The 55,789-nt window shown below is 65.8% G+C and carries 53 protein-coding genes, 1 tRNA gene and 1 pseudogene (2 of these 55 cut by a window edge); 33 read left to right on the top strand and 22 right to left on the bottom strand.

Annotated features, from left to right (window positions below):
* Window positions 1-302, bottom strand: partial view of an arginase family protein gene (locus tag SALB1_RS03645; protein WP_109992618.1) — the beginning only. Its footprint begins 580 nt before the window's first position; the window shows 302 of its 882 coding nt (coding positions 1-302); it begins with the start codon at window positions 300-302; its stop codon lies beyond the left edge, outside the window.
* The gene (locus SALB1_RS03640; protein ID WP_222843057.1) at window positions 283-1,266 is read right to left on the bottom strand and encodes a GNAT family N-acetyltransferase; all 984 of its coding nucleotides are present in this window, start codon (window positions 1,264-1,266) and stop codon (window positions 283-285) included. The genes SALB1_RS03645 and SALB1_RS03640 overlap by 20 nt, the downstream gene beginning before the upstream one ends.
* A 206-nt stretch (window positions 1,267-1,472) precedes the next feature.
* Between SALB1_RS03640 and SALB1_RS03635 the strand changes: the two genes are divergently transcribed.
* Window positions 1,473-1,739: an acyl carrier protein gene (locus tag SALB1_RS03635; RefSeq protein ID WP_109992616.1), complete on the top strand. Its 267-nt coding sequence runs from the start codon at window positions 1,473-1,475 to the stop codon at window positions 1,737-1,739.
* Window positions 1,740-1,775: 36 nt separating this feature from the next.
* Complete coding sequence (locus SALB1_RS03630) at window positions 1,776-2,999, top strand: beta-ketoacyl synthase (RefSeq protein WP_109992615.1); 1,224 nt, start codon at window positions 1,776-1,778, stop codon at window positions 2,997-2,999.
* A 90-nt stretch (window positions 3,000-3,089) separates the two neighbouring features.
* Here SALB1_RS03630 and SALB1_RS03625 read toward each other — a convergent pair whose 3' ends face one another.
* Complete coding sequence (locus SALB1_RS03625; RefSeq protein ID WP_109992614.1) at window positions 3,090-4,502, bottom strand: aspartate aminotransferase family protein; 1,413 nt, start codon at window positions 4,500-4,502, stop codon at window positions 3,090-3,092.
* A gap of 27 nt (window positions 4,503-4,529) precedes the next feature.
* Complete coding sequence (locus SALB1_RS03620; protein WP_199678678.1) at window positions 4,530-5,195, bottom strand: MtnX-like HAD-IB family phosphatase; 666 nt, start codon at window positions 5,193-5,195, stop codon at window positions 4,530-4,532.
* Window positions 5,196-5,452: 257 nt separating this feature from the next.
* Here SALB1_RS03620 and SALB1_RS03615 point away from each other — a divergent pair, with 257 nt between their 5' ends.
* A complete protein-coding gene (locus tag SALB1_RS03615; protein ID WP_109992612.1) occupies window positions 5,453-6,286 on the top strand; it encodes an alpha/beta fold hydrolase in 834 nt (277 codons plus the stop codon).
* Window positions 6,287-6,352: 66 nt separating this feature from the next.
* Complete coding sequence (locus tag SALB1_RS19410) at window positions 6,353-6,484, top strand: hypothetical protein (RefSeq protein WP_255414489.1); 132 nt, start codon at window positions 6,353-6,355, stop codon at window positions 6,482-6,484.
* 87 nt (window positions 6,485-6,571) lie between these two features.
* Here SALB1_RS19410 and SALB1_RS03610 read toward each other — a convergent pair whose 3' ends face one another.
* Window positions 6,572-7,636: an NAD(P)-dependent alcohol dehydrogenase gene (locus tag SALB1_RS03610; RefSeq protein ID WP_109992611.1), complete on the bottom strand. Its 1,065-nt coding sequence runs from the start codon at window positions 7,634-7,636 to the stop codon at window positions 6,572-6,574.
* 194 nt (window positions 7,637-7,830) lie between these two features.
* Between SALB1_RS03610 and SALB1_RS03605 the strand changes: the two genes are divergently transcribed.
* Window positions 7,831-8,769, top strand: coding sequence for an AraC family transcriptional regulator (locus SALB1_RS03605; protein WP_109992610.1), 939 nt, complete (start codon window positions 7,831-7,833; stop codon window positions 8,767-8,769).
* Window positions 8,770-8,772: 3 nt separating this feature from the next.
* Here the strand turns inward: SALB1_RS03605 and arfB are convergent, their stop codons facing one another.
* Window positions 8,773-9,198 (bottom strand): alternative ribosome rescue aminoacyl-tRNA hydrolase ArfB, encoded by a 426-nt coding sequence (arfB, locus tag SALB1_RS03600; RefSeq protein WP_109992609.1) that lies wholly within the window; start codon window positions 9,196-9,198, stop codon window positions 8,773-8,775.
* A 121-nt stretch (window positions 9,199-9,319) separates the two neighbouring features.
* Here arfB and SALB1_RS03595 point away from each other — a divergent pair, with 121 nt between their 5' ends.
* The 8 genes from SALB1_RS03595 (at window position 9,320) to SALB1_RS03560 (ending at window position 18,427) form a co-directional block, all read left to right on the top strand.
* On the top strand, window positions 9,320-10,597 hold the full coding sequence (locus SALB1_RS03595; protein WP_109992608.1) for a putative DNA modification/repair radical SAM protein: 1,278 nt from the start codon (window positions 9,320-9,322) through the stop codon (window positions 10,595-10,597).
* Between the two features lie 22 nt (window positions 10,598-10,619).
* The gene (locus SALB1_RS03590; RefSeq protein WP_109992607.1) at window positions 10,620-11,264 is read left to right on the top strand and encodes a hypothetical protein; all 645 of its coding nucleotides are present in this window, start codon (window positions 10,620-10,622) and stop codon (window positions 11,262-11,264) included.
* 102 nt (window positions 11,265-11,366) lie between these two features.
* Window positions 11,367-12,140, top strand: coding sequence for a DUF3307 domain-containing protein (locus tag SALB1_RS03585; protein WP_109992606.1), 774 nt, complete (start codon window positions 11,367-11,369; stop codon window positions 12,138-12,140).
* 2 nt (window positions 12,141-12,142) lie between these two features.
* Window positions 12,143-13,600 carry a UdgX family uracil-DNA binding protein gene (locus SALB1_RS03580; protein WP_109995251.1) on the top strand — a complete coding sequence of 486 codons (1,458 nt, stop codon included), beginning with the start codon at window positions 12,143-12,145 and terminating at the stop codon, window positions 13,598-13,600.
* Window positions 13,601-13,766: 166 nt separating this feature from the next.
* Window positions 13,767-15,185 (top strand): sugar porter family MFS transporter, encoded by a 1,419-nt coding sequence (locus SALB1_RS03575; protein WP_109992605.1) that lies wholly within the window; start codon window positions 13,767-13,769, stop codon window positions 15,183-15,185.
* A 296-nt stretch (window positions 15,186-15,481) separates the two neighbouring features.
* Window positions 15,482-16,180: a hypothetical protein gene (locus SALB1_RS03570; RefSeq protein WP_109995250.1), complete on the top strand. Its 699-nt coding sequence runs from the start codon at window positions 15,482-15,484 to the stop codon at window positions 16,178-16,180.
* A 180-nt stretch (window positions 16,181-16,360) separates the two neighbouring features.
* Entirely contained in the window at window positions 16,361-17,596 is a 1,236-nt protein-coding gene (locus tag SALB1_RS03565; protein ID WP_109992604.1) for a sodium:proton antiporter, read from the top strand.
* 165 nt (window positions 17,597-17,761) lie between these two features.
* Window positions 17,762-18,427: a DsbA family protein gene (locus SALB1_RS03560; protein WP_109995249.1), complete on the top strand. Its 666-nt coding sequence runs from the start codon at window positions 17,762-17,764 to the stop codon at window positions 18,425-18,427.
* 65 nt (window positions 18,428-18,492) lie between these two features.
* Here SALB1_RS03560 and SALB1_RS03555 read toward each other — a convergent pair whose 3' ends face one another.
* A complete protein-coding gene (locus SALB1_RS03555) occupies window positions 18,493-18,894 on the bottom strand; it encodes a hypothetical protein (RefSeq protein WP_109992603.1) in 402 nt (133 codons plus the stop codon).
* 192 nt (window positions 18,895-19,086) lie between these two features.
* Here SALB1_RS03555 and SALB1_RS03550 point away from each other — a divergent pair, with 192 nt between their 5' ends.
* The 3 genes from SALB1_RS03550 (at window position 19,087) to SALB1_RS03540 (ending at window position 21,944) form a co-directional block, all read left to right on the top strand.
* Window positions 19,087-19,581 (top strand): cupin domain-containing protein, encoded by a 495-nt coding sequence (locus SALB1_RS03550; RefSeq protein ID WP_109992602.1) that lies wholly within the window; start codon window positions 19,087-19,089, stop codon window positions 19,579-19,581.
* Between the two features lie 155 nt (window positions 19,582-19,736).
* Window positions 19,737-21,110, top strand: a complete 1,374-nt coding sequence (locus SALB1_RS03545; RefSeq protein ID WP_109992601.1) for a BamA/TamA family outer membrane protein — start codon at window positions 19,737-19,739, stop codon at window positions 21,108-21,110.
* A gap of 411 nt (window positions 21,111-21,521) precedes the next feature.
* Window positions 21,522-21,944, top strand: a complete 423-nt coding sequence (locus SALB1_RS03540) for a DUF6789 family protein (protein ID WP_109992600.1) — start codon at window positions 21,522-21,524, stop codon at window positions 21,942-21,944.
* A gap of 113 nt (window positions 21,945-22,057) precedes the next feature.
* Here the strand turns inward: SALB1_RS03540 and SALB1_RS03535 are convergent, their stop codons facing one another.
* Complete coding sequence (locus SALB1_RS03535) at window positions 22,058-24,193, bottom strand: carboxy terminal-processing peptidase (protein WP_109995248.1); 2,136 nt, start codon at window positions 24,191-24,193, stop codon at window positions 22,058-22,060.
* Between the two features lie 191 nt (window positions 24,194-24,384).
* Window positions 24,385-25,365, bottom strand: a complete 981-nt coding sequence (locus tag SALB1_RS03530) for an FtsJ-like methyltransferase family protein (RefSeq protein ID WP_109992599.1) — start codon at window positions 25,363-25,365, stop codon at window positions 24,385-24,387.
* Between the two features lie 410 nt (window positions 25,366-25,775).
* Between SALB1_RS03530 and SALB1_RS03525 the strand changes: the two genes are divergently transcribed.
* Window positions 25,776-27,926 carry a bifunctional diguanylate cyclase/phosphodiesterase gene (locus tag SALB1_RS03525; RefSeq protein ID WP_158590609.1) on the top strand — a complete coding sequence of 717 codons (2,151 nt, stop codon included), beginning with the start codon at window positions 25,776-25,778 and terminating at the stop codon, window positions 27,924-27,926.
* Here the strand turns inward: SALB1_RS03525 and SALB1_RS03520 are convergent.
* The gene (locus SALB1_RS03520) at window positions 27,868-28,563 is read right to left on the bottom strand and encodes a sulfite exporter TauE/SafE family protein (protein WP_255414487.1); all 696 of its coding nucleotides are present in this window, start codon (window positions 28,561-28,563) and stop codon (window positions 27,868-27,870) included. The genes SALB1_RS03525 and SALB1_RS03520 overlap by 59 nt on opposite strands.
* Window positions 28,564-28,731: 168 nt before the next feature.
* Here SALB1_RS03520 and yccS point away from each other — a divergent pair, with 168 nt between their 5' ends.
* Window positions 28,732-30,909 (top strand): YccS family putative transporter, encoded by a 2,178-nt coding sequence (gene yccS / locus SALB1_RS03515; protein ID WP_109995247.1) that lies wholly within the window; start codon window positions 28,732-28,734, stop codon window positions 30,907-30,909.
* Between the two features lie 164 nt (window positions 30,910-31,073).
* Here yccS and SALB1_RS03510 read toward each other — a convergent pair whose 3' ends face one another.
* From SALB1_RS03510 to SALB1_RS18960, 7 genes are all read right to left on the bottom strand, one after another.
* On the bottom strand, window positions 31,074-31,865 hold the full coding sequence (locus SALB1_RS03510; RefSeq protein ID WP_109992596.1) for a YrhK family protein: 792 nt from the start codon (window positions 31,863-31,865) through the stop codon (window positions 31,074-31,076).
* Between the two features lie 88 nt (window positions 31,866-31,953).
* A tRNA-Glu gene (locus tag SALB1_RS03505) sits at window positions 31,954-32,029 on the bottom strand.
* Between the two features lie 14 nt (window positions 32,030-32,043).
* Window positions 32,044-33,204, bottom strand: a complete 1,161-nt coding sequence (locus tag SALB1_RS03500; protein WP_158590608.1) for an FAD-dependent oxidoreductase — start codon at window positions 33,202-33,204, stop codon at window positions 32,044-32,046.
* An 11-nt stretch (window positions 33,205-33,215) separates the two neighbouring features.
* Window positions 33,216-33,428, bottom strand: a complete 213-nt coding sequence (locus SALB1_RS03495; RefSeq protein ID WP_109992594.1) for a hypothetical protein — start codon at window positions 33,426-33,428, stop codon at window positions 33,216-33,218.
* A 1-nt stretch (window position 33,429) separates the two neighbouring features.
* Window positions 33,430-34,038: a rhomboid family intramembrane serine protease gene (locus tag SALB1_RS03490; RefSeq protein WP_109992593.1), complete on the bottom strand. Its 609-nt coding sequence runs from the start codon at window positions 34,036-34,038 to the stop codon at window positions 33,430-33,432.
* A gap of 61 nt (window positions 34,039-34,099) precedes the next feature.
* Window positions 34,100-34,459: a DUF427 domain-containing protein gene (locus SALB1_RS18965; protein ID WP_158590607.1), complete on the bottom strand. Its 360-nt coding sequence runs from the start codon at window positions 34,457-34,459 to the stop codon at window positions 34,100-34,102.
* Complete coding sequence (locus SALB1_RS18960) at window positions 34,449-34,976, bottom strand: DUF6314 family protein (RefSeq protein ID WP_158590606.1); 528 nt, start codon at window positions 34,974-34,976, stop codon at window positions 34,449-34,451. Before SALB1_RS18960 ends, SALB1_RS18965 begins: the two co-directional genes overlap by 11 nt.
* On the opposite strand from SALB1_RS18960, the gene SALB1_RS03480 reads away from it, so the two are divergent.
* Both SALB1_RS03480 and SALB1_RS03475 read left to right on the top strand, forming a co-directional pair.
* Window positions 34,975-35,838 carry an EamA family transporter gene (locus SALB1_RS03480; RefSeq protein ID WP_109992591.1) on the top strand — a complete coding sequence of 288 codons (864 nt, stop codon included), beginning with the start codon at window positions 34,975-34,977 and terminating at the stop codon, window positions 35,836-35,838. The two genes, SALB1_RS18960 and SALB1_RS03480, sit on opposite strands and share 2 nt — an antisense overlap.
* Before the next feature lie 31 nt (window positions 35,839-35,869).
* Window positions 35,870-37,498 carry a dihydroxyacetone kinase subunit DhaK gene (locus SALB1_RS03475; RefSeq protein ID WP_109992590.1) on the top strand — a complete coding sequence of 543 codons (1,629 nt, stop codon included), beginning with the start codon at window positions 35,870-35,872 and terminating at the stop codon, window positions 37,496-37,498.
* A gap of 8 nt (window positions 37,499-37,506) precedes the next feature.
* On the opposite strand, the gene SALB1_RS03470 is transcribed toward SALB1_RS03475, so the two are convergent.
* Entirely contained in the window at window positions 37,507-38,583 is a 1,077-nt protein-coding gene (locus tag SALB1_RS03470) for a hypothetical protein (protein WP_158590605.1), read from the bottom strand.
* A 202-nt stretch (window positions 38,584-38,785) separates the two neighbouring features.
* Between SALB1_RS03470 and SALB1_RS18955 the strand changes: the two genes are divergently transcribed.
* The 3 genes from SALB1_RS18955 to SALB1_RS03455 all read left to right on the top strand — a co-directional run bounded on the left by SALB1_RS18955 (window position 38,786) and on the right by SALB1_RS03455 (window position 41,102).
* The gene (locus tag SALB1_RS18955; RefSeq protein WP_158590604.1) at window positions 38,786-39,322 is read left to right on the top strand and encodes an asparaginase; all 537 of its coding nucleotides are present in this window, start codon (window positions 38,786-38,788) and stop codon (window positions 39,320-39,322) included.
* Between the two features lie 85 nt (window positions 39,323-39,407).
* Window positions 39,408-40,142: an SDR family oxidoreductase gene (locus SALB1_RS03460; RefSeq protein WP_109992587.1), complete on the top strand. Its 735-nt coding sequence runs from the start codon at window positions 39,408-39,410 to the stop codon at window positions 40,140-40,142.
* Window positions 40,143-40,307: 165 nt separating this feature from the next.
* Entirely contained in the window at window positions 40,308-41,102 is a 795-nt protein-coding gene (locus SALB1_RS03455; protein WP_158590603.1) for a metallophosphoesterase, read from the top strand.
* A 107-nt stretch (window positions 41,103-41,209) separates the two neighbouring features.
* Here the strand turns inward: SALB1_RS03455 and SALB1_RS03450 are convergent, their stop codons facing one another.
* On the bottom strand, window positions 41,210-42,403 hold the full coding sequence (locus tag SALB1_RS03450; RefSeq protein WP_109992585.1) for an MFS transporter: 1,194 nt from the start codon (window positions 42,401-42,403) through the stop codon (window positions 41,210-41,212).
* Window positions 42,404-42,497: 94 nt separating this feature from the next.
* Here SALB1_RS03450 and SALB1_RS03445 point away from each other — a divergent pair, with 94 nt between their 5' ends.
* Entirely contained in the window at window positions 42,498-43,496 is a 999-nt protein-coding gene (locus tag SALB1_RS03445) for a LysR family transcriptional regulator (protein ID WP_255414486.1), read from the top strand.
* A 251-nt stretch (window positions 43,497-43,747) separates the two neighbouring features.
* On the opposite strand, the gene SALB1_RS03440 is transcribed toward SALB1_RS03445, so the two are convergent.
* Complete coding sequence (locus tag SALB1_RS03440) at window positions 43,748-44,080, bottom strand: hypothetical protein (RefSeq protein ID WP_109992584.1); 333 nt, start codon at window positions 44,078-44,080, stop codon at window positions 43,748-43,750.
* A gap of 244 nt (window positions 44,081-44,324) precedes the next feature.
* Between SALB1_RS03440 and SALB1_RS03435 the strand changes: the two genes are divergently transcribed.
* The 3 genes from SALB1_RS03435 to SALB1_RS03425 all read left to right on the top strand — a co-directional run bounded on the left by SALB1_RS03435 (window position 44,325) and on the right by SALB1_RS03425 (window position 48,952).
* On the top strand, window positions 44,325-46,757 hold the full coding sequence (locus SALB1_RS03435; protein ID WP_109992583.1) for a membrane-bound PQQ-dependent dehydrogenase, glucose/quinate/shikimate family: 2,433 nt from the start codon (window positions 44,325-44,327) through the stop codon (window positions 46,755-46,757).
* Between the two features lie 123 nt (window positions 46,758-46,880).
* Complete coding sequence (locus SALB1_RS03430; RefSeq protein WP_109995245.1) at window positions 46,881-48,521, top strand: bifunctional diguanylate cyclase/phosphodiesterase; 1,641 nt, start codon at window positions 46,881-46,883, stop codon at window positions 48,519-48,521.
* A gap of 8 nt (window positions 48,522-48,529) precedes the next feature.
* Window positions 48,530-48,952 (top strand): BLUF domain-containing protein, encoded by a 423-nt coding sequence (locus tag SALB1_RS03425; protein WP_255414485.1) that lies wholly within the window; start codon window positions 48,530-48,532, stop codon window positions 48,950-48,952.
* Window positions 48,953-49,242: 290 nt separating this feature from the next.
* On the opposite strand, the gene SALB1_RS03420 is transcribed toward SALB1_RS03425, so the two are convergent.
* Complete coding sequence (locus tag SALB1_RS03420) at window positions 49,243-49,650, bottom strand: YbaN family protein (RefSeq protein WP_109995244.1); 408 nt, start codon at window positions 49,648-49,650, stop codon at window positions 49,243-49,245.
* Window positions 49,651-49,884: 234 nt separating this feature from the next.
* Here SALB1_RS03420 and SALB1_RS18655 point away from each other — a divergent pair, with 234 nt between their 5' ends.
* The 5 genes from SALB1_RS18655 (at window position 49,885) to SALB1_RS03405 (ending at window position 54,215) form a co-directional block, all read left to right on the top strand.
* Window positions 49,885-50,037 carry a hypothetical protein gene (locus SALB1_RS18655; RefSeq protein WP_158590602.1) on the top strand — a complete coding sequence of 51 codons (153 nt, stop codon included), beginning with the start codon at window positions 49,885-49,887 and terminating at the stop codon, window positions 50,035-50,037.
* Window positions 50,038-50,126: 89 nt separating this feature from the next.
* Window positions 50,127-50,444, top strand: a complete 318-nt coding sequence (locus SALB1_RS03415; RefSeq protein ID WP_145961222.1) for a hypothetical protein — start codon at window positions 50,127-50,129, stop codon at window positions 50,442-50,444.
* 53 nt (window positions 50,445-50,497) lie between these two features.
* Window positions 50,498-50,623 carry a hypothetical protein gene (locus SALB1_RS19405; protein WP_255414484.1) on the top strand — a complete coding sequence of 42 codons (126 nt, stop codon included), beginning with the start codon at window positions 50,498-50,500 and terminating at the stop codon, window positions 50,621-50,623.
* A 136-nt stretch (window positions 50,624-50,759) separates the two neighbouring features.
* Window positions 50,760-52,736: a bifunctional tRNA (5-methylaminomethyl-2-thiouridine)(34)-methyltransferase MnmD/FAD-dependent 5-carboxymethylaminomethyl-2-thiouridine(34) oxidoreductase MnmC gene (gene mnmC / locus SALB1_RS03410; RefSeq protein ID WP_158590601.1), complete on the top strand. Its 1,977-nt coding sequence runs from the start codon at window positions 50,760-50,762 to the stop codon at window positions 52,734-52,736.
* Between the two features lie 417 nt (window positions 52,737-53,153).
* Window positions 53,154-54,215, top strand: coding sequence for a 3-deoxy-7-phosphoheptulonate synthase (locus SALB1_RS03405; protein WP_109992579.1), 1,062 nt, complete (start codon window positions 53,154-53,156; stop codon window positions 54,213-54,215).
* A gap of 101 nt (window positions 54,216-54,316) precedes the next feature.
* Here the strand turns inward: SALB1_RS03405 and SALB1_RS03400 are convergent, their stop codons facing one another.
* A complete protein-coding gene (locus tag SALB1_RS03400) occupies window positions 54,317-54,892 on the bottom strand; it encodes a DUF2452 domain-containing protein (protein WP_109992578.1) in 576 nt (191 codons plus the stop codon).
* 123 nt (window positions 54,893-55,015) lie between these two features.
* Between SALB1_RS03400 and sthA the strand changes: the two are divergent.
* Window positions 55,016-55,789: pseudogene (gene sthA / locus SALB1_RS03395) on the top strand (Si-specific NAD(P)(+) transhydrogenase); its annotated part runs 615 nt beyond the window's last position; the annotation flags it as partial.

Here is a 55,789-nt window from a genome sequence, read left to right as displayed (position 1 = left end):
TGGATTCCGAACGGAAAGCGCATGTTGTCCGGATGATTGTCGAATACGACGACATCCAGACCCGGTAGCCGGGCACTGGTTCGTTCGATCAATGGCAGGCTCAGGTGATGGAAATCGCCGCTGCCGATGAAGACCGGGCCGGCATCCCGCGGCATCTTGCCGGCGAGCTCGCGGCCGAAGCCCCGTAACGCGCGGCGGCTGCAGGCGAACCGCAGTCGTTCCGGCCAGCCGTCGAGTGCGATCCGGGTGCCGCGCTCAAGGGGGCCGATCGACCCATCGAGATCAAGTGCGATGGGATACATGGGCGGTGCGCTGTTCATACCATTGTCGGTCGCTTTCGAAATACGGCGCCAGGCGGCGCAATATCGCGCGCAGCAAGCGGTTGCGCGGCCGTACCGCATGTCGTGTGAAGGTGAAGTGGGCGCCGAGATGCGACTTGACCTCCGGGTCGGTCCAGCCGGCGATGTAATGCGTCAGGCCGCGCTCGCGGGCATAGCTCAGATTGTGCATCCAGCTTACGGCGTAGAGATTGTGATCGCGCGCGGCCGGGTAGTCGAAGCCGACATATTTGTCGACCAGCCCGCCGGCATGCTCGAAGCACAGGTTCCAGCCGATCATCTGCTGCTGGTGACGATAGACGAACATCACGCCGCCATTGTCGGCATCTTCGAAAACGGCGCGAAAGAAGCTGGCGTCGAGGTGGTCGAAGTGCACTTCGCTCTGGGCATAGACCTGCTCGTACAGGGCGATGCAGGCATCCTGCAGGGCGGGGTCGAGCAGTTCGGCGCCGCCGGTATGCAACGCCTGTACCTCCAACTGATCGCGTGATCGCAGCTTGCGCCGGATATTGCGCCGCGCCCCGCGTGACAGGCGCTTGAGATAGGCGTCTTCGCTATCGAAATCGATCGGCACCCAGGCCAGGGCCTGACCTTCCACGATGACGAAGCCGGCCGCCTCGCAGGCCTTGACGAAGTCGTCGACGAACGCGTTGGCGTCCGCGTCCAGCAGTGGCGAAGCCTGCGGCAGATCCTTGACGATGAGAAACGGCCATGCCTTGCCGTTTGCCGCCACTAGTTCCCGGGCCAATGCCGGGGCGTCGCCGCCGGCCGGCAACCAGGCGTATTCGCTGACGGTGGCACCGGCAAACAGCGTGCGCGGTTGTAGCCAGCGCCGCCAGTAGCGAAACAGCGGCAGTTTTTCCATGCGGCGACGAAATGCCGGCTCGGCCGTGGTGAGCAGATCGAATCGGGTGGAAAAGACGGGCATTGCCCGGGGGCCCGCGCCTGCGGCAAATCCGGTCGGTGGATGGGCCTGAAAATGGCGGACCAGCGAGGCGGGCTCCAACTGCCCGATGAAAGGTCGCGGCAAGGTTCGTCTCCTACGCTGTGAAACGGGTTCGGGGCTTTCGCGCTGGCGGCATACGTCGGGCGCGCGACCGCGGGCGGATTCCATACGTGCCTGGGAGCAACAAGATGTCGGCGACAGTCCAGACCGAGATACTCCAGATCATCGCGGCCCACACCGACGTCGGCCCCGAGGACATCGGACTCGATGCCACCCTCGACGATCTCGGCATCGCTTCGATGGAAGCCATCGAAATCCTGTTCGATCTCGAAGAACACTTCGATATCACCTTGCCCGAGCGCGATCCGAACTTCGATACCGGCACAGTCCGCGGGCTGATCGACGTGGTCACCGCCGAACTGGCCGGCGCGGCGGCAAAGTCGGCGGGAAACTGATCCTTGAGCGACTCATCGTTGTCCCGGACCCCGCGCATGCATCGTGTCGTGATCACCGGCATGGGAGCGGTCAGCGCGCTCGGCCTCGGAGCCGATCCGCTCTGGCGCGCCATGGTGGAAGGCCGCAGTGGCATTCGTCCCCTGCAGTCGCCGGCGGAGAATGTCAGCTTACGCATGAAGGTTGCGGCACAGCTGGAAGACTTCGATCCGAGCGTTCATTTTGAAAGCGGCCAACTGAGCCTGCTCGACCGCGTCTCGCAACTGGCGCTTTTGGCCGCCCGCGAGGCGGTCGCGCAGTCGGGGCTCGATTTCGCCGCGAATGAAGCGCTTCGCAGGCGCGCGGCTACTGTCGTGGGCACCGGCGTGGGCGGCGAGTTTTCGCGCGACGAACAGAGCCAGCGTCTTTATCGCGACAATTCGACACGTATTCATCCGCTGTCGATCGTGCGCTTGATGCCCAATGCACCGGCGAGCCAGATCAGTATCGAACACGGCCTGGCAGGCCCGGCCTTCGGTGTCGTCAGCGCCTGTGCATCGTCCAACCATGCGGTGACCCAGGCGGCGACGATGCTGCGTTGCGGCCTGGCCGATGTCGCGCTGGCCGGGGGCACCGACTCTTGTCTCAGTCTGTCGGGCATACGCGGCTGGGAGGCGATGCGCGTGGTGGCGGACGATACCTGTCGCCCGTTCTGCAAGCAGCGTCGCGGACTGGTGCTGGCCGAAGGCGCCGGGATCTGTGTTCTCGAAACGCTGGCGCATGCGCAGCAGCGGGGCGCCACGATTCTGGCCGAACTGGCCGGTTTCGGCATGAGCGCCGATGCCGATGACATCGTGGCGCCCTCGGCACAGGGCGCCATACGCGCCATGCAGTCGGCACTCGACGATGCGGACCTGCAGCCCGCACAGGTCGGCTACATCAATGCGCACGGTACGGGCACGATGGCTAATGACGCCACCGAGACGCGCGCTATCCACGCGGTATTCGGCGAACACGCCGCGCGTCTTGCCGTGTCCTCGACCAAGGGGGTGCACGGCCACGCCCTGGGCGCGTCCGGTGCACTGGAATTGGTCGCGGCGCTGGGGATGCTGCGACAGGATTTGATTCCGCCCACGGCCAATTTTCTCGATCCCGATCCGGCCTGCGATCTCGATTACGTGCCCAATGTCGCGCGGGAACAACGTATCGACACGATATTGTCCAACTCGTTCGCCTTTGGCGGGCTCAATGCGGTACTCGCGCTGCGTCGCTTCCAAAGCTGACGGGGCCGCCCCGAAGGCGGCCCCGTCGAAACCGGAATGTGGCGAACGCTGGATCGTGAACATCCCTTCCGGCACCGGCCAAAGCGCCGCTCAGGCGGCGCGCTTGGCGCGGGTCAGCAGTTGATCGATCAGGGCGATGCCAAGGTCGATCTCCTCGGTGCTGATATGCAGCGAGGGCGCTAGCGTAATTACGTTCTTGTAATAGCCGCCGATGTCCAGCACCAGGCCCAGTTTGCGACCGTTGTGCTCCAGCTCGCCGGCCAGGCCGATGTCGACCATGCGATCGACCAGCGCCTTGTTGGGCGTGAAGCCGTCCTCGGTGCAGATCTCGCAGCGCAGGGCCAGGCCCAGGCCATCGACGTCGCCGATCTCCTTGTGGCGCTTTTGCAAGTCCTGCAGGCCTTCCAGGAAGTGCGCGCCCTTGGCCATGACCATGGCCTCGTAGTCGGTTTCGTGCATCATCTTCATTGCCTCCAGGCCTACCGCGGTGCCCAGCGGATTGGCGTTGAAGGTCGAATGCGTGGAGCCGGGCGGGAATACCTCGGGGTTGATCAGCTCTTCGCGGGCCCACAGGCCCGACAGCGGGTTCAGGCCGTTGGTCAGCGCCTTGCCGAACACGATCATGTCCGGTGTGACGCCGAAGTGCTCGATCGACCACAGCTTGCCGGTGCGATAGAAACCCATCTGGATTTCGTCGCAGACCATCAGGATGCCGTACTGGTCCAGCACCTTCTTCAGGCCCTGGAAGTAGTTCATCGGCGGCATGATGTAGCCGCCGGTACCCTGCAGTGGCTCGACGTAGAATGCGGCATATTCGCACTCGCCGACCTTCGGGTCCCACACGCCGTGGTACTCGGTTTCGAACAGGCGCGCGAACTCGGCTACCAGGTGCTCGCCGTACTCTTCCTTGCCCATGCCCTTGGGGCGACGGAACGGGTACGGATACGGCAGGAACATCGCCCGCTCGCCGAAGTGGCCGTAGCGGCGACGGTAGCGGTAGCTGGACGTGATCGCCGAGGCTCCGAGGGTGCGGCCGTGATAGCCGCCCTCGAAGGCGAACATCAGGCTCTTGCCGCCGGTGTAGTTGCGCACGATCTTGAGCGAATCCTCGATCGCCTGCGCGCCGCCCACGTTGAAGTGCACACGGCCGGCCCGGCCGAACTTGCGCTCGGCATCGACGGCGATGGTCTTGGCCAGCTCGATCTTCTCGCGATGCAGATACTGACTGGCAACCTGCGGCAGATGATCGATCTGGCGCTTGAGCGCGTCGTTGAGGCGCGGATTGGCATAGCCGAAGTTGACCGCCGAATACCACATCTGCAGGTCGAGGTACGGGGTGCCCGAAGAGTCGTACATATAGCTGCCTTCGCAGCCTTCGAACAGTTTCGGCGGGTCGGTGTAGTGGACGGTGTCGCCGAACGAGCAGTACCGGGCCTCGTCGGCCAGCAAGGCTTCATCCGTGGCCTCGATGCCGATGGCATCGGTGTTTAAAACGCTACTCATAGCCATTTGCCTTCGCAGGGGGAAGTTTCAGGAAAAGACGGTCGCCATTCCGGCCAATTCGGGCAGGCGCGGCAACAGCCGCCGCGCATCGCGCAGATCGGCGATCGATGAATGGGGGATGCCCTTGGTTCGACAGTGTTCGATCAAGCGGTCCTTGGCGAACACATAGTCGGCGGTGCCCGCGACACAGAAATCCGATTGGCCGTCGCCAATGAGAAGTGTCGGGGCTTGATCTGTTGCGATGCGGCATTTACAGGTGCCGCTGGCCGCGGCGCAGGCCGGACTCGCGAACGGCGAGCGCATCGACCAGCCGCGGTCGCCGTCGTGCAGCAGTCGATTGGCTCGAATCGGCAGGTGATCCAGGCCATAGCCGGCGAGAATGCGGCGGATGGCATAGTCCAGACCGTCGCTGACCACGGTCACGGACATGCCCATGCGCACGGCATCGGCGATGAATGCCGGGAATGCCGGGTCGATGATCATGCTGTCGAGCAATGCATCGACGGCCTGCTGCGGCGCATCGATCAGGGCCACCTGGGCCGTCATGCATTCACGCGAGCCGATGCGGCCCGCACGCCAATCCGCTTCGATGCGCATCCACTCGGCGGCTGCGAATTTCGTCAACAAGGCGTCGGTGACATCATCCACGGCGATCGTGCCGTCGAAATCACACAGGATCATCCAATCGCGCAAGAAGCACTCCGGCTTGAAGCTTTAACTGGGCGTTAGGCTATCGACGTTTTCTTTCGGCGCCCTTTCCGGCACGGCCGGCGGCGGGCATCGATGCGCCAATCGTCGTGCCCGCCCGGCGCACGGGGCCGGGGCGGCAAGATGGCACCCAATCCGCGGATCCACGGGCATGCGGCGCCCGGGCCGCCGAGCGCTTTTCTGGCTGGCCGAGCTGACGCATATTGGGCGGGTTGATTATTCGTTCCTGATGGAGAGTCCCCATGGCTTATGTGCAAATCGGCACCGAAAACACGGCCCCGATCGAGCTGTACTACGAGGATGTCGGCGCCGGTCGCCCGGTCGTGCTCATCCATGGTTGGCCATTGTCGGGCCGGTCCTGGGAAAACCAGGTGCGGCCACTGGTCGAGGCCGGCTATCGCGTGATCACCTACGATCGGCGCGGCTTCGGCCAGTCGTCCCAGCCATGGGAGGGCTACGACTACGACAGCCTGGCGGCGGATCTGCATGCACTGATGGAGAGGCTGGACCTGCACGACGCCACCCTGGTCGGTTTTTCCATGGGCGGCGGCGAAGTCGCGCGTTATCTCGGCACCTACGGCAGCTCGCGGATTGCCGGGGCGGTGTTTGCCGCGGCCGTGCCGCCGTATCTGTACCGCAGCGACGACAATCCGCAAGGCGGCCTGGACGAGGCCTCCATCGCGCAGCTCGAGGCCGGTGTGGCCGGCGACCGGCTGGCCTTCATGGAGGAATTCTTGTCGAACTTTTTCTCCACCGAAGCAGGCGGCCTGCTGGTCAGTGAAGCCGCACGCATCTATCACCGCAATCTGGCCTGGGGCGCTTCGGCCAAGGGGACACTGGACTGCATCGCGGCCTTCGGGCGCACCGACTTTCGCGCCGATCTGGGACGGATCGATGTGCCCACGCTGGTCATTCACGGCGATGCCGATGCCATCTTGCCGTTGGAAGTTTCGGGCAAGCGCACCGCCGAGAGCATTCCGGATGCCTCGCTGGTGGTCATTCAGGGCGGCCCGCACGGTATCAACGCCACGCATGCCGAGGAGTTCAACCAGGCGTTGATCGAATTCCTCGATTAGGAGCCATCGTCGGGTCGTCGGGCGCGGTGTCCGGACGGGCCGCAACCATCGAATCGGAGTGGGCGGATGAAGCGGATAGCGTTGACGTCGGTAGGGTTGCTGGCGGTGACCCCGGTGGGCGCGACCTGTATCTACAAGCCGATCCATTCGGCCGGGAAGATGGCGGCAGCCAAGGCCGACAACGGTCACGGCTCGTGAACGGCACATAGGCGCCGCCCATGAAAAAACCGGCGCCCACCACGGGCGCCGGTTTGCCGGCCGCGCTGGCCCGGCGGATCGAGCGGCTTACGCCGCCTTGTCTTTCAGCGAGGCCATGTCGATGACGAAGCGATAGCGGACATCGCCATCCTTCATGCGTTCGAAGGCTTCGTTGATGTAGTCCATGTCGATCATCTCGACATCGCAGGTGATGCCTTTTTGCGCGCAGAAATCCAGCACTTCCTGGGTTTCCGGCATGCCGCCGATCAACGAGCCGCCGACCACGCGACGCTTGAAGACCAGGTTCATGCCGGTGATGGCCGGTTCGATCGGATCCATCAGGCCGACCAGAATATGCGTGCCGTCGTATTTCAGCGCGCCCAGATAGGGATCGATCGGATGCTGCACCGGCACGGTGTCGAGCATGAAATCGAAGGTTTCGGCCACGGCGTTCATCTGGTCGTCGTCGGTCGAGACCACGACATGATCGGCGCCGTTGGACTTGGCCTCGGCCACCTTGGATTCGGAACGGGTGAACACGGTCACTTCCGCGCCCAGCGCCTTGGCGAGCTTGACGCCCATATGGCCCAGACCACCCATGCCGATCACGCCGACCTTGTCGCCGGGCTTGACGCCGTAGTGCTTGAGCGGCGAGTAGGTCGTGATGCCGGCGCACATGATCGGCGCCGCCGATTTCAGATCGATGCCGTCGGGCATCTTGACCACGAAACGCTCGGACACGACCACGAAGGTGGAATACCCGCCCTGCGTCATGGTGCCGTCGTGGCGATCCTCACTGCCGTAAGTCATGGTGAAGCCGTTGAGACAGTACTGTTCCAGTCCGTCATGACAGGCATCGCATTCGCGGCAGGAATCGACCATGCAGCCGACGCCGACCAGATCGCCCTCGGCATAATGCTGCACCTCGGGGCCGACGTGGGTCACCCGGCCCACGATCTCGTGGCCCGGCACGATCGGGAATTCGGTGAAACCCCAGTCGTTCCTGGCGAAATGCAGATCGGAATGACAGACGCCGCAGTAGAGAATCTCGATCGAGACATCATCCGGGCGCGGGTCGCGCCGCTCGAGGTGCCAGTGTTCGAGTGGTTTGTCGGCAGCGTGGGCCGCGTAGGCTTGGGTCTCAGTAGGCATGAAGCTTCCTTGTGATGGCAAACAGTGCAGGCGTCGGCCTGCCGTCGGCGTCAATCATTGGTCCGGCAGCGACTTGAAACCATAGGCATTCATGGCGTGTTTATGCCCGAAACTATGAGCCGCTGCGGGATGACACGGGAAAACTACGCGATTTCGTGCACAATCTTATTTCGGTTCAATAGTGCGGTATTGTGATGACCGATCCGATGACCCAGGCCGGGCCGACAGACCTCCAGCGAATGGCGCGCATGATCGAGCGCCACGTATGCCATGACGGTTTCAACGATACCGCCCTGGATGCGTTGTCGCTGGTGGCTTCGCATTGTCATCGACAACGCGAGCCGATCGTGTACGAACCCGGTCTGATCTTCATTGTTCAGGGCGAAAAAACCGGCTTCATCGACGACCGCGTGATCCGTTATGGGGCCGGCCATTATCTGGTCCAGGCCATCCCGCTCCCGTTCGAGTGCGAAACCGGCGGATCGGCCGAGGCGCCATTGCTGGGCGCGGCCCTGCGGATCGCCCCGGAATTGCTGGCCGAACTCGCCGGGGCTGTGAGCCCGACGGAGTCTAGACGTGGCGCGGCGCGGGTCGAGGATACTCTGCCCATGGCGGCCGTAACGCTCGACGGCGCCATCGGGAATGCGCTGGAGCGGTTGCTGGCCTGTCTGGAGGATCCGTCGGCCGCGCGCGCGCTGGGCCAGGCGCGGATCCGCGAAGTGATCTTCGCGGCGTTGCGCGGGCCCCAGGGCCATCTGCTGCGTCAACTGCTGCAATCCCAGGGGGTCTACGCGCGCATCGGCGGCGCGATCGAACTGCTGCGTGCCGAGTATGCCTCGCCGCTTTCGGTCCCCGCGCTGGCGGCCCGCGCGCACATGAGCGTGTCGAGCTTCCATGCCCATTTCAAGCAGCTCACGCGGATCTCGCCGTTGCAGTATCAAAAGCGCATCCGCCTGCTCAAGGCCCGCGACCTGCTGGTCCAGAACGCCGCCAACGTCAGTGGCGCGGCGAGTGCCGTGGGCTATCAGAGCGCGTCGCAGTTCTCCCGCGAGTACAAGCGCTACTTCGGCGTGGCGCCAACGCATGACCACGGGCTCGGCGTCGACTCGGCGGACGAATCGCTGGCGTCTTGAGGCTTAGTCGCGCGGCACGTCCCGGCCACGCATGGCCTTGAGCCGGCCCCGGCGCTTCTTTTCATCGGTCCGTTTGCGCCGTGCGGACTTTGACGGCCGGGTCGGCCGGCGCTTCTTGGGTGTCTGCCCGGCGGCGGCCACGATCGTGGCCAGGCGCTGGCGCGCGTCCTCGAGGTTGGCCTCGCGGCTGCGATACTGCTGCGCCTTGATCACGATGGTGCCGTCGCGCGTGATGCGTTGATCGGTACCCGCGCGGGCCATCAGCCGGGTCTTGTAGACCTCGGGCAGCGACGAGCCCGGGATGGCGAACCGCAGATGCACGGCCGAATTGGTCTTGTTGACCTTCTGCCCGCCGGCGCCCTGGGCGCGTACGGCCTGCCATTCGATTTCTTCGTCCTCCAGGACGACGGTGTTGGAGATCCGCAGCATCGGGGTGATCCGCGTGTTTGCATGGCGTCATCGTCGGTCAGCGGGCCGATCACGGCAAGTCGGGTATGCGAGATCAGCCGAGGGTGCATCTGTTCGCGCAGAAACTGTATAAATAGCCAGTATGGAAACGATCCGGAAATTGGCGATTCTCGCGGACGCCGCCAAGTATGATGCCTCTTGTGCCTCCAGCGGTACGGTATCGCGTTCGTCGCGCGGTGGGCGCGGCGTCGGTTCGGCCGAGGGCTCGGGTATCTGTCATGCCTATGCGCCGGACGGACGCTGTATCTCGCTGCTCAAGATACTGCTGACCAATTTCTGCATCTACGAGTGCAGCTATTGCATCAACCGTAATTCGTCGAACGTCCAGCGGGCGCGATTCTCGACCGCGGAAGTGGTCAACCTGACGCTGGATTTCTACAAGCGCAATTACATCGAGGGGCTGTTTCTGTCCTCGGGCGTGATCCAGACCGCCGACTACACCATGGCCCGGCTCGTCGAGGTGGCGCGCAGCCTGCGTGTCGATCACGATTTTCGGGGTTATATCCATCTCAAGACCATCCCGGATGCCGACGGTGGGCTGCTGGCCGAGGCGGGCCAATACGCCGATCGCCTGTCGATCAACGTGGAGCTGCCCACGCCGGCGGCCCTGCACGATCTGGCGCCGGAGAAGGATCACCGCACCATCAAGCTGTCGATGGCGCGTATCCGGTCCCGTCAGGACGAGCAGGCCGAGGCGCGGCGGGCCGCCCGACGCATCACCAACGCGCGGCCGACGCCGGCGCCGATCGAACGCTTCGCGCCGGCTGGGCAGTCGACGCAGATGATCATCGGCGCGGAGCCGTCCACGGATGCCGCCATTCTGTCGACTACGGCCGATTTATACGCGTCCTATCGGCTCAAACGTGTCTATTTTTCGGCGTTTTCGCCGATCCCGGATGCCTCGGCCAAGTTGCCGGCACGGCGTACGTCGCTGATGCGTGAGCATCGGCTGTATCAATCCGATTGGCTGATCCGGTTCTATGGTTATCGCCACGATGAAATCACCGCGGGCGGCGACGATACGGCCGCGGCCGGCATGCTGGATCTGGAGGTCGACCCCAAGCTTGCCTGGGCGTTGCGCAACCGGGCTTATTTCCCGGTGAATCTGAATCGGGACGACCGCGAACGACTGTTGCGCGTGCCCGGTCTCGGGGTGAAATCGGTCAACCGTATTCTGGCTATGCGGCGTTGGCAGAAGGTGCGGCTCGAGGATCTGGTCGCGCTCAAGGCCGGGGTGAAAAAAGCCATGCCGTTCGTGATCTGCGCCAATCATCATCCGGGGGTCGGCGAGGTGAGCAGCGCGTTGCTGCGGTCGCGGTTTGCGCCGGCCGCGACCGCGCAGCACAGTTTCGATTTCTAGGTCTGTCGAAGAGAGCCCGTTCATGCAGCAACCGACCGTCTGTGTTCTGACCGGCGATATCGTGAAGTCATCGGCGCTATCCGATGATGGCCTGGATACCGTCATGGCGGCGCTCGCCGAGCTGGCAACGATCATCGGCACATGGCCGGGCGAGTCCGGCGTTTGCTACGAGCGTTTCCGCGGCGACGGCTGGCAGCTGCTCATCAATCGCCCGGCGCATGCCTTGCGTGCCTGCCTGTTCGCGCGTGCGGCCGTGCGCCGCGTGAGTGATCGGGGCGACACGCGCATCGGCGTCGGCGTGGGCGCGGCGACCGCGGCCGCGACGCTGGCCGAGTCCTCGGGCGCGGCGTTCGAGCTATCCGGGCACGGGCTGGAGCAACTGGGCGTGCACCAACTCTGGCGGATCGAAGAGCAACGCGCCTCACCCGGCGACAATACGTTGACGCGGGCGCTGTTTGCCGTCTGCGACGAACGTTCGCGCCATTGGACCGGACGTCAGGCGGATATCTTCATGCGGCTGGCGGCGCCCGATGCGCCCCTGATGGCCGAGGTGGCCGAGGTGTTGTCGGTTCAGCCGCAGACCGTTCAAACGCACTTCGCACGCGCCGGCGGGCATGCGCTGCTCGAAGCCATCGAGGCATTCGAATCGGTTGAACGCGATGCATAAGCCGCAAAGAAAGAACAGCCGCATTCGGCTGATTTTTGGTAAACAGCTTAATACGGCTGTTCTTTTAATGTCGCGCTGGCGCAGCGAAGGGCGCGGCTCGTGATGCTCGAAACGCTGATCGCTTTGCTGTTTGCCCACGCGGCCGCCGATTTCGTCGCCCAGACACGCGGGATGATCGCGGCCAAACGACAACCGGCCGTGTTCACGCTGCATATCGTTTGGGTGGGCGTGTTCTCGGTGCTCGCCCTTGGCGCCGCGTCGCTCGGCGCGTGGGCGGCGGTGGCGCTGGTCGTCGCTTCGCATGCCGCGCTCGATGCCGTGAAGATCCAGCCGTGCATCGAGGCCCGAGCGGCCGCAGCGCCGTTCGGGCCGCTGCAGCTGTTCGCGGTCGACCAGGTCGGTCATCTGCTGTTCATGGGGCTCGCCAGCCTGCTCTGGCCGCAGGCCTTCGCGCAGGGTTTCTGGACCGCTGTTCTGAGTACTGCACATGTGCGCCTCATACCGATCGGCTTTGCGCTGGTCGGCGGCTTCTGGCTGGCGACCCGGGTCGGCGATCTGATGCTCGCGTTGTTGATGGCTGGCTTTCATCGGCTGCATCGCGCAATGGACGGCGAGGATAGCCCGCAGACGCCGGGCGCCGGGGCCTGGATCGGCTGGCTCGAACGCACGCTGGTATTCCTGTTTGTGTTGCTGGGCCAATTCAACGCCATCGGTTTCGTGATCGCGGCCAAGTCGATCCTGCGCTTCCAGTACGCGCGCGAGCCGCGGGTCAGCGAGATTGTCATCATCGGCACGCTGGCCAGCTTCGGCTGGGCGATCATCGTGGCGCTGCTCACGCATGCCGCCCTCATCGCGCTTTGGCCGCGTACCGGCTGACCATGGAACAGGCTTCGTTGTTCGGCGCCCGGGATACCGCCGCCGGCCACGTAGCGGTGGCCTTCGTGCCGGATTTCGCGGGTTGGCAGGCGGCCACGCGCTTGCAATGGCAGGCCGGTCTGGCCCCGGACGCGCTCTGGTGGCACCCCGACCGCGAAGCGGCCGCGCCGCCCGCCGCCGGCGGCAGCGGCGGGCCGCGTGTACCGAAGCGGTTCGTGGCGCTGGCGCGGGCGGCGGCGTGTTATCGCGGCGCGGATCGTTGGGCATTGCTGTATCGGCTGCTCTGGCGGCTGACCCACGGCGAGCGTCATTTGTTGGCGCGGGCAGGCGACGCCGACGTGGCCCAGGTCAATCGCTATGCCAGTGCGGTGCGGCGCGACGTGCACAAGATGAAGGCATTCGTGCGATTCCGCACCGTGGCGGAGTCCGGTTTCGATGAGCCGCGATACGTTGCCTGGTTCGAGCCGGAACACGAAATCGTCGAATACGCGGCCGGGTTCTTCCAACGCCGTTTCGCCAACATGCGCTGGTCGATCCTCACACCGGATCGCTGTGTGCACTGGGAGGGCGATGGCACGGTCTGGTTCTCGCCCGGCACCGACAAGACGGCGGCGCCGGATGGCGACGTCACCGAAAACGCCTGGCGGGTCTACTACCGCAGCATCTTCAATCCGGCGCGGGTCAAGGTTCGGGCGATGATGTCGGAGATGCCGGCGAAGTATTGGAAGAATCTACCGGAAGCCGCGTCGATTCCGGGCCTGATCGCCGGTGCCGATCGCGCTGTCGCGGCCATGGAAGCGACGCACCGCGAGCACGATACGCTGCACTGCGGGCCTACGCCGGCCTCGCCCGAGGCCACTCTGACGCGTCGGGCCGAGGCGGCCCCGCGAGGATCGCTGGAGCAGCTCGCGCTGCGCGCGGCGCGTTGCCGGAGCTGCGATTTGTGTGGCCCAGCGACCCAGACGGTGTTCGGCGAAGGCCCGTCGCCTGCGCGCATCATGCTGGTCGGCGAGCAGCCGGGGGACGCGGAGGATGTGACCGGGCGGCCGTTCGTCGGGCCCGCGGGCCGGCTGCTCGATGCTGCCCTGATGGATGCGGGCCTGGACCGACGCGCGTTGTATCTGACCAACGCGGTCAAGCATTTCAAGTTCACGCCCCGGGGCAGGACGCGGCTGCATGCCAAGCCGGATTACGACGAGGTCCGTGCGTGCCGGCCGTGGCTCGAAGCCGAGATCAAGCGCGTCGCGCCCGAGATCGTGGTTGCGCTGGGCGCCACGGCGGCCGGCTCGCTGCTCGAACGCCGGCTGTCGATCGCGCGTGACCGGGGCCGACGCATCGATTGGCATGGACGGTGCGTAATACTGACGGTGCATCCGGCTTTCGTCCTGCGCTCGCGCGCGCGCCGCGATGACGAGTACCGGCGCTTGGTCGCCGATTTGAAGGCCGTGGCCGCGGCCTGAGAAGCCGAGCCCGCGGCCGTCGCGAGGCCGCGCCATGGCCTCGATCTCATCCCAAAGATGTAGTGCTGTATGGCGCAACCAACGGGATAATGAATCGATTCAGCAAGGTCGCGCGTTTCTATCGGTTCCGGCCGGGGGCGCGTTTTTTTCATGCAGGTGAGAACTCATGAGCGAATCGGCCAGTACGGCGCCCACAGGGGGGCTGAAAGGCAAACCGCTGATCGTAATGGTGTCGGTGATCGCGGCCCTCGGCGGGCTGTTGTTCGGCTACGACACCGGCATCACCGGCGTGGCACTGCTTGGCCTCGCCCACGATTTTTCGTTGACCGACACCCTCAAGCAGGTGGTCACCGGCGCGATCATCTTCGGCGCACTGTTCGGTGTGTTCAGCACCGGCGCAATCTCGGACAAGATCGGGCGCCGGCGTTCGATCATGCTCGTGGGGCTGATCTTCACGATCGGCTCGTTGATGTCGGCCATCGCGCCAACAGTACTGTTTCTGGTCGCCTCGCGTTTCGTGCTGGGCCTGTCGGCAGGCAGCGCCACCCAGATCATTCCGGTCTACATCGGCGAGGTCGCGCCGCCGGCCTCCCGCGGCAAGCTGGTGGTGATGTTCCAGTTCATGGTGGTGTTCGGGATTCTGGTGGCCTATCTCACCGGCTATGCGCTGGGCGATGCCTGGCGCTGGATGTTCGGGCTCGGCATGATCCCGGCGCTCATCCTCATGCTCGGTATGCTGTTGCTGCCGGAGTCGCCGCGCTGGCTGGTCAACCAGGATCGCGAGGCGGAAGCGCTCGGTGTGCTCACCCGCGTGCGTCTGAGCCGCTCGGCCGCTGAAAACGAGGTCGGCGAAATCAGGGAAATTTCGGCCCGGCCGGAGGGCAGCTGGTCGGACCTGTTTTCGCCGTGGATCCGGCCGGCGCTGGTCGCGGGGGCCGGCATCGCGATGTTTTCGCAGATCACGGGCAACAACGCGCTGTTGTATTACGCGCCCACGATTCTCACCGAGGCCGGTTTCGGCGATAACGCCTCGATTCTGGCGTCGATCGGCGCCATCGTGCTGGTCAATATCAGCACGATCTTCGGCATATTGATGATCGATCGCATCGGCCGGCGCAGGTTTTTGTTGTGGATGGTGCCGGGGTCCGCCGTGGCCATGGCGGTGATGGCAATTCTGTTCACGGGCGGTATGCCTCAGGCCTCGATCGCGCAGGTTCTGCTGATCGTCTGCATGGCGATCTACATGGCACTGAACTGCAGCTTCGGCGTCGCCCTGTGGCTGATCAACGCGGAGGTCTATCCGTTGTTCGTGCGCGGCAAGGGGGCGAGTGTGGGTGCGTTCTCACACTGGACCTTCGATCTGCTGGTCACGCTGACCACGCTCACGCTGGTCAATGCGCTGGGCACCTCGGGTGCGTTCTGGCTGTACGCGGCGATCAGCGCGCTCGGCGTGCTGTTCATCGTACGCTATGTGCCGGAAACCAACGGCCGTTCGCTGGAGCAGATCGAGGCCGATCTCAAGGCCGGCGAATTCTTCCCCTCCGACCGGCGCCGCGATCAGCCCGCGGCGGTGCCGCTCCGCTGATGCCCGTGGCGGGCCACCTCGACCGGGTGCGGTTGGCCGGCAGGCCCTCAGTCGGCTTTGGCCACAGGCAAGGGCCGGTGGCGATGCCGGATGGTGTCGGTCAGGCGCGGGGCGGCTTGCGCGCCGATATCGAATGGCCGATACGCGCGGATACGCCGGTTCGGCGCCATCGGATCGGCCGGCACAAGCCCTCGATGCGGCTGCCGGCGTATCTCAATCGGTTCGCCGAATCGCGTTATGCTCGACTTTCGCGCTCGTACAAGCCGAGCGCCGCACTCACATCCAGGGAGGCGAGCATGGGCCGTTCAGAGGATTCGATGCGGGCCCGACTTTTCGATCAGGTCTCCAATCTGACGTTCAACCTGTCGCGTCAGGCGGTAGGCGCACTGGCCGGCCGGGTCGGCGGGCTGACGCTTCGGATCGGCTCCACGCTCATTCTGGACAAGAGCCAGCGCAAGCGTCTGTCGGCTGAACAGCGCGCCTGGATGCAACGCGCGGGCGTTGCCATTCACGACGCCCGCACCACCGCGGGGCTGTCGATCGACGGCCTGGCCGAGGCGCTGGATCTCGAGGACAAGACCGTGCTCCAGGCGATGGAGCAGGGCAGTGCGACCGTGTCCTTCGAACTCATCCTGCGGCTGACCTCACTGCTCGCGCGCAACGATCCGATTCCGTTCCTGATCAGCCTCGTGCGCGGTTTCAATCCGCGTCTGTGGGCGCTGGCCGAGGACTGGGGCATCGGCCATCTGCCGACGATGATCGAGCGCGATCGCAAGTGGATGAACATCTATCGCGGTAACGACGCCGTACGCCAGTTGCCCGAGGCCGAGTTCAATCAAGTGCTGGCGTTCTGCAAGAGCTCGATGGAAACGGCCATGACGCTGCGTGCCGGGCACTGGACGCCGCCGAAGGCGTCGGACAGCGGCGAGGCGGCAACCGCCACCGACAAGGCTACACAACGCGCGCGTCACGACGAGCCCGACGCGGCCTCCTGAGCCGGCGCCGGCGCGGATTGGCGCCTGTTGCAATAGGCGCTTATTGGAAAAGCGCGATCGCATCGGCGATGATTGTCGGCACGTCGGGCGCACGACCGGTCACGTTTGGCGTTACCCGCCGACCATGTTGCACATGGCGATCCAAGAGCGGATTCGCCGTCTTTTTCCAGTAGGGGGATTATGGAATCCAATCCAGCGATCGAGACCGCCCAACACGTCCTGCTGATCTTCGGCGTCGTGCTGTCTTGCGGCTCGTTTATCGGTTTCTTCGCGCAGAAGATCAAGATGCCCGACATCGTCTTGTTCCTTCTGGTCGGTATTCTGCTCGGCCCGGAGATCTCCGGTGTCGTCGATGTGCCCACGGGCAGCGCGCTCAACCAGATCATCCTGATTTTCGGTGCCTCCTACATTCTGTTCGATGGCGGGGCGGAAACGCATCTGAGCGTGGTCAAGGGTGTCTGGATATCCTTGTTGTTGCTGGTAACCGTCGGCGTGCTGATTACTGCGTTGGTGGTGGCGCCGGTGGCACAATATTTGTTCGGCATTCCGTTCATGGTCGCCTTGCTGCTGGGTGCGACCATCGCGCCGACTGATCCGGCCACGCTCATGCCCGTGTTCAAGCAGGTCTCGATCCGCCGGCGCGTGGCTCAGACCGTGGTCAGCGAGTCGGCGTTCAACGACGCGACCGGCTCGATCATCGTGGTTACGCTGATGTCGGTGCTGGCCGGTTCGGGCCACCTGTCGTACGGTCATGCGCTGCTGGATCTGCTCGAGCAGTCGGTGATCGGTATCATCGCCGGTGCCCTTCTGGGTTTCGTCTCGCTTTTCGTGATCGCGCACGAGAAGTATTCGTTCCTGCGCGAGTACATGCCGCTGGTCACGCTGATGGCCGTCATCGGCGCCTATCTGGGCGCGGTGGACCTTCAGGCCAGTGGTTTCATGGCGGCTTTTGTCGCCGGCGTGGTGATCGGCAACCGCTCGCTTTTCGGCTATCGCATCGGCGCCGAGGAACAGCGCAGCCTGCACGACTTCGTGGGAACCACCGCGCTGATCATGCGCATGTTCATTTTCATTCTGTTGGGCAGCCAGGTGAAATTCAGCCTGCTGGCCGAGCACTGGGTGGGCGCGCTGATCGTGGTGGCCGTATTCATGTTCGTGGCGCGGCCGCTCAACGTATTCCTGTGTACGCTGCCCGACCGACGGGCCAAGTGGACGTTCAAGGAATTGCTGTTCATGAGTTGGGTGCGCGAGACGGGTGTCATCCCGAGTGCGCTGGCCGGTATTCTGCTCGGTGAGAACGCCCCGCATGCCCATCTGATCGCTTCGGTGGTGTTCGTGGCGGTGCTGGTGACCATTCTCGCCCAGGCCACCACCACGCGGTGGTGGGCCGGCAAGCTCGACCTGCTCGAGGAATGAGCCGCCGGGCGTGGACGCGGCGCGGACAGGATCGCGTCCGCGCTACGACACGGCCATTGATTCATCGTGCGGACGGGCCGATCATCGCCGGACAGGCGCTTTGCCGACCGCGCGGGCGATAGCCGGCGCGCCGGCCGGCGCCCGAATTCCAAGCCGGAGCTCTACATGATTACGCTGGATATCGATCTCGTCTCCGACATCGTTTGCCCCTGGTGCGCGATCGGCCTGGCGCGCCTGCAACAGGCCACCGACCGCCTGGACGACATCGAGTGCCGGCTGCACTGGCACCCGTTCGTGCTCAATCCCGACATTGGCCCCGAGGGCCGCGACATGGTCCAGCATCTGGCGGCCAAATACGGCAAGACGCCGGACGAAGTCCGTGAGTCGCAGCAGCAGATCATTGCGACCGCCGCCGAGTCCGGTTTGAACTTCGAGCGTGCGGCCGAGCGCCGATCCTGGAACACGTTCGACGTGCACCGTGTGCTGCACGAGGCCCGTGAGGCCGGTGTCGATCAGGCCTTCAACGAGCAGTTGTTCGACGTTTATTTTCGCGAAGCCGCCGATCCCACCGATCCGGCGCTGTTGCGCGAGATCGGTATGGCGCTGGGCATGGACGCCAGCCAGATCGACGAGATTCTGGCCGGGGAACGCCACGCCGATGCCGTTCGTGCCGAGATCGATTACTACCAGCAGCTGGGTGTGACGGCCGTGCCCTCGTTCGTCGTCGCCGAACGCTATCTCATTTCTGGAGCCCAGCCGCCGGAGGTGCTGGCCGACGCCCTGCGCCAGATCGCGGCCGAGCTCACCGACGAGGCGGGCTCGCCCGCGTAAGCACCGCCGGCCAAGCCGACACGAGGCCGGCAGCGCGTGCTCGTTGTGCCTTGTCTTGCGCCAGCTCAGCCCCTATGGGGCGGGCGCGAATCGCCGCGCCGGCGGTCACGAGCATGCCAGTGATGTTCGCGCATTGAGGGCGCGGCGTCGTGGCGCCGCTCGCCATCATCGTGTTCATGATCGGCCGACCCATGCCCAGGCCCGGGCCAAGCGCGATGGTGCGGGATCTCGCCGTGGTCGCGCCACCGATCGCGGTCGCCGGGCCAATGGCCGTATTCGCGATGCCCGGCGCGGCGGTCAACCGGGTCGCGGTCGCCATATCCGTAGAGCGGGTAGGTCGCATAGCCAGGGTAGCCGTAGCCGTAGCCATAGCTCTGGTAGATCCGGCCATATCCAACGCGGCCATCAAGCGAGGCAGGGGCGCAGCCGGCACCGGCCAGCGCCAACGCGACAATCAAATATTTCATGGCAGCCGCCGCGCAGAAAGCGCACTTGGAAGGGTATGTATTGTTACGCCAAGATGCATGAATCGGATTTGAATGCCGCCAACACCGCCTCGCCGGTACCCGGTTACGCGCCGGCCTGTTTTCGTTGCCGGCGCATCGCCGCCGTCTGTGGTATCGATGGGCGGTGTCCTTGTTCTCGCCTGCGGAGACGTGATGACTGCCGACCACCTCATCGACATGCTGCATCTTCAGCCCCATCCTGAAGGTGGCTATTATCGCCAGACTTATCGGGCGGTCGATACGCTATCCAGCGACGGTTTGCCCGATCGCTATGACGGGTCGCGCGCGGCCTCGACCGCGATCTATTTTCTGTTGCGTCGTGCGGAGGTTTCCCGTCTGCATCGCCTGAAATCCGACGAGGTGTGGCACTTCTATACCGGGGAGCCGTTGGTGGTACACATGCTCACGCCAGAGGGCGAGCGTATCGATCAGGTACTGGGCCAGGACCTGATGGCCGGCCAGGTGCCCCAGCTCGTCGTGCCTCAAGGCGTCTGGTTCGGGGCGGCTATGCAGGATGGCAGGGGTTTTGCCCTCGTTGGCAACACAGTGGCGCCCGGCTTTGATTTCGACGACTTCGAACTGGCCGACCGAAAGGGTCTGAGTGCTGTCTGGCCGCAGCACAGGGCGCTGATTCAGCGGCTGACGTGACTCGGACGTGTTCGGATAAGGCAAGTCCGTGACGATCCCGATACCAACAGTTGCCGACGTTACGGTAACGTAACATTCGGGGACGCCAGTACTTTCGGGTCGCTCGACATCACGCCGAGCCGGCCGGCGGGCCGCGAAATTAAGGATAGGCGGTAATGAACAAGCTTTGCGTTGTTGCGGGTCCAGCGGTGCGCGCCGAGCGACTATTTTCGCTCGGCGGCCTCGCGGCGCGTGTTGTCGCGCTATGCGCGCTCGGTCTGGCGCTACCGTGGGCGCTCATCGTTCCGGCTCATGCCACCGGCGATCTCGGTCTGGATCGAAGCGTGGGCCAGTTCATTGTCATCGACAATGAGCGCCGCGCATTGGCCGAGCACAACGCCGCGACGGCCGGTGAGTCCGAGCGGGCCCTATCGGTGCAGCCCGAGGCGCCCAAAGAGCTGGAGTCGTCGCACAACGTAGCCCTATTGCCGCAGTTCGGTTATGACCCCGAAGTCGGGTTTATCGTCGGCGGCAAGTTCAGCGATATCAATTTCGGCGATTCGCACATGAATCTCGATATCGGCGCCACGCAATCGACCGGCGGCGAGACCGCCGTGGATGCCATATGGGGTGTTCCCCATGTGTTCGGCAGCAATTTCATCGGGCTGGTTCGGTTTCGCTACGAGTTGCGGCCCACCACCAACTTTTATGGGCTGGGCAACAACAGCGTGGGTGACCATGCGATCAGCCAGCATGAATACCATGGTACCTCGCTGATGTTCACGCTGGCGCGGCGCCTGGCGCCGCATTGGGCCGCGGCCGGCACCCTTGGCTACGACCGCATCACCATCGGCCCCGGCGATCCTCAGCACGGCAAGCGCCCCACGACCCATGCCTTCAGCCATCTGCCGGGCATCAAGGGCGGCTACAACAATCCGTTGTCGCTATCGATCATCTATAACACCCAGCGTGACCTGACCCGTCCGGAGCAAGGCTGGAATGTGATCGGGAAGGTCACCCACGTGGGCCCGGAACTGGGTAACGATTTCAACTATACCCGCTTTACCGGCGATGCCAGCTATGTACACCCGCTCGGTTCGCCCAAGCGCCTGCTGGGCTTCCGTGTCGATGGCCAATACGTCACGGGGAGCGGCAACAATCTGCCGTTCTATGAATTCTCCTCGCTGGGCGGTTTCGACAGCCTGGAAGGCTTCGCGCCGGATCGCTTTCTGGGCCAGAGCCGGATTTTCGCGCGCATCGGTTACCAGCAACTACTGGCCGATTTCGACTTCCGGCATCTGTGGCGCGTTCGGCTGGACGGCACCGTGTTCGGTGGCGCCGGGCGGGTATTTCTCGATCGATCAAGGCTCCCGGAGGGCCTGATGGCCGAGACGTCGGCGGTCGCGCCTGGCCTGAGCAATGATATCCAGTTCAGCTATGGTGTCGGCCTGCGCGCCGCGCTCAGCGAGGCACTGTCGACCCGATTCGACGTTGGTTTCTCCGGCGAGAGTAATGCGCTCGTTTATCTGTCGTTCGGCAATGCCTTCTAGCGGGGGTTTTCACGCCGCGCCACGCCATGCGGTGTCGCGGCCATTCGTCTTGGCCCCGCATACCACGCATCGCCGCGTCTTGTCCGGCCCACAAATCGCTCGAAATTCATAGCGTGAACTGACGTGATGGGGCACGCGTGTCCCGTCACGTGTATTGGGTTGTGTTCACAACACCGTTGCGCGGGTTTGCCAACAGCGTGGCCATGGCAGCGCGTCGCCGCAGCCGAAGGGCCCGTATGGTCTTTTCCAGCCAGCGCGGTTGTCGTCACACGGGGCCGCCCGGGGCGGCGGGTACGTCTCTGGCTGACCATGATTCAAGGCAACCCCGCGCCGCTTGCGTGCCGGCGTTGTCATAAGCTGGTCGCCGAAGTCGGTGCGGTAGGCTGGGCGCTTTGCAACCGCGAGAGATTCATGCACCCATTCAAAGGCATTGTGGCCGGCTTCATCGCCACGGTGGTGCTTTCCATCCTGATGATCGCCAAGGCGTTTTCGCACTGGTTGTTGGCGTTCAACGCGATCGAGGGCATTCATCGGCTGACCGGCGGCCCGCTGGTCATGGGCTGGGTCGGGCATTTCGTGATCGGTTCGATCCTATGGGGCGTGCTCTTCGCCGTGTTGTATTCGCGCCTGCCCGGCGGGCGGGGATGGCTGCGCGGCGTCGTGTTCGGCCTGATGGCCTGGTTGGCGATGATGCTGCTGTTTCTACCGGTCGCCGGCTATGGATTCTTCGGGCTGGCGATTGGTTGGCCCGTGGCCGGGTTCACGCTGGTTTTGCACGTGATCTACGGCGTTGTGCTCGGGGCTACTTATGCCTCGTTGACCGCCCAGCGCTGAAAGCTGAAACGAAAGCGGCCGGCATGAAGCCGGCCGCAAGTCCGATTATCGGCCCGGGCCGCGGCATGCGGGGTGTTGCCACCCGCGTTTGCCGGGACTCCGGGCCCGCGGTCTCATGCGGCTTTGCTGGCGGACTGTTGCTGGGCGCGAATGTGGATCATGTCGAGCAGAATGTTGGCGCTTTCAGTTTCGTAAGCATCGAAGCCCTTGCTGCCGGTGTCGCCCGGGGTGGGGGTCGGCAGGGTGTCATCGGGCTTCTTGCCTTTGCCGTTCTCGCTTGAGGCGCCGTTGTCCTGGGCGTCTTCGAGCGCCTTGTAATTCTTGTATGGCGGCTTGCCGGTCGCCTTGCGATGGGTGTTGGCCAACGCCAGCAGCTTGTGTTCCAGCTGCTGCTGTTCCTGGCGACGCTTGTGGATATCCAGCGACACGGTTTTCTGGTCGCTTTCCTTGCGCGCCAGATGGATCCGCTTGACCAGATACTGAAAGTCCGGGTCGTGCGCCACGCGTTGTTTATGGTCCTTCTTCAGCGTCGGCAGCATTTTCTGGATCGCGTCCGAGGACGGATAGGCGGTCGGCGGAATCGTGTCGTAGGGCAGTGCGTTGGGCAGCGCGGATTCGCCGATCTTGTTGGGATCGATCGCCGAGGGATAGGTGATATCCGGGGTCACGCCGCGGTCCTGTGTGCTCTTGCCGGAGACGCGATAGAACTTGGCCTCGGTCAGCTTGAGCTGGCCGGACGACAACGGCAGCAGCGTCTGGACCGTGCCCTTGCCGAAGGTCTGGCTACCCAGGATCAGGGCGCGGCCATAGTCCTGCAGGGCACCGGCGACGATTTCAGAGGCCGAGGCCGACAGGCGGTTGGTCATCACGGCCAGCGGCCCGGAATAGACCGGTCCGTTGTTGCGATCGCCCAGGACCTGAATATTGCCGTTGGCGTCCTGGATCTGCACGCCGGGAGCGGAATTCATGAACAACCCGATCAGCTTCATGGCTTCGCCGAGCGCGCCGCCGCCGTTGTTGCGCAGGTCGAGAATGACGCCCTGGACATTATCCTTCTTCAGCTTGATCAGTTGCTTCTTCACGTCGTCCGCGGTGCCGTTGTAGAACGACGGCAGGGTGACGATACCAATCTTGTGCTCGGTACCGCCGTGCTTGACGTGCATCACGCGCGAGCTGGCGGCCTGGTCCTTGAGCTTGATCTTGGCGCGCGTGAGCGTGACGGTCTTGGTCTGGCTGTTGTCCGGCGGCGAGACCTGCAAGCGCACGGTTGAGCCGGCCTTGCCGCGGATCAGCTGTACCGTTTCGTCGAGCCGCATGCCGATCACGTCGGTGAAGTCACCCTTCTTGCCCTGGCCCACGGCAATGATGCGATCGGTGGGCTTGAGCTTGCCGGACTTGGCCGCCGGGCCGCCCGGAATAAGTCGCACCAGTTCCGCGTAACCGTTCTTGGAGCGCAATTCCGCACCGATGCCCTGCAGCTGCAGGTTCATGTCGATGTTGAAATCCTCGGAGCGACGCGGCGAAAAATAATCGGTGTGCGGGTCGTAGCAGTGGGTGTAGGCATCCATGTACACCGAGAACGCATCAGTCGGCTCGGCCTGGCGCAGCTGCTTGAGTTCGTTGGTGTAGCGCTGCGTAAGACGCTTCTTGATCTCGGCCGGCTTGACGTCGTTGAGTCGCAGATCGATGACCTGGTTTTCCAGTTGCTTGGTCCAGAGCTTCTGGCGGGCGGCGGCATCGGCCGGCCAGGGTGCGTTCTCGCGATCCACCTTGAAGGATTCCTGATCATCGAGGTTGAGCGAATTCAGGCCCTGACCGATACGGTGCAATGCCCACTGATCGATCTGGATGCGGCGCTTCTGGTAGGTGTTGAAGATGGCGTAGGCGGCGGTCAGCTTGCCGTTTTTGAGCTGATCGTCGAGATCGTCGCCGTATTTGTTCTTCAGGCGTTGGACGTCGGAGGCGAGAAACACGCTGTGGGTGCCATCCAGGTCATCCAGATAGGCCTTGAAGAATTTCTCGGAAAACGCGTTATCGAGCTTGATCTTGTTGTAGTGGTTGTCCTGCAGCTCGCGCACGACTTCCTGATCGATCTTGCTCTGGTCGTTGTCCGGGGTCAGTGGGGTATAGCCCTGGGCCGAGCCTGCGCCGGCATCGGGGACCGGTGTCGGCTGGTTTTCCGAAGCGGCACAGCCGGTCTGGGCGAAGAGCATCGCCAGAAGCACAAGAGACAGGGCTAGATAGCGCATGAAAATCACGTGTCCTATCGAGTTGACCGCGGGAACACGGCATCGGAGTCGTGGAGGGCCGGATACGGTGTATCGGCGCCGCCGAGAATCGTCGAAATTGTCGGCACGAGGGCAACGATACATGAACGATACCGTATGCAGGAATACGCACGCCTACGAGGTTAGTGCCGCGGGGCCCCCGCGTTACCGCATCAAGGGCGTCGCGAGGCGCCTTCGGGCGGCCCGGCATCGGGCAGGCGGAAGAATGTCAGCTCGTGCTTGTTGGCGCTCAAATGACGGAGTCGGGCGTTGTCTATAGCGAGAAAATGGTCGATTTCGGCTGGGTCGACCGCGCCCTGACACTTTACGGTAATAACGATTCCAGCCTGTGGGCAGGCGCGGCACCAGTAGCGCGCCAGCGCAAGAATCCGCTCAGGATAGGCGATCAGGTCCGACAGGATCCAGTCCGGGCGCCGATCCAGGTCTTCGACGGTCAAGCTGAATGCATCGCCGCGGTGCGTGGTCACGCGCGGCGCGCCCGCGAGCTCGGGCACCAGCGGGGCGCGATCGACGGCGATGACGTCGGCGCCAAGCTGGTTCAGTACCCAGGTCCAGCCGCCCGGCGATGCCCCGAGGTCGAGACAGACGTCGCCCGGACCCGGCTGCGTTCGGGCCAGGGTCAAAGCCTCCCAGAGCTTGAGATAGGCCCGGTTGGGCGGACCTTCACGATCCTCGGCGAAAACTGGCCGGCCGTCCGCAAAGGCGCTGGAACAGACCGGCGAGGCCAGCAACCGATCCCGGTCGAGCAGACCGAATACGCCCAGCGGAGCGGACGGCACGGGTGCCGGGAAGCCGAGGGGCCGGAAGCGGATCGGCGCCAGTTTGTCGGCGATCAGCTGCGCGCGGCGGTGATGCGAGATCGAGTGCAGGTGCCAGTTGCGCTGCACGGAGGCCAGCAGGCGCGCGGCTTCGCCGATCGAACCCACGCGGTACTCGGCGGGGGCCAGCCAGCTGTTCCGCGCCCAGGCCGCAGGGCTGGAGGTGCCCTGGACAAAGATCAGCGAATCGATCGCGTCAACAATACGATCGCCGCGATGCATCAGTTCGTCGATCAGCGCCTGGCGATGGTCGTCGGCGGCGAGATGCACGACGTTGTACGCGATCGGCAGCGCGGCAGGTAAGTCGCTTGGCATCGGCAGGCGATGGTTGCGGAATGGAGTGCTTGCGAAGGCGTCAGTTTAGGGCCTGCGGCGGTGTCATGCGACGCCGCGTCGCAGTCCAAAGGCGTGTCAGCCAAGAGCGTCGCCATGCCACGGCCGGGCCCGGCAACGCCGAATGGCGCGCCCAGGCCCTCGCCTGGGCTGCACAACGCCAAGCGTCGGTCGCCGGCCATTTTTTTGTATAAAATTTAATGGTCCGCCGCGCCGGACGGTCGTGTAACGGTCGCTCGGGCATCGTTACGTCGGGCCGATGCATATTGTGCGGGTGCGGTCGCCATTAACGACAACGCCCCGCGAAACGCGCGCATGGGGGCATGCGCCGTCGTCGTGAACAAGTCGCGGCCTTGGGCCGTACATCGGTTCAATACGGGAGTTGTCGTTCTATGGAAGCCGCCGATTTTTTGACGTCACACTACCAGCCTGGGCTCGTGCTGTTGTCGATCGCGGTTGCGATTCTGGCCGGTTATGCCGCGCTCGATCTTACCGACCGCGTCCACGCCGCCCAGCGGCGCTACGCGTGGATCTGGCTGGCCGCGGGCGCGCTCATCCTGGGGTCCGGGATATGGGCCATGCATTTCATCGGCATGCTCGCCTTGCGGCTGCCCATTCGCATGAGTTACGCGGTAGTGCCCACGGCCTTGTCCTGGCTCATGGCGGTCGCGGCCTCGTCCGCGGCGCTTCGGCTGGCTTGCCGGACGCGCTTGGATCGGGCGGCCTGGCTGGGCGGCTCGGCGTTCATGGCACTCGGTATCGTGAGCATGCACTACACCGGCATGTACGCGATGCAGATCGAGCCCGGCATCGTCTACGACCCGGTCTGGGTGGTGCTGTCGGTCCTGGTTGCGCTGACCGGATCGGCGGCCGCACTGGGACTGTCGTTCGCCCTGCGGGAGGTGCGCCAGCGTTTGCGTGCAACCAAGAAGAACGCGGCGGCGGTTTTTCTGGGGGGTGCCATCGCCGGCATGCACTATTCCGGCATGGCGGCTGCCCAGTTTCCGCTGGCAAGTCAGAGTCTCGCGGCGGGCGGTGTCGACAAGACCTGGTTGGCGCTGTTGATCAGTTCGTTGTCGGTGGTGTTGCTGGCGGCCACCCTTTTGGCTTCGGCGCTCGATCGCCGGTTGGAAACGCAAACGGCAGACTTGATTACCTCGTTGCAGACGGCCAACGAGCAACTGCGCCACAGCAGCTACCATGATACGCTCACCAATTTGGCCAATCGTAAGCTGCTGCATGAGCGACTCGATCGCGAGATCGAATATGCCGGCCGCCGCGGCGGCGGCTTCGCCGTGTTCTATGTCGATCTCGACGGCTTCAAGCTGCTCAACGATCACCTCGGCCATCATGCCGGCGACGAGGTTCTGGAGCGGGTGGCGAACGCCATGCGCGACACCATGCACGAAAACGATACGGTCGCGCGCATGGGCGGTGACGAGTTCGTGGTGCTGGCGGCCGGTGTCGACGGCACGGCTGACATCGACAGGCTGGCGCATCGTCTGCTGCTGGCCATTCGCCAGGCCGGCGACACCATGCCCGGCCTGTCGGCCAGCATCGGCTGGTCGCGTTTCCCCGATCACGGCAACAACCCGGGGGCGCTGATAACCGCGGCCGATCGTGCGATGTATCACGCCAAGCACAACGGCAAAAACAACTACGTCGGTTATCGCCCGGAGATGGCGCGGCGCGCCGAGGATGAATTTCAACTACAGCGGGCGCTGGGCGAGGCGCTCGAAGCCGGCGCGATCACTGTGTATTACCAGCCCAAGTATCGTCCGGCCAACGGCACGTTGTGCGGCGCCGAGGCGCTGGTGCGCTGGCACGATGCTGAGCGGGGTGTGATCATGCCGGATCGCTTCATTCCGCTGGCCGAACGCTCGGGCCAGATCGACCAACTGGAAGGGGTCGTACTCGATTCCGTCTGCGCTCAGATTCGGGCCTGGCGTGATGCCGGGCTCGTCGTGCCGCGGATCTCGGTCAATCTGTCGGCGGCTCGGGTCAGCGATCCCCGGCTGCCCGGCGCGGTGCAGCGCTATCTCGACCGTTACGGCATCGAGCCGCGTGCATTGATGTTCGAAATCACCGAATCGGTGGCGATCAAGGGCATGCTGGAGGCGATCAGCACGCTCAAGCGATTCGCTCGCATGGGCGTGGATATTGCGCTGGACGATTTCGGCACCGGCCACTCCAGCCTGTCGTATTTGGAGAAACTGCCGATCCAGCAGCTCAAGATCGATCGCTCGTTCATCCGTGAGCTCGGCGCGTCGATGCCGCAACAGGCGGCCATCGTGAGCTCGATCGTCATGCTTGCCCACAACCTCGGGCTCGGGGTGGTGGCCGAAGGCGTGGAGACCGCCGAACAACTGCGCTATGTGATCGAGCTGGGCTGCGACGAGATGCAGGGTTATCTGTTCAGTGGCGCGGTGCCGGCCGAGGATTTCACCCGGTTGCTGACCGGCGGGCGCCACGGGCAGGGCGCGCTCAGCCAATCACCAGACGCATTGCCGGCAGCACCAAAACCAGCGCCAGAATACGGCTGAAGCTTTTCTGGTCCACCCGGTAGTGCAGCTTGTGGCCGGCCGCCAGCCCGATCAGTACAGCTGGCAGGCTGGCCAGGGCCAGCCACCACGAATGCGCCGTGAGCAGGCCGAGATGACTGTAGATGATCGCCTGGACGGCCGAGCTCAACAAAAACGCCATGGTGAGAATCGAGCGCGAATAACGCTTCGGGTAACGCATATTCACGTAGATCAGCAGCGGAATGGGCGCAACGCCGACCGCCCCGACGATGACGCCGGCGAACACCGACGAACCCGCCAGCCCCGAGGCATCGGCCCAGCGCAGCTGTGGCATGCGTTCGGGCGCCGGTGTCCGGAACAGATTCAACGCCACGTAACACAGGATGACCGTGCCGAGCGTGCGTTGCAGCACGTCCACCGGCAGTATGGCCAGCAGCTGCGCGCCGCCGAGCACGCCGGTCGAAAGCGACAGCGCGGCGATCGGGCCGCGCCGCCAGTCGAATTCGCGCCGGGCCAGTACCATCATCAACAGATTGGTGCCCAGCGCGACGACGGCGACCACCGGCACGACATCGCGAAACGGATAGAGCAGCACCAGGCTGCTGACCATCAGGGTGCCGCTGCCGAAACCGGTCAGGCCCTGGGAGGCGGCGCCCACCAGAGCGGCTAAATTGAATAGAACAACCTGCAAGATATTAGACTAAAGTATAATGCGTCGCGTAGTGTAGCGGATCATGCGGCGCCCGGCTTGATCATGCCGCCATGCGCGAAGCCCGCTGGCGCCCGCGCTACACTCGCTTTCATTGGTCGACGGTCACGAATGTCATTGCGCTGGTTTCGTCTGCAACGCGTCACGGCGTTCGATCGTTTCGCCGATGCCATCCGGGTGCTGGTCGCGCTGTCCGGCGTGATTCTGTATTCCGGTCTGCGCGAGGATGCCCACCAGCTGATTCCGCTGATGCTCGGCGTGATCGCCAGCGCCATTGCCGAGACTGACGACAGCTGGCGCCGGCGCGCCCGGGCCCTGCTGCTCACGCTGATCTGTTTTTCGGTGGCCGCGCTCACGGTCGAGGCGTTGCTCGACATACCCTGGGCGTTTGCGCTCGCGTTGCCGGCGGGCACGTTCGTGCTGATCATGCTAGGGGCGGCCAGTGGCCGGTTCGCGACCATCGGCAACGCCACCTTGTTGCTGTCGGTCTACACCATGATCGGTGTCACCCAGCATACCGGCACGCCGCGGGCGTTCTGGGTCGAGCCGTCGTTGCTGGTGGTGGGCGCGGGTTGGTACGGCGTGCTGGCGCTGGCCTGGAACGCGGTGTTCGTGCATCGGCCGGTGCGTCAGTCGCTGGCACGGCTGTATGCCGCGCTCGATGACTACCTGCGCTGCAAATCCTGGCTGTTCGAGCCGGTGCGCGATCTGGACGTGGCCGCGCGCCGCTGCGATCTGGCCTACGCCAACGCGCGCGTCGTCAGCGCGCTCAACGATACCCGTCTCGCCCTGATGGATCGCCTGGCCGGGCGTCGTTCGCGCTCGGCCATGAGCGAGAACCTGCGCCTGTATCTGGCTGCCCAGGATATCCACGAACGCGCCAGTTCCGCCCATTACCCGTACAAGGCGCTGACCGAAGCGTTCTACCACAGCGATTTGTTGTTCCGCTGCCAGCGCTTGCTGCGCATTACCGGGGCGGCCTGCGGCGCCCGCGCCGAGGCGCTGCGCTATGACGAGCCGTTCGTGGATGATGGCCGGGTCGACACCGCCGTGGCCGATCTCGACACGGCCATCGCCTACCGGCGCACGCTGACGGCAGCGCCCGGGGCGGACTTGCTGTACGCGGTCGACGATGTGACCGACAACCTCCGGGGGTTGGCCGAGCGCGTGACCGGGGCCGGCAACGCAGACGCCGAACCGGGCGATACGATGCTGCAGAATCCTTTGCCGCAATCGTCACTGGAGATCTGGCAGCGTATTCGCGTCCAGCTCACCCCGGCCTCGGCGCGTTTTCGGCATGCCCTGCGCCTGTCGTTGGCGATGTGGGCGGGTTATCTCGTACTGCTGGCGGTACATCCGACCCAGGGCTACTGGATCCTGCTCACCACCATGCTGGTGTGCCAGCCGGACTATGGCGCCACACGCACGCGTTTCCTGCAGCGCGTGGGCGGCACGGTCGTGGGCCTTGTGATCGGCTGGGCGCTGATGCGGCTGTTTCCGGCGCCGCCGGTCCAGTTGCTGCTGATCGTGGCCTCGGGCGTGGTCTTCTTCGCGGCACGCTTCCGTTACTACTTCACGGCGGCGGCGGCGATCAGCGTGCTGGTGCTGGTCTCGTTTAACCAGATCGGCAACGGTTTCGACCTGATCTGGCCACGCTTTATCGACACCCTGATCGGCGGCGGCCTGGCGGCCGTGGTCATGTTCCTGGTGCTGCCGGACTGGCGCGAGCGCGAACTGCATCATCGCCTGGCCGACGCACTGGCGGCGCAGGCGGCCTATCTGCGGCTGCTGTTCGCGCAATACCGGCACGGGCGCACCGATGACCTGGCCTATCGAATCGCCCGGCGCGACGCGCACAACGCCGACGCGGCGGTAAGCACACATGTGGCTACCGCGCTCAAGGATCCGCACGGCGCCCGCACCGACAGCCGTGAAGCGCTGGCCGTTCTGGCCTGTGCTCAAACCCTGATCGGGCATCTGTCCACCCTGGGTGCGCACCGCGAGCGGCTGGCCGCGGCCGATGCCGATATCCTGGAAGAGGCGGTCGCCCATATTGCCGAAGCGTTGGACCACGTGGCCCACGGGCTGATCCGCTCGGAGCCGGCGCCGTTCGACGGCGGGGCCGCCGCGCGTATCTATGATCAACTCGCCCGCCTGCGCGCGGAACGTCAAGGCACTGTGCGCCTGGTGGCCGGGCAACTCCAGTTGCTGCTCGACGAACTGCCCGAGCTGCGCCGCATCAGCGCCCGGCTGGTGGGCGAGCAGCGCGCGCCGGTTGTCGATGAGCCGGTCTAGGGCCTGTTGCCGTTTCGTGCGCGTCCGTGCCAAGCGCTGTTTTGCGGCAATACAGCGCTTGTCCCGTAGGGTTGGGCCGCAAATCCCCCGATACGGCGTTGCGCGTCTTGTCTCGACGGATTTGCGGTCTCCAGCGCGGCACGTGTACGAAACGGCAACAGCCCCTAGCCGGCTTTGTAGGTCTTGCCGAGCTGGCCCTTCTGACTGATCTCTTTTTGCAGTCCGCGGATGAACATGGTGCCCAGACCGCTGGCGTGGCAGAACACCTCGAGCTCTTCATGTACCAGCTTGCGGTAGTAGGTGGCGACGCCGCCGAGGAAGAACAGCACGCTCGCAAACAGGAACTGCGCCGCGGCAAACGCGGTGATCTGGGTCTTCACGGCGCCGGATAGATCCCATAGATAGGGAATCGAAGCCACCGTGAACAAGGCCGAACCGATCAGGAACAGCGCCACGGTCAGGTTGAACAGCTGCATATAAAGCAGCGACGGTGCTTCCACAACTTGCAGAATGTTGACCAGGCCGCCGATGACGAACAGCACCGAGCCGATGATGAAGCACCAGGCACCGAGCAGCACGGCGTCCAGCGAGGGTAGGAAGCACAGGCTGCCGACCACGAAAAGCGCCGATCCGAGGACATAAGACCAGGCTGCTACGAATTCAATGTAACCGGAAAACGTTTCGGTTTCGTGCTGGCGCCAGTACTTGATCACCTCAAGCAAGTCATGTCCGGTGACCAGCAGGTACAACAACGATCCGGCGAAGAACAGCCAGTCGCCTGCGAGTAGATACTCCGACAGCGCCGGGAAGAAGAAGATGCTGCCGCCGACAAACGTCAGGCCGCCCAGCTTGTAGCTGAAGGCGTTGATCGTCTCCCAAACCTTGTGCGACGAACTGGCCTGGTCTCGCGTGCCAAGATTGGAAACGCGCGGGCGGTGGGTAACCAGGTGCGGCATATTGGCACGGGTGTGTGGCTGATGCCCATTAACAAAGCGCGAGCGGCGCTAAACCGAGCGCACACTCATCTGGGCATTCCGTGGGCAATGGCGCTCCCTACGAGACTCGAACTCGTGTTTTCGCCGTGAGAGGGCGACGTCCTGGACCGCTAGACGAAGGGAGCGCTTCGGCGACGTATTATACGCCCGACCGATGCATGATGCGAGCGATTTCCCCGGCGTGGTAGCGGGCGATGAAGCGCTTGTCGATTGCCTGCTTGAGTCGCCATACGGCGTAGCCGGTGGGGGCCAAAGGCCAGCTGCGGGCAGCGACCGCGCGGCGCGTACCCAAGCCGATCAGGGCGAGCGCCCGGCGTTGCGCCCGGAATTCGCGCAGGGGCCGGCCGGTTGCCGCACGCTCAAGATTGTCGGCCAGCACGGGCGCGGCGCGGACGGCGTACACGCCGGATTTGGGCCGGGGCACCGGCAGGCTGGCGATGTCGCCGGCGGCGAACACGCCGGGCGCGTCGACGCCCTGGAGCCGCGTGTTGACCCGGATGAAGCCGCGCTCGTCCCGCGCCAGGCCGCGCATGCCCAGGCCGGGCAGCACCGCGGCGCCGGTGGCCACGAATACCGCATCGGCGACGAATTCGCGGCCGTCGGCGCTCGCGATCGTACCCGGGGTGATGCGCGCGATGGTCGTGCCGCCATGGCGCGCGATACCGGCATCGAACAGCGCATCGGCCAGCACCGCCGCCGCGGCCCGTTCGCCGCGACCGAGCAGCGCGTCGCCGCGATGGTACAACGCGATGCGCGGCGCCGGCCGCCGATGACGCCACCGATACGCCAGCGCGAGCGCCAGTTCGACGCCGCCCGTGCCGCCGCCAATGACCGCGATCTCCAGTGCCCGGTCGGTGGCGTCGAGCCGGCGTTCGGTTGCCGACAGCCCGCGCCAGAGCGCGGTCACCGGCTTGGCGGGCACCACATGCGCGTGATGATCGCCGGCGATCGATCGCGGTACGGCACCAATATTCAGCGCCAGCAGGTCATAGCACTGGCGCGTGCCGTCGGCGCGGGTGATTGTGCGGGCGATGGCATCGATCTGCGTGACCCGCGTGCGGTACCGCTTCACCTGGGCAAGCCGCGCGAGCCGGCCGATATCGACTTGCATCTCGTGGCGCGCGTAGTGCCCGGCCACGGTCGCCGGCAGCATGCCGGAATAGGCCATGTGGCGTTCCGGCTCGATCAGGTCGACGGCGGCAAATGCGTCGCGCAGCGTCGGCCGCGTTGCCAGGCGGCGCAACAGTTCCACGTGGGCATGGCCGGCGCCGGCCAGCACGAGATGTGGGCCTCGGCGCATCGCGCCCATGCTCAATGAAGCGTATTCCAGTCGCCGACGAACAAGCGATAGCCGATCAGCAGGCCGTAGACCAGCAGCAGGGCGATGACCACCAGCGTGATCGTGCGCGGGCCCTGCTGGACCGGTTCCGGCTCGCCGCGCCGTCGCCGCTGCCAGCGTTGCCAGCGCGCGCGTATCAGCAACACGACGATGGCAATCGCGGCCAGCCAGAAGATGACGCGCATGTCAGAACTGCGCGCCGGGCGAGGTGATCTGCGCCAGGAACAGCGGCCCCAGACGCGGTTCCATGATCAGCGTGAACACCACGCCGAAGGCCGCGCCCCACAGATGCGCGCTGTGGTTGATGTGGTCGTGTCCGATCCGGTTGGCATACAGCCCATAGGCGGTGAACAGCACGCCGTAGAGAATCGCCGGCACCGGCACCACGAACACATAGATCGTCGACCAGGGCGCCAGCAGGATGAAGGCGAACAGCACGGCCGATACCGCGCCCGAGGCCCCGAGGCTACGATAGCGCGAGTCGTTGCGGTGCTGCAGATAGCTCGGCACCGTCGAAACCACCGCGGCGGCCAGGTAGAAGGCGACGAAGCCGGTCGCCCCGATATAGCGCTCGAAAAAGCCCTCGATCACGCGGCCGAAGAAGAACAGCGTGATCATGTTGAAGGCCAGGTGCGCGCCATCGGCATGCACGAAGGCGTTGGTCAGCAGCCGATAGTATTCGCCGCGGCCCACCGCCGGCGGCCAGAGCAGCAGCCGATCGAGCAGGCGCGCGTTGGAAAAGCAAGTGATCGAGACCGCGCAGGTGATCGCGATCAGGATGACGGTGACCCACATAATGATTCCCGGTTGGCGGGCGAAACCCGGCCGAGTATACGGCCCTGCCCGTGCGATGGCCTCAGCCGCGCTGGTCGACCCGGATCGCCGGATGGTCGAACGCCACCCGGCCGGAGATCGCCGCCACGCTGGCGAGCGGCTCGTCGTAGGACCAGGCGGCATCGGTGTAGCGCTGTCCGTCGACCGTCACATGGAAATAACGGGCGTCGCCCTTGTAGGGGCAATGCGTGCGCGTATCCGAATCGACCAGCACGCCGGCGGCAATATCGCCGCGCGGCAGGTACAGCCTCGGTCGGTAGCCGCGCTCGGTCAGCAACACGGCGCGGCGGGTGTGCGCGATCAGCCGTGTGTCGACGCTCACGATGACGGTCGTGGTCACGGGGTCGGTGGTGATGCGTTGTGTGCTGTGGTTATCGGTCATGGCAGATTTCGTCGTTCGGCGCGATCGGCGTCGCGCGATAGCGATAGTGCAGATGCTCGTCCTTGCGTGGCCCGCTGATCGACCAGTCCAGATCGAAGCCATCGTCGACCAGTTCGAGCGTGCCGCGATAGACATCGTCAACACAAATATGGGGTTGTCGGCAGACCAGGCGCCGCCCGCCGTCGGCCACCAGTTCGAACAGGAACACGACCGCGGCGGCGCCGAAGCGCTCGTGGTAGAGCCGCAGCCCGTTGTCGGCCCGCACCCAGCGATAGACATTATGAAACGCCACCGGGCGCGCCGCGCCCGCGGGTAAGAACCGGCCGCGCTCGGTCAGGCGCCAGGCGTCGCCGTCGGGCACGGCCGTGATCTCGGCGCGGCCGGCGCCGCGCCAGCCGGTCTGCGAGGCCGCGCCCGGCTCGGCGACGAACGACAGTGCGCGCAGACCGGGCAGCCGCTGCCAGGTCCGTATAATCGCGTCGCTTGTTCCGTCTTCTGCCGTCGCTGCGATCGTCATGAGCTATCTCGTTGCCGTCACCGTTCTCTGGGCGTTTTCCTTCAGCCTGATCGGGGTCTATCTGGCCGGCCAGGTGGATGCCTATTTTGCCGTGTTGACACGCATCACGCTGGCATTGGCCGTGTTTGCGCCGATGCTGCGACCGCGCGCCACCGGGCGCGGGCCCGCGCTGGGGTTGATGGCGGTCGGGGCGGTCCAGATCGGGTTGATGTATCTGTTCTTCTATCAGTCGTTTCTGTTCGTGTCGGTGCCGGAGGTTCTGCTGTTCTCGATTCTTACCCCGATCTACATCACCCTGCTGGATGATCTGCTGGCCGGCCGGTTCGCGCCGCGTTATCTGCTGGTGGCGGTGCTGGCCGTCGCCGGGGCGGGCGTGATCCGCTACACCGACGTCGGCGAAAACGTCTGGCTCGGCTTTGCCCTCATGCAGGGGGCGAACCTGTGTTTCGCGATCGGTCAGGTGGGCTATCGGCGACTGGCGCCGCGACTGTCTGCTGCCGTGCCGCTGCATCGCCAGTTCGGCTGGTTCTTCGCCGGCGCCTGGCCGGTGGCCGCGCTCGGCTTCGCCCTGTTCGGCGACCGTTCGGCCCTGCCGGACACGCCGGTCGAGTGGGGCGTGTTGCTCTGGCTCGGGATCGCGGCCTCGGGCGTCGGCTACTATGCCTGGAATCGCGGCGTGGCGAGGGTCGATGCCGGCACGCTCGCGGTCATGAACAATGCCCTGATCCCGGCCGGTCTGGTGGTGAATCTGTTGATCTGGAATCGCGATGCCGATCTGCTCCGACTGGCGATCGGCGCGGCGATCATCGGCGGCGCGCTCGCCATCAACGCCGGCTGGGCTCGGCGGCCTCTACCGCGGTAGGCTTTCAGCAGACAACACTCGGGAGCCGGCCATGGATTTCTTCTTCAATGCCGCCGATGACGTGGTCGACGATGGCTTGTCGGGGCTGGCCCGGATCGCGCCGGTACGCGTGAGCGAGCGGGCGTCCGGCATGCGGTTGATCGTGGATCGCGATTTCGACAACAGCCGGGTGGCGGTGGTTTCCGGCGGCGGTGCGGGTCACGAGCCGGCCCACGCCGGGTTTGTGGGCCACGGCATGCTGGCCGCCGCCATCGCTGGTGACCTGTTCACCTCGCCCAGCGTCGAGGCCGTGCTGGCCGCGATCCGCGAAGTGACCGGGCCGGCCGGCTGTCTGCTGGTGATCAAGAACTATACCGGCGACCGGCTCAACTTCGGCCTCGCGGCCGAGCGCGCCGCCCGCGAGGGCTACACCGTGCGCAGCGTGATCGTGGCCGACGACATCTCGCTGCCGGCGAACGTCGGCGCGCGCGGGCTGGCCGGTACGGTGCTGGTGCACAAGATCGCCGGCCACCATGCCGCGGCCGGTGCTGATCTCGACACCGTGGCGCGTGCCGCGCAGACGACCATCGACGGGCTGGTCTCGATCGGCCTGTCGTTGTCCAGCGCGACGTTGCCCGGCGGCAAGCGCGAGCCTCGTTCGCCGGAGCTGGGGCTCGGCATCCACAACGAGCCGGGCGTGCGCGAAGTCGCGCCCGAGAACGCCGCCGATGCCGTCCGGCTGGCGCTGGAGCCGCTGATCGAGGCCGCCGAGGCGCGTCATGGCGGCGATGCGCGCTGGGTGGTCCTGATCAACAACCTGGGCGGCTGCTCGACCCAGGAGATGGCGGTGCTCAGCGACGAAGTGCTGGCCCGGTTGCCGGCCGATCGAGTGCGCGCGGCGGTGGTACCGGCACCGGTGATGAGTTCCATGAACATGCACGGCTTCTCGATCACACTGCTGCCGATCGACGATGACGTACGGGCCGCGCTGGCCAGCCCGGTGGCCGCCATCGGCTGGCCCGGGCTGTGCGATGTGGCCGCGCCCGAGACCTTCGTGCCGACCGTCAGCGAGCACAAGGCGCCCGGCGCCGGCGGGCGTGATTCGGCGCGCGCGGATCGCATCCGGGCGGCGACCGATGCCCTGTCTGCGGCCCGCGCCGAGCTCGACGATCTGGACGCCGCGGCCGGCGACGGCGATACCGGCACCGCCTTCAATCGAGGCGGCACGGCGATCCGCGGCGCGCTGGATGATGATCGCCTGTCCACCGGCGAGCCGGCGTTGCTGGCCGACGAAATCGGCGATCTGCTGGCGCGCGACATGGGCGGCTCGTCCGGCGTGTTGCTGTCGATCCTGTTCACCGCGACCGCCGCGGCCCTGCGCGACGGCAATGCCTTCGGCGCGGCGCTGGCGGCCGGTATCGGTCGCATGCAGGACTACGGCAGCGCGCGACCGGGTGATCGCACCATGCTCGATGCGCTCGTCCCGGCGGCACAGGCGCTGGCCGATGGCGGGTCGCTCGGCGACGCGGCGCAAGCGGCGCGCGCCGGCGCCGATGCCACGGCCGACATGGGCCATGCCGGTGCCGGTCGGGCGGCTTATGTCCGTGACGAGGCATTGACCGGCGTGGTCGACCCCGGCGCCGAGGCGGTGGCGCGTGTGTTCGAGGCGCTGGCCGGCTGATCGACACGCTATCGGGGCGGCGTGACCTCCGCCGCGAGCCGGCCGCGGATGGCCTGCAGACCGGCCAGCCAGAACAGGGGCACGGCCTCAATGAAGATGCGGTGCTCGGCGATGCGTCCGACCACGATGCCGAGCAGGATCAGCGGCACGGCCAGGCCGAGGATCGCCGCCTGCAGGCGGCGCTCGATACAGCGCCACCATAGCACCACCACCAGCCAGCAGCCGCCCACGAATCGGACCGGCTCGGTCAGCAGATAAGCCGGATGCGACAGCAGCCGCAGGTTTTCCGTGATGTGCAGCTCGTACTGGGTGTCGCCGAGCGCGGCGTGCGGATTCGGCTGGTTGGAGAAAAGCCAGTGCAGTGGCCACTGGACCGCGGCATACAACGCCAGCATCAGCCCGAGCAGCGCGGCGAGCCGCGTCATCGGCAGCCGCCCGGCGAGCATCAGCGCGGCCATGGGGATAACGAACAGCGTGGTCTCGCGATTGACGGTTGCCAGCGCGAACAGGATCGCGAATCCGCCCAGGCGCCGCCATTCCGGGCGATCGCCCCAGTCGGCCACCGCCAGCAGCAGGGCCAGGGTGAAGGCGGCGGCCGGCAGGTCGTAGGGATAATAGAACAGCGTGCGCGCGCTCCAGTTGCCCAGGTCGAGGGTGCCGCCGCCGAGCGAGATCAGCGGCCAGACCCGCAGATCGGGCATGAGAACCACGATCGCCAGCGGCAGGACAATCGAAAGTGCGAGCAGGCGTTTGAGCGCTTCGGCCTCGGCGATGCCGAAACGTTCGACCGCGCGGTAGGCCAGCATGATCAGGGCCATCCAGGCCACCACTTCCAGCAGGCCGAATACCAGGTGCGGTCCGAGCGGGGCCAGATGCTCGATGGCGGACGCCAGGGCCGGGATCAACACCCGGTGCTGGAACGGCTCCACCGCGGTGAAATGCGTCATGCGGGCGAAACTGGTCAGGCGGTACGGTGCGGTGATCGATAGCTGGACTGCGGTGCAGAACAGCGACATGAACAGCGCGGCAGCCCACCAGACGCAGCGCTCGAAGCGGCTGACGGACGAATGTGAGATCGATGCCAAGTTGTCTGTCCCCGGGCAAATCCAAGCAGCGGCCCTACGGCCGGGCGACGTCTGCGCGCTCCCCAAGCCGGCGCCTTGCGATCCGGCGGGCGCGGTGTCGCTTCGAAGAGTCGACGGTTCGCGGTCAGTTTCGCATGTTGCGGTGCCGATGCCATCGATGTCGGCGGTAGACTGGGGATTTCCGCTGTTTCGGGCATTCAATATGAACGTTTCATCGCGCTCGCCGTTTCGGATCGTGCTGTTGGCCACCGGCGGCACCATAGAGAAAAGCTACGACGCCACGGCCGGCGCGCTGACGCTGGATATGCCCGTGATCGAAATCCTGCTAGCAGGCCTTGATCAGCCCGACGTGCAGATCGAGGTCCGGCGCGTGATGTCGATCGACTCACTGGCGATGGGCGAGGCCGAGCGCGCCGAGGTGGTGGCCGCGGTGCGCGACAGCCTGGCGGCCGATGACGCGGATGCCATCGTGATCACCCACGGCACCGATACGCTGGCGCGCACGGCCGAGGCGCTTGCCGAAGCCCTGGATGGCCCCGGTTGCCCGATCGTGCTCACCGGCGCGATGCGACCGTATCGCGTGGCCGACAGCGATGCCGCCCAGAACGTGGCCCAGGCCGTCATGGCCGCACGCCTGGTCGCGCCCGGCGTGTATGCCGCGTTCCACGGGCGTGTGATCGCAGCCGGGCGCATCGTCAAGGACTACGAGCGGCTGACGCTGGTCGAAGCCGAGACTTGAAAAAAGTCGATCGCGCGCAAGGTTCTGAGGGTCAACACTTCAATGGCCGCGCCATGACGCGTGGCCGATTAAAGGATCCCTGCCAATGCAATATCGCGATCTGACCGACAATATCTGTGTCATCACCGGCGCCTCCAGCGGCATCGGTGAAGCCACGGCGCGGGCGCTGGTCGCCGAAGGCGCCCAAGTCATCCTCGTCGCGCGCAGCGCCGACAAGATCGAAAAACTCGCCGAGGAACTCGGCGCCAAGGCGAGCGCCATGCCCACCGATGTCGGCGATGCCGAGGCCGTGGCCCGGCTGTTCGAGCGCATCAAGGCCGACTACGGCGCGGTGGATCTGATGTTCAACAACGCCGGTGTCGGCTACAACGACCCGTTCGCCGAGTCCAAGCCGGAGGAATGGAAGAAGCAGATCGACGCCAATCTGTACGGCGTTCTCAACTGCACCCAGGCCGCGATCCCGCTGATGAAGGGGCGCGAGGCGCCGATGATCTCGACCGTCTCGAGTGTCGGTGGCCGCTTCGGCGTGCCCGGCTGGTCGGTCTACTGCGCGACCAAGTTCGCCGTGGTCGGTTTCCACGACACCCTGCGCAAGGAGCTGGGTGGCGACGGTATCCGCGTATCGCTGATCGAACCCGGGGCGGTCTATACCAACTGGGGCTTCAACGTGAGCGAGGAGGCCATGCAGGAGCGCCGCGACAAGGTCGATGCGCTGCACCCCGAGGACATCGCCAGTTCGCTGGTCTATGCCTTCGCCCAGCCCGGCCACGTCAACGCCCAGGAAATCCTGGTCATGCCGACCAAGCAGGTCTCGCCGTAAGCCAGCGCATTAGCGCTTGAATCAAACCGGCCGCCGGCGAGGCGGCCGGTTTTGTCTCGCGTCGGCTGGCCCGTAACCGGCGCGATGCGGCAACATTACGCGCCCGGACGCGCCCTGGGCCGGCGTCTCTTCACGCGCCGGGGCCGGGCATGGGATGCTTGGTCCATGCAGAGTGCGTCACGTATCCAACGGCTACCGCCGAACACCCGGGGCGAGGATTATATCGTCGGCGATATCCATGGCTATTTCCCAGTGCTGGAAGCCGCGCTGTCGCATCTCGGCTTCGATATCCATCGCGATCGCTTGCTGTCGGTGGGCGATCTCGTCGACCGGGGACCGGAAAGCCACCGCGCGGCGGATTTCCTGCGTCAGCCCTGGTTCTTCGCCGTACGCGGCAACCACGAACAGATGATGCTGGATGCCGTGGGTGTGGGCGGCGACGCGGCCGACCCGGCGGCGCGCGCGCTCTGGTACCAGAATGGCGGGCATTGGTTCGAAAGCCTGGACGAGAACCGGGCCCGCCCATTGCTTGCGGCCTTCGCCGCACTGCCGTACGCGCTGGCTGTGGAGCTGGCCGATGGCCGGCAGATCGGGCTGCTCCATGCCGATGTGCCGGCGGCGAGCTGGCCGGCCACCACGGCCGCCATCGCCGATGCTGCCGCCGGGTCGTCGATACTGCAGTACGCCCTGTGGAGCCGCGATCGGGCGGGCAAGATTCTGGGCAAGGTCGAGGGACGGCGCCCACGTGGCGAGATCGATGTCGCCGGCATCGATCGCGTGTTCTTCGGCCATACGCCGATGCCGTCGGCCGTGGCCTGCGGCAATACCCGCTGGCTCGATACCGGCGTGTTCCTGCCGCGGGGCCGGCTGTCGATCGCGGCCGCCTCCGATGACAGCCTGTGGTCGTTCGCGGCCGGCGATGCGCAAGACATCAGATACGAATGGCGCGTGCCCGGCTGAGCGGGTTACGTCGCCGGATGGTTTCGGCACGAGGCCCGGTCGCCCGGCGCCTGTCATCTTGACGGTCGAAGCGCGCGGCAGAATCGGCCGATAGCGGCGTGCGCCGTTCAGTGGTGCGCCGTGACCAGGCGATCGCGCCCCGCGCCCAGGCCGGCGGCAATGGCCGCCAGTCCGATCAGCCCGACCAGCACGCCGACCGCCGACCAACTGCCGAAGAACTGGTGAATCAGGCCCACCGCGAGCGGGCCCAGCGCAGCCAGCACATAACCCACACCCTGGGCCATGCCCGACAGTTCGGCGGCGGTTTCGGCATTCGGTGCCCGCAGCGCGAGCAGCGTCAACGCCATGCTGAAGGTGCCGCCCTGACCGAGCCCGAGCACGACCACCCAGAACCAGATGCTGCCGATCGGGGCATACAGACAGCCGCCCAGGCCGATCAACGTGGTGAGCATGACGGTGGTGAGTACCGCGCGCTGATCACGCATGCGGGCGCCGATCGCCGGCGCGATGATCGCGCTCGCCAGCTGCACCAGAATCGACACCGACAGTGCGAGTCCGGCCGACACGGCGGCCATGCCGCGATCCGACAGAATCGTCGGCAGCCAGCCGAACACGGTATAGGCCAGCGAACTCTGTAGCCCCATGAAGGCCGTGATCTGCCAGGCCAGCGGATCGCGATGCACGCGGCGCGGCCCGCCCGACGGCGCGGCCGGCTTGCGCACGGCGTGCATCTGCGCGATCCAGGCCACGGCCGCAATCACGGCCAGCACCAGCCAGAACGCCAGCGCTGGGCGCCAGGCGCCGGAAAACACGAGCCGCAACGGCTCCGTCGCGCCGGCCGCCAGCGAGGCCCCCAGGCAAAGCGACATGGTGTACAGGCCGGTCATCACGCTGACGTTATTCGGGAAATCGCGCTTGACCAGCCCGGGCAGCAGTACGCCCAGCACACCGATGCAGCCGCCGGCGAGTGCGGTGCCGATAAACATCCCGGCCTCGCCGCTGTAAGGCCGCCCGAGTATGGCCAGCGCCAGTGCGATCAGCACTAGGAGCACGGCGCGCTCGGGCCCCGCGCGGCGCGCCAGACGCGGTGCCAGCGGGGCCGCCAGCCCGAGGCAGAGCACAGGCAGGGTGGTGAGCAGCCCCTGGCCGGCCGAGGCCAGACCCAGATCGTGGCCGATACGCGTGAGCACCGGCGATACGCTGGTCAGCGCCGGGCGCAGATTCAGGGCGACCAGCAGCAGGCCGGTCAGGGTCAGCAGCCGGCGCGCGGCCGGCTCGGTCGCAGAGCGTGAATCGGTCATGGACGCCAGCGTGGATGAGCGAGCGGGCTATTCTGCGGTCGGCGGTGGATCAATGCACCCATTCGATGCCGCGACAGGGGGCGGCGGGCGGGTCATGAATACACCAGGCCCCGAGGCCAGAGTCGCGATCCGGGCGGTCTCGCGTGGCGCGCCCGCGGCCCGTTATATTCATCCGATGAATATTCGCGACGTCGATCTCAACCTGCTGGTGATGCTGGATGCGCTGCTGCGCGAACGCAGTGTCACGCGGGCGGCCGAGGCCATGAACATCACCCAGCCGGCCATGAGCAACGCGCTCAAGCGTCTGCGCAAGCTGCTGGGCGATCCGATTCTGGTGCGGACCGCCGGCGGCATGCAGCCCACGGCTCGCGCCGAGCAGTTGCAGCGCCCGGTGCGCAACGCGCTCGCCCAGATGGAAGCCGCGATCGCGCCCAACCGGGCGTTCGATCCGGCCACCGCCGAGCGCCTGTTCACCATCCTGATCACGGACTATGCCGCTTCGGTGCTGATGCCGCATGTGGTCGCGGTGCTGGAAACCGAGGCGCCCGGCATTGCGCTCAATATCCTGTCGGCCTCGGGCGACGCCATCGGCCAGATCGAGCGCGGCGAGGCCGATGTCCTGGTCAACCAGTTCGGCCAGCTGCCCGCCAATTTTCACCACCAGCGGCTGTGGCGGGACCGGCTGGCCTGCCTGATTCGCAGCGACCATCCGGCGCTAACGGCCGCCGGCGGCGAACTCACGCTGGAGGCCTTCCTGGCCCAGCGGCATATTCTGATCACCCAGACCGGCATCGGCCTATCGCGCCTGGACGAGGTGCTGGCCGATCGCGGCCTGGCGCGCGAGATCAGCGTGCTCACCCGGCATTATCAATTGCCGCGCCAGTTGGTGGCCGAAAGCCATATGATCGCGACCCTGCCGGCGCGCATCGCGCGTTATCAGGCGCGTCATCTCGGCCTTGCCGTGCTCGACCCGCCGGTCGAACTGCCCGAGTTCCAGGTCGGCATCGCCTGGGGCGCGCTCGATCATCACGACCCGGCGCATCGCTGGCTGCGCGAGCGCATCGTGCGCATCGCACGCGAGACCCTCGATTGATGCGCCGAGCGCGCGATGCTTGCACGAGCCTGCGGCAACGCCTCACGTTCGGGATCTGAACATGACAAGCGGGAGGCGCGGTGCTGGACAATTTTCGTCTGGATGACCGGGGCGCGCTGGTAACCGGCGCGGGCAGCGGGCTGGGCCGCCGCTTTGCTTTGACGCTGGCCACGGCCGCACAGGTCGAGGCCGCGGGCGGGCAGGCGCGGACTCGCACGAAACGGCAACAGGCCCCAAACCCGGTTGCCGGTTCAGGAATGCACGATCAGCGTGTCGCCGTTCTGAGTCACCTGCAGCTGGGTCGGCGCCAGCGCCCGCGACAGCGCCGCAGCGATCGACAGGTGGCCGGATACTGCAGCCACGTGGATCGAGCCGGTGTCGGCGAGGTCGGTCTTGATGAAGCAGCCGGTGGTGTGCACCAGCGAATGGGCGGTGTCGTCGAAGCCCTGCGCCGGCACATTAATGTTGCGCAGCCGGTTGCAAGGCGACACCTCGGGCGAGGAAGCGGAAATCGAACTATCGGACTGGCAGCCGGCAAGGGCGGCGATGAGCAGGATCGGGGCCAGAATGAGGGGGCGACGCATCGATCTTCTTTCGCGTGGTTTGTTAACAGGGGGCGACAACGATTTTGCGATCATATACCTGTGTTTACTAAGTGAAAAGTCGACGCTTGACGAATGGGTGCGACAGCGTGTCCGCCGCCTTCGACAAACGTCGAATCAGGCGTGATACCCGTTGCCGGTCGACAGGCTCGGGCCCGGGTCGTAGATGGTGCCGCCCGGCGCTGGTTCGGCGCGCGCGCGATTGCATCGCCCTCGGGATGACCTCATGAACGACACCGACCAACGCCTGCCGTCACGTTTCCTGCCGGTGTGTATCGGCCTCGTCCTGCTGCTGGCCGGTCTGGCTCTGCTCGCCGGCGGCATCAAGCTCGTCATGGTCGGCGGCTCGGCGTACTACGCCATCGCCGGGGCGGCGCTCGCGCTCGACGGCGTGCTGTTCATCGCCGCGCGTTCATCCGCACTCGGCTTGTACGGCCTGATTCTGATGGCTTCGACCGTGTGGTCGGTCTACGAGATCGGCTTTTTTGGGTGGGCGCTAGTGCCGCGGCTGCCGCTATGGGCCGTGATCGGCGCGATCCTGCTGTTGCCGTGGATTCGCCGGCCGCTGGCCGCGCGCCGGCGGCGAGCCGGCAATGGCCTGGCTACCCCGACCTTGGCGGTCGCGGTGCTGGCGGTCTTCGGGCTCGCCGTCGGCAGCCAGTTCACGCCCGATCCCGGCAGCCTGACCGGCCGGATCCCGGCCCATCGCGATCATCCGGTGAAACCGGCATACGCCGCCGGGGTGGATTGGCCGTCCTATGGCGGCACCGATGCCGGTACGCATTACTCGCGGCTCGATCAGATCAACACGAAAAACGTCGGCCGGCTCAAGGTGGCCTGGAAGATCCGGACCGGGGATCGGCCCGGGGCGCACGATGCGGCCGGGCGCACCGACGAGAACACGCCGCTCAAGGTCAATCACACGCTCTACGTCTGCACGCCGCACAGCAAGCTGCTGGCACTCGATCCCGAAACCGGCCGCATCCGTTGGCGCTACAACACGCAGCTCAGGCAGCAGAGCGCGAAAAATTCCCCGGGCCGGGCCCGCATGACCTGCCGCGGCGTGGCGTATCAGGCCGCCAGCGAGCCGAAACAAGACGGGGCCGCCGACGTCAAGCCGGTCGCGGACAAGAACAACACCCAGAACGCGCCGGTGGCACAGACCTGTCCGCGCCGGATATTCCTGCCAACCGCGGATGCGCGCCTGATCGCGATCAATGCCGATACCGGCCAGCGTTGCGCGAATTTCGGCCAAGACGGCCAGATCGATCTGGCCCGACACCAGCGTCCGCTCAAGCCGGGCGGCTATTATTCGACCTCGCCGCCCGTGGTGGCCGACGGTCTGGTGATCGTCGGCGGCCGCGTCATCGACAATGGTTCGACCGACGAGCCCTCGGGCGTGGTGCGCGCCTACGATGCCAGGACGGGCAAGCAGGTGTGGCGCTGGGACGCCGGCAATCCGACCGGGCCGAGCCAGCGCGACACGCGCAACGCGCCGAACGTCCGGGCACCGATGAGCGCCGACCTCAAGCGCGGCCTGCTGTACCTGCCGGTCGGCAATGCCAGGCCCGGTCAGTTCGGCGGCCAGCGCTCGGCCGCGGACAAAAAATACAGTGCGTCGCTGGTCGCGCTGCATGTCAAGACCGGGCAGGTGGCCTGGCACCGGCAGCTGACCCATCACGATCTCTGGAACATGGGTCCGCCGGCCCAGCCGGTGCTGACCGATATGGCCACACGGCACCAGGGCATGCAGCCGGTGGTGATCCAGCCGACCAAGCAGGGGCAGCTGTATGTGTTCAATCGGGTGACCGGCAAGCCGGTGGTGCCGATCCACGAACGGCCCGCGCCGCAGGACGCCGTGGCCGGTGTCCATACCGCGCCGACCCAGCCGCATTCGGCGTTGAACTTCCTGCCACCACGGCTGACCGGTGCCGACATGTGGGGCGTCACGCCGTTCGATCAACTGGCGTGCCGCATCCGGTTCCACGCGCTGCGTTACGACGGCCCGTTCACGCCGCCGTCGCGCAAGGGCTCGATTTCGTATCCCGGCAACGCCGGCGTCATGAACTGGGGCGGCGTGGCTGTCGATCCGGCGGATCAGAGTCTGTTCATCGCGCCCACGGACCTTGCCTTCGTGCGCCGGCTGGTGCCGCGTGAGCCGGCGAAACGACAGGAAAAGACCGGTTCCGGGACCGAGGGGCCGCAGCCGAATACGGGCGCGCCGTATGCCGTGAAGACCCAGCCGTTCATATCGCCACTCGGTCTGCCCTGTCAGGCACCGTCCTGGGGCGACGTCGCCGGTATCGATCTGCAGAAGCGCCGGATCGCCTGGCGCCATGCCAGCGGGGCCGCGCGCGATCGCACCCCGGTCTTGCCGCGACCGCGGCCGGTGGGCGTGCCGGCGCTCGGCGGACCGATCGCCACCGCCGGCGGCGTGGCCTTCGAAACGGGCACGCTGGACGGTTACGTGCGCGCCTACGCCATGGCGACCGGCCGACAGCTCTGGCAGGCGCAACTCCCGGCCGGCGGCCATGCCACGCCGATGACCTATGAAGCCGGGGGCCGGCAGTATCTGCTGGTGACCGCCGGTGGCCACGGCACGTTCGGCGTGACAGCGGGCGACTATGTGATCGCCTACAGGCTGGCGACGAAGAACTGAGCGCGGGCCGGTTTGGCGTCCGTATTTGATTGTGCTCTACACATTAGGCGCACGCGGCCGATACATATTTCAGTCATATACGCCAGCGCGATGGATGTTGTTGCGCTACAGCTGGAACGGCCGATGACCGAAACGCAGTGCTGGGAACGCCTCGGCACCGGGCTTGCGTTGCTCGACGATCGCAACGTGGTGATTTATGCCAACCCGGCATTTCACAAGGTGATGGCGCTCGAAACCGCCTCCGGTGCACTGGCGATAACGAACTGGGCGCGAGGTCTCGATGCCGAAATCGGGCGTCGGTTGGAGCGTCTGCTGATTGCGAGCGAGGCGGGCGCGTTGACGCTGGATGTCCGGGCGGCGGACCCGGTCACGCTGTATCTAGGGGAACGCTGCGACGGGCTGAGGCTGGTGGTCGCCGGTCAGGGTTGGGCGGTCGCCGACGAACGCGCATTGGCGGGTCAACTTGACCCGTTGACCGGGCTCGGCAACCGACTGATGTACGAGCGCTGCCTGGCGAAGCTGGTCGAGCGCGGCGCGCGGCCGGCGTTGGCGGTATTGGTCATCGACCTTGATCGCTTCAAGCAGGTCAACGACACGCTCGGGCATACGGTGGGCGACGAGCTACTGCAGCTCACGGCGAATCGGCTGCGCGCGCTGACGCGCGAGGACGATGTGCTGATACGGCTCGGTGGCGACGAGTTCCTCGTGTTGCAGCCCGATGCGCGCCAGCCGGATGCCGCCCACAGTCTGGCGAATCGTCTCACCGAAGTGATGAGTCGGCCGTTTCTGGTCGATGGTCACCAGATCGATATCAGCGCCAGTATCGGCGTTGCCATGTTCGGTCACGGAACCGCAGCAGTGGATGATCTGCTCAAGCATGCCAACCTCGCTCTGTACGAGGCCAAGGGGCGCGGTCGCGGCCGACATTGTGTATTCGAACCGGCTTACGAGGCCCGGGCGATGGCCAGGCGCCAGCTCGAGATAGATCTGCGGCGGGCGCTCGCGCTGCGCCAGTTCGAACTGGTCTATCAGCCGCAGAATTGCACTTGCGACGGCCGCATTCTGGGGTTTGAGGCATTGCTGCGTTGGACTCATCCCCGACGCGGGTCGGTATCGCCGGCCGTGTTCATTCCGGTGGCCGAAGAGATCGGCGAGATCCATGCGATCGGTGCCTGGGTGATCCGCAACGCCTGCGCCGACGCGGCCGGTTGGACCGATCCGGGTCTCACCGTGGCGGTTAACGTCTCTCCGGTGCAGTTTTACAGCGACGACCTGATCGGAATCGTGGTCGCCGCCCTCGAGGATAGCGGGCTGGCGGCCTCCCGGCTCGAGATCGAGATCACCGAAGGCGTGATGCTGGCCCAATCGCCCAATGTGCTGGAGCGGTTGTGGACGCTGCATCGCATGGGCGTGTCGATCGCCCTGGATGATTTCGGCACCGGTTATGCCTCGCTCAGCTATCTCAACAGTTTTCCTTTTTCCAAGATCAAGATCGATAAGTCGTTCGTGCAGAGTGAGTGCTCGTCCCGCTCGCAGGCGTTGATCTCCGCCATTTTGGTCATCGGGTCCAGCCTCGACATGACGACCGTAGCCGAGGGCGTGGAGACGCCACATCAGTTCGCTGTCATCCGTGCGAGCGGTGGCTACAGCGTGCAGGGCTATTATTTCTCGCGGCCCATGCCGGGCGCCGAGGTGACCGCCTATCTGCAGGCGTTCGATCCTGAACCGTTTCTCCGCAACGCTATCGAAGAGCAGATCGAATGACCGAATCGTTGTACCGGCTGGTCTATTTCAGCCGCAATGCCATGACCGGCGATACCGATAAAGTGCGCACCGAGATCGACAGCATCCTCGCGAGCGCGCGTCGCAACAACACCGCAGCCGGATTGACCGGCGCGCTGATGTTCAACAACAGCTACTTTGCTCAGGTGCTGGAAGGTTCGCATGCGGCGATCCAGGCGACTTTCGAGCGCATTCAGTGCGATGGGCGGCATCGCGAAGTCAAGGTGCTGGCTTTCTACCGTTGCAGCGAGCGTGGTTTCGCACATTGGTCCATGGCCCACGTCGGTGACGCGACGGGCGAAGACGGATTCGCCGACATTGCCGCGGCGTCGGCTTTCGATCCGTCGGCTCTTCGCGGTGACGCGATCTACGACATCCTGAAGGCCAACCTGGCCGACGAGTCGCTGCTCTAGGGCCTGTTGCCGTTTCGTCCGCGTCCGCGCCAAGCGCTGTTTTGCGGCAAGACGAGGCGTAGCGAACGTAGCGTAGTCGTTCTACTTGAGAGAGCTACAACGCTGTATTGCCGTCGTGTCGTTAATCTTTGGGCGCTTGTCCCTTCGGGTTGGGCCGCCCATAAAATCAATCAGGGCGCCGATACGGCGTTGCGCGTCTTGATCGTGGCTCGCCACGACCGGCGACGCGCGCCTTGTCTCGACGGATTTGCGGTCTCCAACGCGGCACGTGTACGAAACGGCAACAGGCCCTAGTCCTTGGCACGACCCACCGACGGCTCCGGCCGGGTGAAGACAAACACCGCCATGGCCGCCAGCATGGCGCCGACCAGAGCGATCATGCCGCGATGCTCGATGGTGCACCAGAGCACGATCCAACTGGCCGCCATTAGCGCCACCGCGAGCCACTTGGCACGGCGCGGGATCGCGCGTTCATCCTCCCAGGCCACCAGGGCAGGGCCGAAGTGCGGATGTGAACGCAGCCGGCGCCGCAGCTCGGGCGAGGATTTGCCGGCCGCCCAGGCCGCGACCAGAACAAAGGGCGTGGTCGGCAGGCCGGGCAAGACCACGCCGAGGGCACCAAGGCCGATGCAGGCGAAGGCCAGAGCGCGCAACAGCCACCGTAATATACGTGATCGGATGACGCCGGATCCTGCCATGCGGCGATGATCGCAGATCGGTGGTTCGGCGGCGACCGTTGTACACACCAGCTGTGGATAACCCTGTTCGCAACACCCGGCGAAGTGCGCTGAATCCACAGCCCGCGGGCGTCGGGACGGCCTCTGGTCAGATTCTGACCAACGGGCGCGGCCCGGTCTCGTGTGTACGCCGTGATCGGCCAGCTCGTCTATCATGCAGGGCGAACAAAGACGTCCCCAACGATGATTCCAACCATGGCGCGGCGGCTGGGCGTGCCGATGCTGATCTTCGCGGCCGGCATGACCAGCGCGGCGTTCGGCCTGCTCGCGGTGCATCAGTTCTCGCCGCGCCATGTTCATGCATTGATGCGGCGCGACCGATCATATGGCTCTACCACTACACGCTAGCCCACTAAGAGATCAATTACTTCGAATACAGCTTCGTCAAGCGTGCGCTGCTGTCGGACGTGTTCGCCGCCTTCCACGGCCAGCGCTGGGTGGACGCCACGCTGGTGTTCAACCTGATCTTCGAAACGGCGCTCGCGGGCCTGGCCGCGGTGTTGCTGGCCCGGTTGCGGCGCGAGACAGGCGGGTTGCCCGCTGTGTTCAGCGCGGCGACGCTGTTCGGCTCGCTCGGGCTGATCAATCTCGGCTCCGACATCGGGCGCTTCGATTTCGCGCTGCTGGTCATGTTCATCGGCTCGCTGAGGTGGATCGGGCGGGGCGCGACGATCGGGCCGGCGCTGGTCATGGCCGCCGCGCTGCTTACCCACGAGATCCATTTCTTCATGGGCGTGCCGATGCTCGTTGCCTAAACGCTCGACCGCCTGCGCGATGCCGGGCGGCTGCGCGGGGGCGGCGCTCATGATTGCCCCGGCGTTCGCCCGGCGCGACCAGCGACCGGCCGCACGCGCAGCTGCTCATGCTGGCGCTGATCGGCCTGCCGCTCGTGCCGTTCGGCATCGCGCATGCATTTCAGTCTCTGGTCCGATAGCGCCCGTGCCGAACATTACACACAGTCTCTGTGGACAACCCTGTGCGCGATCCGTGACGAAGCGCTGCGATCGGCCGCGGCGTGGGCGCCCGCGGCGTATTGCGCAGAAACTGACCATGCGTACCCGAGCATCGTCGTGAGCGAAAGCGAGGGCGAGCGCCTCGGCATTGAGCCGGGCACGATCGAGATCGACCGGCAAGTACTGCGTGCGCCGGCTTACGACGATGTCTATTTCTCGGCCGACGATGGCCTGGCCGAATCGCGTCATGTATTCATCGAGGGCAATGATCTGCCGACGCGCTGGGCGCACTGGCGGCAGCCCCGTCCGTTCGTGATCGGCGAGACGGGCTTCGGCACCGGGCGCAACGTCGTGCTGGCATGGCAGCTGTTTCGGGACCTGGCACCGGCCACGGCGCGCTTGCATATCGTGTCGATCGAGCGTCATCCGCTGACCGCCTGCGATCTGCGCGCACTCTGGCGCGGGCATCCGGCCCTGGCGGCTGATGCCGCGCGGATTGCGGATCAGTGGCCGGCGCTCGTGCGCGGCACCCACCGGCTGCATCTCGATGACCGGGTCACGCTCGATCTGGTTTTGGACGATGTCGAGGCCGCGCTATCCGGTCTGGACGGGCTTGCCGATGCATGGTTTCTGGACGGCTTCGCGCCGGCGCGCAATCCGGCGATGTGGCGCGCGGGCGTGTTTCGCGGCCTGGCCGCGGCCAGCCGGCCCGGTGCGACCTTCGCCACCTACAGTTGTGCGCGGGTTGTGCGCGAGCATGCCGCGGCCGCCGGCTTCGCCTGGCAGAAGATGCCGGGCGCCGGACACAAGCGCGAAATGCTGCGCGGGCGGCGCACGGCCCGCATGCCGGCCGCGCCGGCACGCCAGCGCCGGCCGTGGTTCGAACCGCCGCCGGCGTCCGCGCCGGGCCCGGTGGCCGTGATCGGCGCCGGCATCGCCGGCACCACGGTGGCCGAAGCGTTGGCGCGGCGGGGCCTGCATTGCGATCTCTACGACCCGGCGGGTATCGCCGGTGGCGCATCGGGCCATGCCCGGGCGGCCTTGCATGTCCGCCCCGCGGCGAATGGCGACGTGCGTACGCGCTTCCAGCTCACCGCGCTCGATTATCTCGGGCGCTGGCTGGCCGATCTGGACGGCGCACGCACGCTCTGGTCCGACGTCGGTTTGTTACAGCTGGCGCGCGATCCGGAGGCGCAGGCCCGGCAGCAGCACTGTCTCGACCGACTCGACCTGCCGTGTTCGCTGGTCCACTGGGTGGGTCGAGAGACGGCGCAACGCCTGGCCGGTACGGCGCTGGCCGCTGACGTGCGCGGCGGGCTGTATTACCCGAACGCGGGTTGGGTACGGCCGGATCGATTGTGCCGGCGGCTGGTCGAGCGCAGCGGGGCGGCGCTCCATCGCGTGGCTGTAACCGGCCTCGAGCCGGCCGCCGCGGGTTGGCGGCTGACATCCGCCGATGGCAAGCGGGCGCAATACGCCCAGGTGGTACTGGCCTGTGCCGGTGCCGCCAGCGCGCTGTGCCGCGACCTCCCGCCGCTGCCCTCGGTGCGCGGCCAGGTCAGCGTGTTCGGCCTGCCGCTGGAATCGGCGTCCCCGAACTGCGTGCTCTGTGGGCGCGGCTATGCCCTGCCGCCGGTGGACGGCCGGCTCCACGTCGGCGCGAGCTTTCGGCGCGATGCGGTCGACGCAGCACCGCACGCCGCCGAGGATGAGGCCAACCGCGCCATGCTGGCCGAGATCGCCCCGGATCTGGCCGCCCAGCTGGGCTCGCCGCTGGCCGCGCGGGTCGCCTTTCGCTGCACCGGCCACGATCGACTGCCGTATGTCGGGCCGGTGCCCGACGCCGCGGCCTGGCGGCGCGATTACGCCGAACTGGCGCTCGATGCCCGGCGTATCGCCGCGGTCCCGGGCGCGCATCGCCGCGGACTGTGGGCAAGCCTCGCGCATGGCGCGCATGGCATGGTGAGTGCGCCGCTCAGCGCCGAAGTGCTGGCCTCGCGGCTGTGCGACGAGCCAATGCCGCGCGCTGCGACCGAAGTCGATGCGCTGCATCCGGGGCGCTGGCTGATTCGCGAGCTGATTCGCGGGCGTTGACCGATGACGGTTGATTTTCCCGGCCGACATGGCCTAACCTTAGTGACGCTATGTGTGATTCCGCCCTCGAATCCGTGCTCACCGCCGTCGCCGCAGCGACAGCGCGCGTTCGCGTGGAACCGCAATCGAACATGTTTTACGGGTATTGGTTTAGCCGCACAGGCGCCTGAACCGATACGGACAGGCGCCCGGATTCGGGAGCCTGACCCAGCGTTTGCCAAAACCCCCGGTCGGATCTCCCGGCCGGGGGTTTTTTCTTGCCGCGAATGCGGCATCAATGCAACGCAGGGATGACCATGATGTTCAGCACCCAGCCGTTTTACCGGGGCAGCGCGTACGGGCCGTTTGCGGCCGCGCAGACATCCACCACGCAAGCCATCAGCGCGTTGTCCGCGCTGTGCCACCAGGGAGCCGACCATGTCCCGGCAACACGCCACTGTTTGTAATCTCGACGCCCAGACCACGCCCGCGATCGCGCCCACGCCCACGCTCGTCGCCACGCCCGCCGAGCTGGCCGAGCAACTGCCGATTGCCCCCATGCTGGCGGCCCGCATCGGGCATCAAAGGGATCTGATCCGCGCTATTCTCGCCGGCCGTGACGACCGCCTGCTGATCGTCGCTGGCCCGTGCTCGCTGCACGACCGAGCGTCGGCGCTCGACTATGGCGCCCGGCTGGCCGAACTGGCCGCCGAATGCGCCGACGATGCCGTGCTGGTGATGCGCGCCTACGTCGAGAAACCACGCACGACCATAGGCTGGAAAGGTCTGCTGCACGACCCGCATCTCGACGGCAGCAACGATATCGGCGCCGGTCTCGCCGCCGCCCGTGGCCTGTTGATCGAGCTGGCCGAGCTGGGCCTGCCGGTCGCCACCGAGCTGCTCACCCCGATCGCCGCCGATTATCTGTCGGACGTGTTGTCCTGGGCCGCGATCGGTGCGCGCACCACCGAATCGCAGACCCATCGCGAGCGCGCCAGCGCGCTCGATCTGCCGGTCGGTTTCAAGAACGGCACCGACGGCGCGATCGGCACCGCGATCGACGCCATCGCCGCGGCGTCGCACCCGCAGCACTATCTCGGCACCGATCGCCATGGCCGGCCGGCGGCGATCGCCACGCCCGGCAATCCGGACGCACACCTGATCCTGCGCGGCGGCCGCGGCGGGGCCAATCACGACGTCGAAAGCGTGGCCCGGGCGCGCGGCGCGCTGGCGGCACTGGGCTGCCCCGAGCGCCTGATTGTCGATTGCAGCCATGCCAACAGCGGCAAGGTCGCGGCGCGCCAGGCCGAGGTCATGGCCGAACTCGGGGCGCGCCGGCGCGCCGGCGAGCAGGCGATCGCCGGCGTCATGCTCGAAAGCCATATCGAGCACGGCAAGCAGGCCCTGGGCGGCGATCTCGCCTACGGCGTGTCGATCACCGACGAATGCCTGGGCTGGCAGGCCACGGCCGAGGCGATACGCGCTGCCTGTGATCGCTGACCCGCGAAACCAACCGCTGGATCGCGGCCGGTCACTGGCCGGCCGTGATCGGGCATGTGGCCAGTCCTGTAATGTCCGTTCACGGCATGAATTGCGCGTGTTCAGTCGTGGTCGCGTGCACCGGCGTCGGTCAACAGGCCGCGCGCCTCGTCGTAGGACAAGCCACTGATGCCCGAGGCGCTCATTGAACGCGACAGGGAATGCGCCACGCCGAAGGCCGAGGCCCGGCGATAGAACGACAGTCGCGATTCATACACCGGCAGGATGTCGTCTACCGTCTCGGCCTCGCCCAGGCGGCGTTCGAAGGCGGCACGCCTGGCCGCCAGCCAGGCCATGAAGTGCGCGTCGGCGGCAACGGCTTCGGCCAGTTCCAGCGTCCAGGTCATATCGGATTGCAACACGCAGGTGCCGATGAAACGCCCGGCAACCGTCTCGCCGAGCATCTCGGGCGGGGTGATGCCGAGCCAGAAACGCTCGGGCTGGCGGTACAGATAATAGGTCTTGCCGACCACCGGCTTGAAGCGGAATTCGGACTCGAGCACGAATAGCGATGTGAATAGCTCGGTGGCGACCTGATCGATGTGCTTGGGCGCAGCGACCGCCAGGCCGCCACGGGCTTCGTCGAGGGTGGCGAGAACCGGCGATACGCCCTTGCCATCGGGATTCGGATTCTTCATGCGCGCGATCGGCGAGCGAATGGTCGGATGCCAGTGTAAGCCCCGGCGGCCGTCCCCGCGAAGGGCGAGTGGGCACGCGACATGCGACAATTCCTGCTTTATACAGGTTCGAGCGAGCGATTCATGGCGGAAAAGCGTTACGAAGTCGTGGTGATCGGCACCGGCCCGTCCGGCGAAAGTGCGGCCCTGAACGCGGTCAAGCACGGGCGATCAGTCGCGGTGGTCGAGCGTCTGGCGGATGTGGGCGGCAACTGCACGCACCGCGGCACCATCCCCTCGAAGGCATTGCGCGAAGCGGTCAAGCAGCTGCTGTCGGTGCAGTCCTCGCGCATGCTCTACGACCTGCGCACCCCGGATGCGCCCTTGTCGTGGCTGCTGGAACGGCTGCATCGCGTGGTCGGCCAGCAGATCCAGATGCGTTCGAGCTTCTATGCCCGCAACGGCGTGGCGGTGCTGGCCGGCCATGCCCGGTTCGCCGATGCGCATCGCCTGCAGTTGACACGCAGCAACGGCCAGGTCGACACGCTGGTCTTCGATCAGGCCGTGATCGCTACCGGATCGCGCCCTTACGAGCCGCCGGATGTCGATTTCTCGCATCCGCGCGTGTTCAACTCCGACACCATTCTCGACCCCGGCTTCGCGCCGCGCTCGTTGATCATCTACGGCGCGGGCGTGATCGGCAGCGAATATGCCTCGATCTTTTCCGGCATCGGTGTGCGTGTGCAGCTCATCAACAGTCGCGAAAGGCTGCTCGAGTTCCTCGACGACGAGATCAGCGATGCCTTGTCGTATCACCTGCGGCTGACCTATGGCGTGCTGATCCGGCACAACGAGGAATACGATCGTATCGCGCCCGACGACAACGGCGTGACGCTGTATCTGAAATCGGGCAAGAAA

Origin of the sequence: Salinisphaera sp. LB1, assembly GCF_003177035.1 — a bacterium.
Classification (GTDB): Bacteria; Pseudomonadota; Gammaproteobacteria; order Nevskiales; family Salinisphaeraceae; genus Salinisphaera.
Note: the sequence above shows the minus strand (reverse complement) of the source record. Positions and strands in the feature narration are given on the sequence as shown.

Bases quoted from the DNA above. Each gene is read 5' to 3' on its own strand.
- SALB1_RS03640 (WP_222843057.1), bottom strand. From the start codon at position 1,266: ATGCCCGTCTTTTCCACCCGATTCGATCTGCTCACCACGGCCGAGCCG.
- SALB1_RS03635 (WP_109992616.1), top strand. From the start codon at position 1,473: ATGTCGGCGACAGTCCAGACCGAGATACTCCAGATCATCGCGGCCCAC.
- SALB1_RS03630 (WP_109992615.1), top strand. From the start codon at position 1,776: ATGCATCGTGTCGTGATCACCGGCATGGGAGCGGTCAGCGCGCTCGGC.
- SALB1_RS03625 (WP_109992614.1), bottom strand. From the start codon at position 4,502: ATGAGTAGCGTTTTAAACACCGATGCCATCGGCATCGAGGCCACGGAT.
- SALB1_RS03615 (WP_109992612.1), top strand. From the start codon at position 5,453: ATGGCTTATGTGCAAATCGGCACCGAAAACACGGCCCCGATCGAGCTG.
- SALB1_RS19410 (WP_255414489.1), top strand. From the start codon at position 6,353: ATGAAGCGGATAGCGTTGACGTCGGTAGGGTTGCTGGCGGTGACCCCG.
- SALB1_RS03610 (WP_109992611.1), bottom strand. From the start codon at position 7,636: ATGCCTACTGAGACCCAAGCCTACGCGGCCCACGCTGCCGACAAACCA.
- SALB1_RS03605 (WP_109992610.1), top strand. From the start codon at position 7,831: ATGACCGATCCGATGACCCAGGCCGGGCCGACAGACCTCCAGCGAATG.
- arfB (WP_109992609.1), bottom strand. From the start codon at position 9,198: ATGCTGCGGATCTCCAACACCGTCGTCCTGGAGGACGAAGAAATCGAA.
- SALB1_RS03595 (WP_109992608.1), top strand. From the start codon at position 9,320: ATGGAAACGATCCGGAAATTGGCGATTCTCGCGGACGCCGCCAAGTAT.
- SALB1_RS03590 (WP_109992607.1), top strand. From the start codon at position 10,620: ATGCAGCAACCGACCGTCTGTGTTCTGACCGGCGATATCGTGAAGTCA.
- SALB1_RS03585 (WP_109992606.1), top strand. From the start codon at position 11,367: ATGCTCGAAACGCTGATCGCTTTGCTGTTTGCCCACGCGGCCGCCGAT.
- SALB1_RS03580 (WP_109995251.1), top strand. From the start codon at position 12,143: ATGGAACAGGCTTCGTTGTTCGGCGCCCGGGATACCGCCGCCGGCCAC.
- SALB1_RS03575 (WP_109992605.1), top strand. From the start codon at position 13,767: ATGAGCGAATCGGCCAGTACGGCGCCCACAGGGGGGCTGAAAGGCAAA.
- SALB1_RS03570 (WP_109995250.1), top strand. From the start codon at position 15,482: ATGGGCCGTTCAGAGGATTCGATGCGGGCCCGACTTTTCGATCAGGTC.
- SALB1_RS03565 (WP_109992604.1), top strand. From the start codon at position 16,361: ATGGAATCCAATCCAGCGATCGAGACCGCCCAACACGTCCTGCTGATC.
- SALB1_RS03560 (WP_109995249.1), top strand. From the start codon at position 17,762: ATGATTACGCTGGATATCGATCTCGTCTCCGACATCGTTTGCCCCTGG.
- SALB1_RS03555 (WP_109992603.1), bottom strand. From the start codon at position 18,894: ATGAAATATTTGATTGTCGCGTTGGCGCTGGCCGGTGCCGGCTGCGCC.
- SALB1_RS03550 (WP_109992602.1), top strand. From the start codon at position 19,087: ATGACTGCCGACCACCTCATCGACATGCTGCATCTTCAGCCCCATCCT.
- SALB1_RS03545 (WP_109992601.1), top strand. From the start codon at position 19,737: ATGAACAAGCTTTGCGTTGTTGCGGGTCCAGCGGTGCGCGCCGAGCGA.
- SALB1_RS03540 (WP_109992600.1), top strand. From the start codon at position 21,522: ATGCACCCATTCAAAGGCATTGTGGCCGGCTTCATCGCCACGGTGGTG.
- SALB1_RS03535 (WP_109995248.1), bottom strand. From the start codon at position 24,193: ATGCGCTATCTAGCCCTGTCTCTTGTGCTTCTGGCGATGCTCTTCGCC.
- SALB1_RS03530 (WP_109992599.1), bottom strand. From the start codon at position 25,365: ATGCCAAGCGACTTACCTGCCGCGCTGCCGATCGCGTACAACGTCGTG.
- SALB1_RS03525 (WP_158590609.1), top strand. From the start codon at position 25,776: ATGGAAGCCGCCGATTTTTTGACGTCACACTACCAGCCTGGGCTCGTG.
- SALB1_RS03510 (WP_109992596.1), bottom strand. From the start codon at position 31,865: ATGCCGCACCTGGTTACCCACCGCCCGCGCGTTTCCAATCTTGGCACG.
- SALB1_RS03500 (WP_158590608.1), bottom strand. From the start codon at position 33,204: ATGCGCCGAGGCCCACATCTCGTGCTGGCCGGCGCCGGCCATGCCCAC.
- SALB1_RS03495 (WP_109992594.1), bottom strand. From the start codon at position 33,428: ATGCGCGTCATCTTCTGGCTGGCCGCGATTGCCATCGTCGTGTTGCTG.
- SALB1_RS03490 (WP_109992593.1), bottom strand. From the start codon at position 34,038: ATGTGGGTCACCGTCATCCTGATCGCGATCACCTGCGCGGTCTCGATC.
- SALB1_RS18965 (WP_158590607.1), bottom strand. From the start codon at position 34,459: ATGACCGATAACCACAGCACACAACGCATCACCACCGACCCCGTGACC.
- SALB1_RS03480 (WP_109992591.1), top strand. From the start codon at position 34,975: ATGAGCTATCTCGTTGCCGTCACCGTTCTCTGGGCGTTTTCCTTCAGC.
- SALB1_RS18960 (WP_158590606.1), bottom strand. From the start codon at position 34,976: ATGACGATCGCAGCGACGGCAGAAGACGGAACAAGCGACGCGATTATA.
- SALB1_RS03475 (WP_109992590.1), top strand. From the start codon at position 35,870: ATGGATTTCTTCTTCAATGCCGCCGATGACGTGGTCGACGATGGCTTG.
- SALB1_RS18955 (WP_158590604.1), top strand. From the start codon at position 38,786: ATGAACGTTTCATCGCGCTCGCCGTTTCGGATCGTGCTGTTGGCCACC.
- SALB1_RS03460 (WP_109992587.1), top strand. From the start codon at position 39,408: ATGCAATATCGCGATCTGACCGACAATATCTGTGTCATCACCGGCGCC.
- SALB1_RS03455 (WP_158590603.1), top strand. From the start codon at position 40,308: ATGCAGAGTGCGTCACGTATCCAACGGCTACCGCCGAACACCCGGGGC.
- SALB1_RS03450 (WP_109992585.1), bottom strand. From the start codon at position 42,403: ATGACCGATTCACGCTCTGCGACCGAGCCGGCCGCGCGCCGGCTGCTG.
- SALB1_RS03445 (WP_255414486.1), top strand. From the start codon at position 42,498: ATGAATACACCAGGCCCCGAGGCCAGAGTCGCGATCCGGGCGGTCTCG.
- SALB1_RS03440 (WP_109992584.1), bottom strand. From the start codon at position 44,080: ATGCGTCGCCCCCTCATTCTGGCCCCGATCCTGCTCATCGCCGCCCTT.
- SALB1_RS03435 (WP_109992583.1), top strand. From the start codon at position 44,325: ATGAACGACACCGACCAACGCCTGCCGTCACGTTTCCTGCCGGTGTGT.
- SALB1_RS03430 (WP_109995245.1), top strand. From the start codon at position 46,881: ATGACCGAAACGCAGTGCTGGGAACGCCTCGGCACCGGGCTTGCGTTG.
- SALB1_RS03420 (WP_109995244.1), bottom strand. From the start codon at position 49,650: ATGGCAGGATCCGGCGTCATCCGATCACGTATATTACGGTGGCTGTTG.
- SALB1_RS18655 (WP_158590602.1), top strand. From the start codon at position 49,885: ATGGCGCGGCGGCTGGGCGTGCCGATGCTGATCTTCGCGGCCGGCATG.
- SALB1_RS03405 (WP_109992579.1), top strand. From the start codon at position 53,154: ATGTCCCGGCAACACGCCACTGTTTGTAATCTCGACGCCCAGACCACG.
- SALB1_RS03400 (WP_109992578.1), bottom strand. From the start codon at position 54,892: ATGAAGAATCCGAATCCCGATGGCAAGGGCGTATCGCCGGTTCTCGCC.